Origin of the sequence: Fibrisoma montanum, assembly GCF_003583365.1 — a bacterium.
Lineage (GTDB): Bacteria > Bacteroidota > Bacteroidia > Cytophagales > Spirosomataceae > Fibrisoma > Fibrisoma montanum.
Genome location: NZ_QXED01000007.1, coordinates 170,780 through 228,450, shown reverse-complemented (window position 1 = coordinate 228,450; position 57,671 = coordinate 170,780). Strand labels below are relative to the sequence as shown.

At 57.0% G+C, this 57,671-nt stretch carries 47 protein-coding genes (2 of these 47 running past the window's edge); 24 read left to right on the top strand and 23 right to left on the bottom strand.

Features of this window, described 5'->3' with window-relative positions; translation table 11 throughout:
• Positions 1–437: the final stretch of a polysaccharide lyase family 8 super-sandwich domain-containing protein gene (locus tag DYU11_RS23485; RefSeq protein ID WP_119670347.1), read on the top strand. The gene continues 1,729 nt to the left of window position 1, outside the view; only the last 437 of its 2,166 coding nucleotides appear in the window; the start codon falls outside the window, past its left edge; its stop codon occupies positions 435–437.
• Between the two features lie 120 nt (positions 438–557).
• On the opposite strand, the gene DYU11_RS23480 is transcribed toward DYU11_RS23485, so the two are convergent.
• The gene (locus tag DYU11_RS23480; RefSeq protein ID WP_119670168.1) at positions 558–1,988 is read right to left on the bottom strand and encodes an aldehyde dehydrogenase family protein; all 1,431 of its coding nucleotides are present in this window, start codon (positions 1,986–1,988) and stop codon (positions 558–560) included.
• Positions 1,989–2,123: 135 nt separating this feature from the next.
• Here DYU11_RS23480 and DYU11_RS23475 point away from each other — a divergent pair, with 135 nt between their 5' ends.
• Entirely contained in the window at positions 2,124–3,341 is a 1,218-nt protein-coding gene (locus DYU11_RS23475) for a helix-turn-helix domain-containing protein (protein WP_119670167.1), read from the top strand.
• A 271-nt stretch (positions 3,342–3,612) separates the two neighbouring features.
• The gene (locus DYU11_RS23470) at positions 3,613–4,122 is read left to right on the top strand and encodes a pyridoxamine 5'-phosphate oxidase family protein (RefSeq protein ID WP_119670166.1); all 510 of its coding nucleotides are present in this window, start codon (positions 3,613–3,615) and stop codon (positions 4,120–4,122) included.
• Positions 4,123–4,261: 139 nt separating this feature from the next.
• Here DYU11_RS23470 and DYU11_RS23465 read toward each other — a convergent pair whose 3' ends face one another.
• From DYU11_RS23465 to DYU11_RS23455, 3 genes are all read right to left on the bottom strand, one after another.
• Positions 4,262–5,866: an aldehyde dehydrogenase (NADP(+)) gene (locus DYU11_RS23465; RefSeq protein ID WP_119670165.1), complete on the bottom strand. Its 1,605-nt coding sequence runs from the start codon at positions 5,864–5,866 to the stop codon at positions 4,262–4,264.
• A 69-nt stretch (positions 5,867–5,935) separates the two neighbouring features.
• Positions 5,936–6,871 (bottom strand): TIM barrel protein, encoded by a 936-nt coding sequence (locus DYU11_RS23460; protein WP_119670164.1) that lies wholly within the window; start codon positions 6,869–6,871, stop codon positions 5,936–5,938.
• Between the two features lie 90 nt (positions 6,872–6,961).
• The gene (locus tag DYU11_RS23455; RefSeq protein WP_119670163.1) at positions 6,962–7,351 is read right to left on the bottom strand and encodes a DUF1801 domain-containing protein; all 390 of its coding nucleotides are present in this window, start codon (positions 7,349–7,351) and stop codon (positions 6,962–6,964) included.
• A gap of 73 nt (positions 7,352–7,424) precedes the next feature.
• On the opposite strand from DYU11_RS23455, the gene DYU11_RS23450 reads away from it, so the two are divergent.
• Both DYU11_RS23450 and DYU11_RS23445 read left to right on the top strand, forming a co-directional pair.
• Entirely contained in the window at positions 7,425–8,603 is a 1,179-nt protein-coding gene (locus DYU11_RS23450; RefSeq protein ID WP_119670162.1) for an efflux RND transporter periplasmic adaptor subunit, read from the top strand.
• Positions 8,604–8,701: 98 nt separating this feature from the next.
• On the top strand, positions 8,702–11,836 hold the full coding sequence (locus DYU11_RS23445) for an efflux RND transporter permease subunit (protein WP_119670161.1): 3,135 nt from the start codon (positions 8,702–8,704) through the stop codon (positions 11,834–11,836).
• 152 nt (positions 11,837–11,988) lie between these two features.
• Here the strand turns inward: DYU11_RS23445 and DYU11_RS23440 are convergent, their stop codons facing one another.
• The 3 genes from DYU11_RS23440 to DYU11_RS23430 form a co-directional block, all read right to left on the bottom strand.
• Positions 11,989–12,402, bottom strand: a complete 414-nt coding sequence (locus tag DYU11_RS23440; RefSeq protein ID WP_119670160.1) for a DUF3471 domain-containing protein — start codon at positions 12,400–12,402, stop codon at positions 11,989–11,991.
• A 246-nt stretch (positions 12,403–12,648) separates the two neighbouring features.
• On the bottom strand, positions 12,649–13,941 hold the full coding sequence (locus DYU11_RS23435; RefSeq protein WP_119670159.1) for a sensor histidine kinase: 1,293 nt from the start codon (positions 13,939–13,941) through the stop codon (positions 12,649–12,651).
• Between the two features lie 19 nt (positions 13,942–13,960).
• Positions 13,961–15,334 (bottom strand): sigma-54-dependent transcriptional regulator, encoded by a 1,374-nt coding sequence (locus DYU11_RS23430; protein ID WP_119670158.1) that lies wholly within the window; start codon positions 15,332–15,334, stop codon positions 13,961–13,963.
• A gap of 182 nt (positions 15,335–15,516) precedes the next feature.
• On the opposite strand from DYU11_RS23430, the gene DYU11_RS23420 reads away from it, so the two are divergent.
• Positions 15,517–15,882 carry a four helix bundle protein gene (locus DYU11_RS23420; protein WP_119670157.1) on the top strand — a complete coding sequence of 122 codons (366 nt, stop codon included), beginning with the start codon at positions 15,517–15,519 and terminating at the stop codon, positions 15,880–15,882.
• An 88-nt stretch (positions 15,883–15,970) separates the two neighbouring features.
• Here the strand turns inward: DYU11_RS23420 and DYU11_RS23415 are convergent, their stop codons facing one another.
• The 7 genes from DYU11_RS23415 to DYU11_RS23385 form a co-directional block, all read right to left on the bottom strand.
• Entirely contained in the window at positions 15,971–17,164 is a 1,194-nt protein-coding gene (locus tag DYU11_RS23415; RefSeq protein ID WP_119670156.1) for an ABC transporter permease, read from the bottom strand.
• Between the two features lie 164 nt (positions 17,165–17,328).
• Positions 17,329–18,573, bottom strand: a complete 1,245-nt coding sequence (locus DYU11_RS23410; RefSeq protein WP_119670155.1) for an ABC transporter permease — start codon at positions 18,571–18,573, stop codon at positions 17,329–17,331.
• Positions 18,574–18,577: 4 nt separating this feature from the next.
• Positions 18,578–19,333, bottom strand: a complete 756-nt coding sequence (locus DYU11_RS23405; protein WP_229365991.1) for an ABC transporter ATP-binding protein — start codon at positions 19,331–19,333, stop codon at positions 18,578–18,580.
• 90 nt (positions 19,334–19,423) lie between these two features.
• Positions 19,424–20,926 carry a TolC family protein gene (locus tag DYU11_RS23400; protein WP_119670154.1) on the bottom strand — a complete coding sequence of 501 codons (1,503 nt, stop codon included), beginning with the start codon at positions 20,924–20,926 and terminating at the stop codon, positions 19,424–19,426.
• Positions 20,926–22,182, bottom strand: coding sequence for an efflux RND transporter periplasmic adaptor subunit (locus DYU11_RS23395; protein WP_119670153.1), 1,257 nt, complete (start codon positions 22,180–22,182; stop codon positions 20,926–20,928). The genes DYU11_RS23400 and DYU11_RS23395 overlap by 1 nt, the downstream gene beginning before the upstream one ends.
• A 144-nt stretch (positions 22,183–22,326) precedes the next feature.
• Positions 22,327–23,130, bottom strand: a complete 804-nt coding sequence (locus DYU11_RS23390) for a mycofactocin-coupled SDR family oxidoreductase (RefSeq protein WP_119670152.1) — start codon at positions 23,128–23,130, stop codon at positions 22,327–22,329.
• A gap of 3 nt (positions 23,131–23,133) precedes the next feature.
• Positions 23,134–23,682, bottom strand: coding sequence for a carboxymuconolactone decarboxylase family protein (locus tag DYU11_RS23385; protein ID WP_119670151.1), 549 nt, complete (start codon positions 23,680–23,682; stop codon positions 23,134–23,136).
• A 365-nt stretch (positions 23,683–24,047) separates the two neighbouring features.
• Here DYU11_RS23385 and DYU11_RS23380 point away from each other — a divergent pair, with 365 nt between their 5' ends.
• From DYU11_RS23380 to DYU11_RS23360, 5 genes are all read left to right on the top strand, one after another.
• Positions 24,048–27,491 carry a response regulator gene (locus tag DYU11_RS23380; protein ID WP_119670150.1) on the top strand — a complete coding sequence of 1,148 codons (3,444 nt, stop codon included), beginning with the start codon at positions 24,048–24,050 and terminating at the stop codon, positions 27,489–27,491.
• A gap of 3 nt (positions 27,492–27,494) precedes the next feature.
• Positions 27,495–28,322: a CheR family methyltransferase gene (locus DYU11_RS23375; RefSeq protein ID WP_119670149.1), complete on the top strand. Its 828-nt coding sequence runs from the start codon at positions 27,495–27,497 to the stop codon at positions 28,320–28,322.
• 8 nt (positions 28,323–28,330) lie between these two features.
• Positions 28,331–28,897, top strand: coding sequence for a chemotaxis protein CheB (locus tag DYU11_RS23370; RefSeq protein WP_119670148.1), 567 nt, complete (start codon positions 28,331–28,333; stop codon positions 28,895–28,897).
• A 5-nt stretch (positions 28,898–28,902) separates the two neighbouring features.
• Positions 28,903–30,018, top strand: a complete 1,116-nt coding sequence (locus DYU11_RS23365) for a sensor histidine kinase (RefSeq protein WP_119670147.1) — start codon at positions 28,903–28,905, stop codon at positions 30,016–30,018.
• A gap of 128 nt (positions 30,019–30,146) precedes the next feature.
• Positions 30,147–30,824 carry a GAF domain-containing protein gene (locus tag DYU11_RS23360; RefSeq protein WP_119670146.1) on the top strand — a complete coding sequence of 226 codons (678 nt, stop codon included), beginning with the start codon at positions 30,147–30,149 and terminating at the stop codon, positions 30,822–30,824.
• Positions 30,825–30,876: 52 nt separating this feature from the next.
• On the opposite strand, the gene DYU11_RS23355 is transcribed toward DYU11_RS23360, so the two are convergent.
• Entirely contained in the window at positions 30,877–32,346 is a 1,470-nt protein-coding gene (locus tag DYU11_RS23355) for a Gfo/Idh/MocA family protein (protein ID WP_119670145.1), read from the bottom strand.
• A gap of 221 nt (positions 32,347–32,567) precedes the next feature.
• Here DYU11_RS23355 and DYU11_RS23350 point away from each other — a divergent pair, with 221 nt between their 5' ends.
• Positions 32,568–33,002 (top strand): response regulator, encoded by a 435-nt coding sequence (locus DYU11_RS23350; protein ID WP_158600350.1) that lies wholly within the window; start codon positions 32,568–32,570, stop codon positions 33,000–33,002.
• Positions 33,003–33,201: 199 nt separating this feature from the next.
• Here the strand turns inward: DYU11_RS23350 and DYU11_RS33855 are convergent, their stop codons facing one another.
• Positions 33,202–33,327, bottom strand: a complete 126-nt coding sequence (locus DYU11_RS33855; RefSeq protein ID WP_262697152.1) for a hypothetical protein — start codon at positions 33,325–33,327, stop codon at positions 33,202–33,204.
• A 41-nt stretch (positions 33,328–33,368) separates the two neighbouring features.
• Here DYU11_RS33855 and DYU11_RS33350 point away from each other — a divergent pair, with 41 nt between their 5' ends.
• Together DYU11_RS33350 and DYU11_RS23345 are read left to right on the top strand one after the other, a co-directional pair.
• A complete protein-coding gene (locus DYU11_RS33350; RefSeq protein ID WP_158600349.1) occupies positions 33,369–33,509 on the top strand; it encodes a hypothetical protein in 141 nt (46 codons plus the stop codon).
• Between the two features lie 42 nt (positions 33,510–33,551).
• Complete coding sequence (locus tag DYU11_RS23345) at positions 33,552–34,223, top strand: phosphoribosyltransferase (protein WP_119670143.1); 672 nt, start codon at positions 33,552–33,554, stop codon at positions 34,221–34,223.
• Positions 34,224–34,233: 10 nt separating this feature from the next.
• Here DYU11_RS23345 and DYU11_RS23340 read toward each other — a convergent pair whose 3' ends face one another.
• The 3 genes from DYU11_RS23340 to DYU11_RS23330 all read right to left on the bottom strand — a co-directional run bounded on the left by DYU11_RS23340 (position 34,234) and on the right by DYU11_RS23330 (position 40,830).
• Entirely contained in the window at positions 34,234–35,283 is a 1,050-nt protein-coding gene (locus tag DYU11_RS23340; protein WP_119670142.1) for an SDR family NAD(P)-dependent oxidoreductase, read from the bottom strand.
• 85 nt (positions 35,284–35,368) lie between these two features.
• Complete coding sequence (locus DYU11_RS23335; RefSeq protein ID WP_119670141.1) at positions 35,369–35,824, bottom strand: response regulator; 456 nt, start codon at positions 35,822–35,824, stop codon at positions 35,369–35,371.
• Between the two features lie 17 nt (positions 35,825–35,841).
• Positions 35,842–40,830, bottom strand: coding sequence for a chemotaxis protein CheB (locus DYU11_RS23330; protein ID WP_119670140.1), 4,989 nt, complete (start codon positions 40,828–40,830; stop codon positions 35,842–35,844).
• A gap of 161 nt (positions 40,831–40,991) precedes the next feature.
• Between DYU11_RS23330 and DYU11_RS23325 the strand changes: the two genes are divergently transcribed.
• The 8 genes from DYU11_RS23325 (at position 40,992) to DYU11_RS23290 (ending at position 49,399) form a co-directional block, all read left to right on the top strand.
• Entirely contained in the window at positions 40,992–42,026 is a 1,035-nt protein-coding gene (locus tag DYU11_RS23325; RefSeq protein WP_119670139.1) for a chemotaxis protein CheB, read from the top strand.
• Positions 42,027–42,113: 87 nt separating this feature from the next.
• Positions 42,114–43,244, top strand: a complete 1,131-nt coding sequence (locus DYU11_RS23320; RefSeq protein ID WP_119670138.1) for a serine hydrolase domain-containing protein — start codon at positions 42,114–42,116, stop codon at positions 43,242–43,244.
• A gap of 20 nt (positions 43,245–43,264) precedes the next feature.
• Positions 43,265–44,014, top strand: coding sequence for a serine aminopeptidase domain-containing protein (locus tag DYU11_RS23315; protein ID WP_119670137.1), 750 nt, complete (start codon positions 43,265–43,267; stop codon positions 44,012–44,014).
• Positions 44,015–44,178: 164 nt separating this feature from the next.
• Positions 44,179–45,132: a hypothetical protein gene (locus tag DYU11_RS23310; protein ID WP_119670136.1), complete on the top strand. Its 954-nt coding sequence runs from the start codon at positions 44,179–44,181 to the stop codon at positions 45,130–45,132.
• 21 nt (positions 45,133–45,153) lie between these two features.
• A complete protein-coding gene (locus DYU11_RS23305; RefSeq protein ID WP_119670135.1) occupies positions 45,154–46,161 on the top strand; it encodes a c-type cytochrome in 1,008 nt (335 codons plus the stop codon).
• A gap of 176 nt (positions 46,162–46,337) precedes the next feature.
• Positions 46,338–47,306 (top strand): ATP-grasp domain-containing protein, encoded by a 969-nt coding sequence (locus tag DYU11_RS23300; RefSeq protein ID WP_119670134.1) that lies wholly within the window; start codon positions 46,338–46,340, stop codon positions 47,304–47,306.
• Complete coding sequence (locus DYU11_RS23295) at positions 47,303–48,319, top strand: zinc-dependent alcohol dehydrogenase family protein (RefSeq protein ID WP_229365990.1); 1,017 nt, start codon at positions 47,303–47,305, stop codon at positions 48,317–48,319. The genes DYU11_RS23300 and DYU11_RS23295 overlap by 4 nt, the downstream gene beginning before the upstream one ends.
• 48 nt (positions 48,320–48,367) lie before the next feature.
• A complete protein-coding gene (locus DYU11_RS23290) occupies positions 48,368–49,399 on the top strand; it encodes an LLM class flavin-dependent oxidoreductase (RefSeq protein WP_119670133.1) in 1,032 nt (343 codons plus the stop codon).
• Positions 49,400–49,530: 131 nt separating this feature from the next.
• Here the strand turns inward: DYU11_RS23290 and DYU11_RS23285 are convergent, their stop codons facing one another.
• Positions 49,531–51,249 carry a sensor histidine kinase gene (locus DYU11_RS23285; RefSeq protein ID WP_119670132.1) on the bottom strand — a complete coding sequence of 573 codons (1,719 nt, stop codon included), beginning with the start codon at positions 51,247–51,249 and terminating at the stop codon, positions 49,531–49,533.
• A gap of 331 nt (positions 51,250–51,580) precedes the next feature.
• Here DYU11_RS23285 and DYU11_RS23280 point away from each other — a divergent pair, with 331 nt between their 5' ends.
• Together DYU11_RS23280 and DYU11_RS23275 are read left to right on the top strand one after the other, a co-directional pair.
• On the top strand, positions 51,581–53,599 hold the full coding sequence (locus tag DYU11_RS23280; protein ID WP_119670131.1) for a tetratricopeptide repeat-containing sensor histidine kinase: 2,019 nt from the start codon (positions 51,581–51,583) through the stop codon (positions 53,597–53,599).
• Positions 53,596–54,228, top strand: coding sequence for a response regulator transcription factor (locus DYU11_RS23275; RefSeq protein WP_119670130.1), 633 nt, complete (start codon positions 53,596–53,598; stop codon positions 54,226–54,228). Before DYU11_RS23280 ends, DYU11_RS23275 begins: the two co-directional genes overlap by 4 nt.
• Before the next feature lie 19 nt (positions 54,229–54,247).
• Here the strand turns inward: DYU11_RS23275 and DYU11_RS23270 are convergent, their stop codons facing one another.
• The 3 genes from DYU11_RS23270 to DYU11_RS23260 form a co-directional block, all read right to left on the bottom strand.
• The gene (locus tag DYU11_RS23270) at positions 54,248–55,477 is read right to left on the bottom strand and encodes an enolase C-terminal domain-like protein (RefSeq protein ID WP_119670129.1); all 1,230 of its coding nucleotides are present in this window, start codon (positions 55,475–55,477) and stop codon (positions 54,248–54,250) included.
• Positions 55,478–55,561: 84 nt separating this feature from the next.
• Positions 55,562–57,520 (bottom strand): glycoside hydrolase family 2 protein, encoded by a 1,959-nt coding sequence (locus DYU11_RS23265; protein ID WP_229365989.1) that lies wholly within the window; start codon positions 57,518–57,520, stop codon positions 55,562–55,564.
• Positions 57,521–57,656: 136 nt separating this feature from the next.
• Positions 57,657–57,671, bottom strand: partial view of a TonB-dependent receptor domain-containing protein gene (locus DYU11_RS23260; protein ID WP_119670128.1) — the end only. Its footprint extends 2,667 nt past the window's final position; the window shows 15 of its 2,682 coding nt (coding positions 2,668–2,682); its start codon lies off the right edge, out of view — the gene reads right to left on this strand; the stop codon is at positions 57,657–57,659.

Here is a 57,671-nt window from a genome sequence, read left to right as displayed (position 1 = left end):
CTGGGGCTTCGTATCAATACATTGTCGTACCGGCTGTGTCGGAGGAGCAGGTAGCCCAGACCGCCAACACGAATCGCTCCATCGAGATCCTCGCCAACACCCGTGACCTACAGGCGGTAAAACATGGCCAGGCGGGAATTACGCAGTTGGCTTTTTACAAGGCAGGAACTGTCGACATCGCGCAAGGTGTAAAAGTGGGCCTGGACAGCCAGGGTATGGCCATGCTGAAAATGCAGGGTGGCCGACTGAAGGAACTGACCGTGGCTGACCCGTCGAGAAAGCTGAACCGGATGGTGCTTTCGGTGACGGGTCTGTACAATGGCAAAGGCGAAAACTACCGTACCCTGGTCGATGCCGAACAAAACACCACCCTGTTCATTGTGGATTTACCCCAGGGCGTCTATACCGGCAAAAGCGTTTCCCTGAAGGTTGACTAATCCGGGCTGCTCTACGTAGCGTGTGCGTATACGATGGCCGTCAACCTCGGCGTCGGGCATCGCGTACTCGTTATGAACCGTACCGGCTTATTCAGTACCTCTGGGGCTACTGGTGAAAAGCTACACGTACTTCGTCAGCCAGCCGATCAGCTTCCTGACCTTGTCGGTGTAGGGTGGATACAGGAATTTCATGGTCCCGAATTCACGTACCATCACGCCCCGCTGGTTCGAAAACTCCTGGAAGCTGAAGAAGCCGTTCGACTTGCCCAGCCCGCTGTTGTTGACGCCACCGAACGGTAGCTCTACGTTCCCGAACTGAAGCATCGTTTCGTTGACGACCGTATCGCCGGCCGAGGTCCGGTCCAGTACGTACTGGATGTTCCGTCGACTGCGGCTGTGTATATACAAGGCCAGGGGTTTTTCGCGGGTATTGACCACCCGCAGCGCATCGTCCAGATTTGTGTACGTCAGCACGGGCAGCACCGGACCAAAAATCTCTTCCTGCATGATGCGCATGTCGTCCGATACGCCTTCGACTACGGTAGGCTCGATGAAATTGTCGGCTTCGTTCATCCGGCCGCCAATCGTTACGGTCGCACCTTTCTGGACGGCTTCATCCAGCAAGTCGCGGATGCGCTGAAAATGCCTGCGGTTAACGATCCGGGCGTAACTGTCCGATGCGTCGGCGGGCTGGCCGTTCGGGCGGTACATCGTCTCTACGGTTTGCCGGAATGCGTTCATGAACGGCTCTTTCACCGACTGATGCACCAGCAGATAATCCGGGGCGATGCAGGTCTGGCCGTTGTTGATGTATTTGCCCCAGGCCAGTTGTCCGGCTGCCTGACTAAGGTCGGCTGTTTCGTCGACGATGGCGGGCGATTTGCCGCCGAGTTCGAGCGTGACCGATGCCAGATGGTTAGCCGCAGCCGCCATCACAATCCGCCCAACGGCCGGACTCCCCGTAAAAAAGATGTGGTTGAACGGCAGGTCGAGCAGCGCCTGCGCTACACCGGCGTCGCCTTCAACCAGGGCGACCTCCTCGGGCGGGAACAACTCGTCGATCATGCGGTGCAGCAACGCGGCCGTGTGGGGTGTCATCTCCGACGGCTTCAGCATGGCGACGTTCCCGGCCGCGATAGCCGATACCAGCGGGCGGACAATCAGCGAGAACGGGTAGTTCCACGGCGCCAGGATCAGTACGTTGCCTTTCGGCTCGTGCCGGATGTGGCTTTTGGTACCAATCAGGCTGACGGGCGTGGGTACGCGCTGCGGTTTCATCCACTGCTTCAGGTGTTTGGCCGTGTATTTGATTTCGCTGAGTACGGCATACAGTTCCGCCAGCGATACCTCGACCGCCGGTTTCCGGAAGTCGTCGTACATGGCCTTCTGGATATCGGCTTCGTGGTCGGTAATCCACCGCTGAACCCGCCGGATGCGCTCGATGCGCTGGTCGGCGGTGGTCAGAGCCTGCTGGGGGGCGTGTCGGCGCTGGGTATCAAAGAGAGCCCGCAACGTATGGCGGAGCTCGGTTTCAGTAGGCAGCGTAATCATAGGTTCGGTAGGCTGGAGTGAGTTTCCTGCAAATCAATACATTAAAAATACAAACGAATGGGTCTGTTTGTTACGGTTGGCATTTAAAACCGGAAACGCATATCTTAGCTAAAATTTACAATTAACCCCGACCGGATGTCGCTCGTCAGTGAAAATATCCGATACCTGCGCAAACTCAATGGGCTAACGCAGGAACAGTTTGCCAGGAAAATAAACATCAAACGCTCGTTGTTAGGGGCTTACGAAGAAGCCCGCGCCAATCCGAACCAGCAAAACATGCAGGCCATCGCCAAGGCGTTTAACACGACGGTTGAGTTACTGACCCGGCAGGATTTACGGAAACTTCGCGAGACGCCCAACCTGAGCATCCCCCTCGGCCAGCCCGCCCGGTCGTCGGAACCCCGCTACGAAAAATCAACGGAGCAGGCCGGTATCCACCCCGATCTGTCGGATATGTTCGCGCAGCCGGAACCCGTTCCGGGCCCTGAGCCGCAGCCGCTGTCGAACCTGCTGAACAAGTACTACCGGGCACCGGAGGAGAACCGCCCACCCGAACGGGCTACGTTGCCACTGGTGCCGCCGGTCATTACGCCCCCGGTCCGGCCAACAGAAAACCGGCCGACATCGCCCGCTACGGTTCCGTTTACCCCACCGGCTCCCCGGCGGACCACCGGAATCCGGTTGCTGGCCCAGCCGATGACGTTCCGGCGCGTGCAGGCCAACGCACCCGGTCATGCCCCCGTCGATCGGCTCTTCGGTACGTCTGCCTCTGGTCCGGCTACAACCCGCCCGGCGTATGCAGCACCGGATTCGCTGAGTTTCAACAACGTCTTTGACGGAAACGCAGCGCCCCGATCCAGCGCCGGTTCACAGACCGCCCAGGCGAACATTCCGGTTGTAATGCTGTCGGCGTTCGGCGATTACACCCAGCGGTATCAGCAGACTGATTTTGTGGGTCAACTGCCCGTGATGCATTTGCCGACCCTACCCGAAGGCCAGTACCGCGCTTTTGAAGCGGATGCCGATTTTGCCTATCCCGGCGCTTTGCTCGTGGGGCAGTTTGTTCGCAACTGGTTCGATATTGTCGACGGTCGGCTTTACGTGCTTCTCATTCAGGGCACCCGGCCGGAGCTGCATTGCCGCCGGGTATTCAGTCAGGTGAAGGTGAAAGGCACCCTGTTGCTGACGGCCGATAAAGCCAGTGTACCCAGCCGCGAAATTGCCCTGAAAGATGTGCTGGAAGTCTGGGAGGTGAAGGCCTTCGTGAGCCAGCAACTACCCCTGCCCGCCCCCAATACCGACCGGCTGAAACAACTGGTCGATGAATTGCGATTCGAAGTAGAGCGGCTGTAACGTCCCGAACTGATCTATTCGGCCTGTACGGTCAGGTTCTCAATACCTGACCGTACAGGCCGGATGCTTTCAACTGTTTCCATCCCCGAAAGGCCTCTTTCTTGGTTGACTAATCGCTGTTGAACGTAGTGTTTCTGAACAGGAGTTCGGTTTCTGTAAACTTGGGTTGCGATCTGTTGGGCCATTGCCTCAGTTTCAGAATTGTTAATCAAACTGACAAAACCCTACTAAAGATATATAGTTAAGAATATGCACACAATCAACAGCACTTATGCAAACACAAACGTTGCAGCCTCTGGAGCTTCACAAGCTAAAGGAGGAAATTAAGGACATTCGGACGGCCATGCTGACGACACAGCGCGAGGATGGCGAATTTCATAGCCGGCCGATGGCAACGCACGGGGTGGATGAAGACGGCACGATGTGGTTTTTTACCTACAAGGATTCGAACAAAGTACGTGAAATTCAGGAAAATGATCGGGTGAGTCTGGGGTTTGTGGATACAGGGGCCGAAACCTACGTAGCTATTTCGGGCAATGCGGAGGTAGTCGACGATCAGCGGAAGATTGATGCGTTGTGGAACGATGTGCTGAAGACCTGGTTCCCGAACGGTAAAAACGACCCGAACATTACGTTGCTCAAAGTGACGACGCATTCGGGCGAATACTGGGACCGGCCGGGGGGTAAAATGATGCAGTTGTTTGAAATGGCCAAGGGCGCCCTGACGGGACAGCCGGATACGTCGGGCCGGGATGAGAAGTTTGGCAATGAACCCCGATAGTATGTAATACTTTTCGTACCTTCCTCTCTGTTTAACCAGGCTTTGGTGGCGGGCTAACACCCAATACCAAAGCTTTTTTTGTGAAAACTACCCCAAACCCCTGAAGGACGGTCGACCGTCCTTCAGGGGTTTGTGATAATTATAGACTCTTCTTCGTCAGCTCCCCATCCACATTCCGCCAGATGCCGAGTGGGTTAGCGTTCTGCAAGGCCGCGGGCAGCAGCGCATCTGGAAAACTCTGGTACGATACGGGCCGAACAAACCGCAGAATAGCCGCCGTGCCGACCGAGGTAGTACGGCTGTCGGTAGTGGCCGGGAACGGTCCGCCGTGCGTCATGGCTTCGCAGACCTCAACGCCGGTGGGGAAGCCGCCGAACAGTACCCGGCCGGCTTTTTCCTGAAGCAGCGTTACCCAGTCAAACGCCGATTGCTGTAGTTCGTCGGCCGTTGCGTAGAGCGTCGCCGTCAGCTGGCCTTCCAGCGAGTTCAGGCAGTCGGCCAGTTCCGCTTCCGTGCTGCAGACGATAACCAGCGAACTCGGACCGAACACCTCTTCGGCCAAGGCTTCGTTGCTCAGAAACAACGGGGCGGTCGTACTGAGCAGGGCCGGACGGCCTTCCGTGCGGCTGGCTTCGGCCGGAACCTCGCCTTCGGCCACCAGATGCACCCCGGGCAATACGTGCAGTTGCTGAATGCTTTTTTCGTACGCCTGCCGGATGCGGCTGTTCAGCATGGTGGCCGGTGCCGTAGCGCGGACTTCCTGCGCAACCGTTTCCATAAACGACTCCGTCTGCGGAGAATCGAGCAGAAATACCAGCCCCGGGTTGGTGCAGAACTGCCCAACGCCCAGCGTAACGGAAGCCGCCAGCCCTTTGGCTACTTTTTCGGCGTTTTCGCGGATGGCCCCCGGAAAAACAACCACCGGGTTTACCGCGCTCATCTCGGCATAGACCGGAATGGGTTCCGGTCGCGACTGCGCTACCCTGAGCAGGGCCAGACCGCCCCCCCGTGAACCGGTAAACCCAACCGCTTTCACGGCCGGATGGGCCACCAGACTCTGTGCTACTTCATTATCGGCGTGCAGCAGGGAGAAAACGCCTTCCGGCATACCGGTTTTCTGCGCGGCCGTTACGATAGCACGACCCACCAGCGACGACGTACCGGGGTGCGACGGGTGCGCTTTCACGATCACCGGGCAGCCGGCCGCGAGCGCCGAGGCCGTATCGCCACCACCTACGGAAAAAGCCAGCGGGAAATTACTGGCACCGAACACAACCACCGGGCCGAGCGCGACCAGCATCCGGCGAATATCGGGGCGGGGCAGGGGCTGGCGGTCGGGCAGGGCCGGGTTGATGCGGGCGTCGACCCACGATCCTTCGCGCACGAGCCGGGCAAACAGCCGGAGCTGGCCCGTCGTGCGGCCCCGCTCGCCGGTAATCCGTCCCGTGGGCAGGCCACTTTCCAGAACGGCCCGCTCGATCAGCTCGTCGCCAAGAGCCTCGATTTCGTCGGCGATGGCTTCCAGAAAACCAGCCCGTTCGGTTGGTGTCAGTTTGGCATACGTAGCAAACGCATCGGCCGCCTTCTGCACGGCCTGATCGGCCTGGGCGGTCGATACGTTCGTAAATTCGTCGGATAGTCGGTCGTCCTGCGCCGGGGCATAGGCGAAAAAAACATCCCCTTCACCCGGCACCTCGTCGGTACCAATGAAATTAACCCCAAGTGAGCGCTCTGTAGCTTGCATACGATTGGTCAAAAGTTTCGTGAATCAGGCCGTAGCCGTTCCAATCAGAACGGCTACGGCAAAGGTAGGTTATACGAGGGGGCCGACGCGTTCCAGCAGCGCCTTTGTTTTTTTGATGCCCTCGTATTCATCCAGTTTTTCGCCTTCGTATTCAATACCGGCGATACCCCGGAAGCCGCTGTCTTTAACAATTTTCAGGATGCGGTTATAGTCGGTTTCAACGCAGTTGCCGCTGGCGTCAAACTCGTGCGTTTTAGCGCTGACGCCCTTGGCAAACGGCATCATCTCCGCTACGCCTTTGTAGCGGTCATATTCCTCGACGCACTTGCCACCCCACTCGGTACCTTCGCTGCGTTTGACGCAGAAATTACCAAAGTCGGGCAGGGTACCGACGTTTTTCATATTTACCTGCTTCATAACCCCCGACAGCCACTGGCCGTTGGACGAGTATCCTCCGTGATTTTCAACGATTATGTTGATGTTCATCGGCTTGGCGAATTCACCCAGTTTACCCAGGCCTTCAACGGCGGCTTTGGCTACGTCTTCGGCAGAGCCACGTCCGAACGAGTTTACCCGGATGGTTTTGCAGCCGAGGTATTTGGCACACTCCACCCACTTTTTGTGTTTCTCCACGGCTTCGTTGCGCTTGGCGGCATCCGTTTCGGCCAGCCCGCCTTCGCCGTCGATCATGATGAGGTGATTCGTAACCCCGTTGTCTTTGCAGCGTTTGAGGAGATCGTTCAGGTACGCTTTGTCCTGCGCTTTGTCCATGAAAAACTGATTGACGTATTCGACAATGCTGATGCCGAATTCATTTTTTGCAACCGCCGGGAAGTCGAGGTTGGTCAGCTTGCCCGCCCGGATGGATTTGTGCAGCGACCACTCGGCCAGCGAAATATCGAAAAACATTTTTTTTGCGGTCGGTTCAGCAAAAACCGCAGGTAACGCAGCCATACCCGCCAACGCGCCGGTGGCTTGCTTCAGAAAAGATCGACGGTCCGTCATCGTGATAGATCAATTTTAGATTATACCGGGAAAAGATTGAAAATGCCAGCTTTTACCGATGTATGCAGTCGCATAAATGCGGTTAAACTATTAAGTTCGCTTTTTACGGGACGTAACGGGCTTTTGTGGCTGCGTTTCATTCAGCAGCAAGGCTTCGTGCAGATACGTCAGAAAGAGGTCTTCGTCGGCATCGGTCAGTGAACGGACCACGAGTGACTTGATGGTTTTCCGGCCGCGGTCGTCGAGTCGTCCGGCTTCGTCGGGCAGTTCGGTACCCCGCAGGAAGGCCACATCAATGGATTCGCCGTTGCGCAGTACGTTAAAATAGCAGACATATTGATTTCGATAGGTATAAAAAGGCACGTTCCAGCTTATTTTCTCGGTGACGCCCGGCGCTGCGTTCAGAATCAACTGACGTAGTCGTCGAAGCAGCACCTGACAGGCAGGAAGTTGGTTAACTATGTAATCGTCGACCGTCATAATCCGTGGTGTTCGATAACAAAAGACAGATTTACCCCGTTAAAAAACAAGTTGACGTTTTAAAACGCATACCGTGAAAAGATGGATTGCAGTCGGCCTCGTCGCGATAGTAGTCGGCGGGATTTTTGTGTACAATAAGTATTTCCGTCCGGGCGCCCGCACAGGCGAAGGCCCGGCCGAATCGGCTGCGGCCGGCGGCAACAAAGCCGGTGGTGCTGCGGCATCCGGCGGCCGTGGAGCTGGTCGGGGCGGTGGCGGCCCGACGAGTGTGAACGGGTTTGTCGTCGTGGCTCAGCGTTTGAAAGAAGAGGTCGTATCCAGCGGCTCGCTGCTGCCTAACGAACAGGTCGATATTTACCCCGAAATCTCGGCGCGCATCACGCAACTGAATATCCGGGAAGGCCAGCCCGTAGCCAAAGGGGCGCTGCTGGTCAAATTGTTCGATGCCGACCTGCGGGCGCAGCTGGAAAAGCTGCGGGCTCAGGAAGAAAACGCCCGCCGAACCGAAGAACGGAACAAGCAACTGCTGGATCGGGGGGGCATCAGCCAGCAGGAGTATGATATCGTCACGACGAATCTGCGGAGTACCCAGGCCGATATTGATCTGGTGAAGGCTAACCTGCAGCGTACCGAAATCCGGGCGCCGTTCTCGGGCGTGATTGGCCTGCGAAACGTCAGCCAGGGCGCCTTCGTATCGCCCAATACGCTCATTGCCCGTCTGCAACAGATTTCTTCCCTGAAACTTGATTTTTCAATTCCCGAACGGTACGGCTCGGCGGTTCGTCCGGGGAGTTCCGTTTCGTTTCAGGTCGATGGAGCCAACCAGCCGGGGCAGGGGTCCGTCTACGCCATTGAGCCGGGGGTTGAACAGGAGACCCGTAACCTGCGGATTCGGGCGCGCGTAAATAATGCGTCGGCGCAGCTGCGCCCTGGAACGTTTGCCCGGGTAACGCTCGTTATTCAGAATGAACGGAGTCTGGTCGTTCCGACGCAGGCCGTTATTCCACAAACGCGCACCCGCCAGGTCATTGTTATCAAGAACGGAAAAGCCGAGTTTCGCGACGTAACCACGGGCCTTCGGACGGCCAGCGCCATCCAGATTCTGTCGGGCGTTCAGGCCGGCGACACGGTGGCTACCACCGGTCTGTTGTTTTTGAAGCAGGATTCCCCCGTGAAAGTCGCCAGGGTCATAACCCTGTCGGGATCAAATACCAATGCTGGGGCCAACCCGAACAAAGTGGCAAGCCGCTAGACGTTGCGTTGAGCGACTCCGGCCAGATCATAATTACCTAAATATGATTATTGTAAACTAAAACTGTTAACCGATAATCGTAAACACAAAGACATTGTATGAGTCTCCCCGAATTGAGCCTTAACCGCCCCGTGCTGGCCATGGTGATGTCGATCATCATTGTGCTGTTCGGCATTATTGGCTTTACGTTCCTCGGCGTTCGGGAATACCCGGCCATTGACCCGCCGATTATTACGGTGCGCACAAACTACACCGGTGCGAACCCCGACATTGTGGAGTCGCAGATTACGGAGCCCATCGAGAAGTCGCTGAACAGCATCGAAGGCATCCGGACGATCTCGTCGAACAGTGCGCTGGGTGCCAGTACGATCACGGTTGAGTTTGAACTGGGTGCGGATCTGGAACGGGCAGCCAACGACGTGCGCGATAAGGTATCGCAGGCGCAGCGCCAGTTACCCCAGGACATCGACGCGCCCCCGGTGGTGACTAAAGCCGACGCCAACTCGGACCCGATTATTTTCATGACGGTGCAGAGTACGACGCGCAACCCGACGCAGTTGTCGGACTACGCCGAGAACGTTCTGCAGGAGCGGCTCCAGACCATTCCCGGCGTCAGCCAGGCCACCATCTACGGCCTGAAGCGCCAGGCTATGCGGCTCTGGATTGACCCGATCAAACTGTCGGCCTACCGCCTGACGACCCAGGACATCCAGAACGCGCTGACGGCTCAGAACGTCGAGTTGCCGGGGGGGAAAGTTTACGGAAATGCTACTGAATTAACCGTGAAAGCGGTTGGACGACTGCTTTCCGAAGCGGATTTCAATAACCTGATTCTTCGGCAGACCAACGACCAGATTGTTCGCTTCAAGGACATTGGGCGGGCCGAACTGGGTGCCGAAAACGAAGAGACGCAGTCAAAGCAGAACGGAGCCCAGGGCGTTATTCTGGTTCTGATTCCGCAGCCGGGTGCCAACTACGTTACCATTGCCGACGAGTTTTACAAACGGTTCGACCAGCTCAAAAAAGACCTGCCGGAAGACATTATCGTGACGGTCGGTATTGACCGGAGTACGTTCATCCGGCGCGCTATCGAAGAGGTAGGCGAAACGCTCATCATCTCGTTCGTGCTGGTTGTACTGGTCATTTACCTGTTCTTCCGCGACTGGCTGATTGCCTTCCGACCGCTGATCGACATTCCCGTGTCGCTGATCGGGGCGTTTTTCATTATGTACATCGCCGACTTCAGTATCAACGTCCTGACCTTGCTCGGGATCGTGCTGGCAACGGGTCTGGTGGTGGACGATGGTATCGTGGTGACGGAGAACATCTTCAAGAAGATCGAGCAGGGGATGGATACGAAGCAGGCGGCCCGGGAAGGCTCGAATGAGATTTTCTTCGCCGTTCTGGCAACGTCCATTACGCTCGCGATCGTGTTCCTGCCGATCATCTTCCTGCAGGGCTTCGTTGGCCGGTTGTTCCGGGAGTTTGGGATTGTGGTGGCCGGGGCCGTGTTGATTTCGGCGTTCGTGTCCCTGACCCTGACGCCGGTGCTGAGCGTGAAACTGACCAGCAAGGATCACGGCCGGGGATCGTGGTTTTACCGAAAAACGGAGCCATTCTTCCAATGGCTCGACCGGTCGTACCGCAACTCGCTGGAGCGGTTTATGCGCAAGCGCCGGTGGGCGTTTGGAATGATTGTCGGCTGTCTGATTATCATCTTCGGATTAGGTTCGACGCTGAAGTCGGAGCTGGCTCCGCTCGAAGACCGTGGCCGGGTCCGGATTCCGATTACGGCCCCGGAAGGAACAAGTTTTGAATCAACGGCCAACATTACCGACCGGGTCAGCCAGTTCGTGCTGGATTCCATACCGGAGAGCCAACTGACGTTTAGTGTCGTGGCTCCAGGGTTTTCGGGCGCCGGGGCCGTTAACTCCAGTTTCGTCATCGTAAACCTGGTTGAGCCTTCTCAACGGGAACGATCACAGCAGGACATTGTCGACTTTCTGACCAGAGGGCTGCGCCGGTTCAGCGAAGCCCGGATGTTCCCGACCCAGGAAGAAACCATTCAGGTTGGTCGCCGTGGGGGTGGTCTGCCGGTGCAGTTTGTGATTCAGAACCTGAACTTCGAAAAGCTCCGGGAGAAACTACCGATATTCCTCGAAGAGGTACAGAAAGACCCGACGTTCCAGAACTCCGACGTTGACCTCAAATTCAATAAGCCGGAACTGAACATCAGTATAGACCGCGAAAAAGCAACCAGCCTGGGAATTTCGGTGCAGGACGTAGCGCAGACGCTGCAGCTGGCGCTCAGTAACCGGCGACTGGCTTACTTCCTGATGAACGGGAAGCAGTATCAGGTGATCGGTCAGGTAGACCGGGCTGATCGCGACGAACCCGTCGATCTGGGGTCGTTCTACATCCGCAGCAGTTCGGGTCAGTTAATCCAGCTGGATAACCTGGTGAAGTTTGAAGAGGTGAGTAGCCCTCCGCAGGTTTATCACTATAACCGGTTTAAGTCGGCGACCGTATCGGCCAGTCTGTCGCCGGGTAAGACAATCGGCGACGGCGTTGCTGCCATGAATGCCATTGCCGCCCGCACACTCGATGATACGTTCCAGACGGCTCTGTCGGGTTCTTCACGCGACTACGCCGAAAGTTCGTCGAACACCCTGTTCGCCTTTGGTCTGGCTCTGATTCTGGTGTACCTGATTCTGGCGGCTCAGTTCGATTCGTTCGTCGATCCGTTTATCATCATGATGACGGTACCGCTGGCCATGGCTGGTGCGGTATTGTCGCTGTGGCTGTTTGGTCAGACGCTGAACATTTTCAGCCAGATCGGTATCATCATGCTGGTGGGACTGGTGACGAAAAACGGTATCCTGATCGTGGAGTTTGCCAATGAACAGCGACTGGAAGGTAAGAACAAGATGGAAGCTGCGCTGGAGTCGGCAGCCATGCGCTTACGGCCTATTCTGATGACGACGCTCGTGGCTGCGTTTGGGGCGCTTCCGCTGGCACTTGCCCTAGGTTCTGCGGCAAAGAGCCGGATTCCGCTGGGTATCGTGATCGTGGGCGGGCTGTTGTTCTCGCTGGTCCTGACCCTCTACGTCGTACCGGTTATTTACACGTACATGAGCCGCCGGAAAGATGTGGAGCAGCGTCCGCTGCCGCAACCCGACGGCCGTCCGACGGGCGATTCCCGAAAGCCGGAAGAAATGGAGGTGAAGATATAAGCCGACCAACGGCTTACAACATACAGGCGGCCCGGACTAGTCCGGGCCGCCTTTTTCATGGAACCTAGTTGGTGCGTAATGAATCGGGAAAAGTCCGATTGATTACTGAGTCGTGACTTGCCGTAACGAGGGAAACACAAACCCGTCGCCGGTCAGGGTTTATCTTTGGTTGCCGTGGCTTCCTGCCCCATCAGTTTAATCAACAGACTGGTTACAGCCTTCGACGTTGCATCCCGGTTAAACACAATGATGGACCCATACGAACTGGTCGACTTATACGTATCGGGTTCTGCCTGTTTCAGGAGTTTGTTGCTGCCGTAGCTGTCGGCTTCGCCATACAGTTCGCCGTCTTTAACGGTGATGGTAAACTTCTGAAGCTGGCCCCCGCTCGGAAAGCTGTACGTTCCGGCGTAGGCCTGAAGGTCGTCGGCAGATGGTTTGGCCGGGTTGTCGATGCGCCTGAACGTAGTTCGGCTTTGAAGCTGTTCAGTCGACGGTTGAGCCAGGGTGTAGCCCGTCGTTGTCAGGCAGACCGCCAATAGCAGGAGGGAAGTCAACGGTTTCATGGATAATTCGGGTTTGCTGGAATAAACTTAACGTGAATTAGGGCCAGGCATTTGATCCATCTAAGCCCATTTTTGTCATCCCGACGGCAGGAGGGATCTTTGGTAAACGGAAGCAAACAGAGCCTCACCCTAAGATCCCTCCTTACGTCGGGATGACAAAAATGGAACAACGTGTCAGCTGTCCTGGATTAAGCTGGCATGTATCGATAATTCACGTTAAACTTACTAATTTCCTGATAAGCAAAATCAGGAGGTCTGGTGAATAATCGTAAACTCGGTCCAGCCTTCAGCGTTCGTTTTCAGTGAAAACGGAAATCCGTGATTAACCAGTATGTCGCGGGTCAGTGTCAAACCGATGCCCTGACCATCGGGTTTGGTGCTGAAAAACGGGTTGAACAGATTTGCGGCAGTCTCGTCGGGGATGGGCGCGCCGTTGTCGCGCACGGTCAGTACGTATTCGTCAACCACTACCTCAACCGCATGGCCCATGCGGCTCGCTTCGATGGCGTTTTTGATAACGTTGACCAGCACCTGTTCAAGCTGTCCGGTGTCGATGGCCCGGACAATAGGGGTTCGGTAGGGCAGGCACTGCAACGCAACCCCCCGGGCTTCAGCCTGGGGCTGCATCAGCTGCGTAACGTCGCGGGCCAGTTCGTTCAGATCGGCAGGCTGTTTGTTCGGCTGCGGCAGCCGGACCACATCGGCGAACCGGCGCATGAAATAGTTCAGCCGGTTGTTGCGGTCGATGGCCACCCGCAGCGCATGTTTGAGGTCGCCTTCTTCGGGGCGATCCATCGTCGACTGCGTTACGTCCAGAATGGAGTTTACGGCCCCGATGGAGTTGTTGACTTCGTGCGCCATCATGCGGATTACCTTGCCGTATGCCTTCTTCTCCGTCTCCAGAATCTCGCCCGTCAGTTCCTCAATCATCAGAAACGAACGCCGGAAACCCCGGTCCATGAGGTACGATTTCTGAATCTTGTACGTCTCGATGCCGTTGGTCTTGATCGTGCGGGCTTCTCCGTCTTCAAGGCCGGCCAGCGACGATAGAATCGGGTGGTCGATATCGGCTAAGGTACGCTGTTCCAGTTGGGGCAGGGAAAGTTGCAGCAGCCGGCTGGCCCGGGGGTTGATGATCGCGATACGGTCGTCAAAGTCGAAAATCAGAATGGCGATGGGGGCGGCTTCAATTAGCTTTTCGAGGAAAAATTGCTGTTCCATTTGTTTCGTTCGTTCGGTCCGTAACTGGTCGATCATCAGGTTATACACGTCAATCAGCTGATCGATCTCAAGGTTGCCGGTCGGCACAAACTTGATGGTGAAATCTTTGTCTTTGATGGCTTCAATACCCGAAGCGATGAAGTCGGATGGCCGGCGGAACTCGCGGTACAGCTGAACAGCGATACCGGCCGACACCAGGACCAGCACCTCGGCTGCAATGAACAGCGCTTTGTTGTCCTCCAGCAGCCGAAAGGTCAGGTAAATGATAACCGCGTGAACGGCAAGAATGTACAGTAAAAAGCGGGTACGGAAGCTCATAAACTCAGCTTAATCCTGGTCAGGATTCGTCGGTAGTATACGGAATGTCAAACTTCTCCAGTCGCCGGTAGAGTGCGAACCGCGTGATGCCCAGCGCCCGGGCGACCTTCGCTACGCGGTTGTTGTGGAACTCCATGGCCCGGCGAATCATCTGGTATTCCATTTCTTCCAGCGTCATGGTTCCTACGGGAGGCAATGGGCTGAAGGCTGCGGGCGTGGGGCCTGAAGTAAGGTGTTTCTCAAAGTCAGCAATCGCTAATTCATCACTAATCGAAAGCAGGACGGCCCGCTCGACGATGTTTTTCAGTTGCCGGATGTTGCCGGGCAGCGACAGGTTTTTCAGCCAGGTCAGGGCGGCCGGATTGACACGCAGATCCGGGCGGCCGTAGATCGTTTTCAGGTTGTTGACAAAGAACTCGACCAGCGTCGGGATGTCGCCAGGACGTTCGCGCAGGGCGGGTAACTTCACCGTAATGAGGTTGATCCGGTAGAACAGGTCCTCGCGGAAGGTGCCCCGGGCAACCATCTCTTCCAGGTTCCGGTTGGTCGCGCAGATCACCCGTACGTCAACGGTTTTGCTTTTGCTGCTGCCCAGAGGCTCAAACGTCCGGTCCTGCAGCACGCGGAGGAGCTTTACCTGACTCGACGCGTCCAGATCACCAATTTCATCCAGGAAGATGCTGCCTTTGTTAGCCAGTTCAAACCGCCCGATCCGGTCGGATTTAGCGTCGGTAAACGCACCTCGTACGTGACCGAACAGCTCGCTCTCGAAGAGGGTCGACGAAATGCCGCCCAGGTTGACCTTAACGAACGGCTGGCGTTTCCGGCGGCTGTTCTGATGAACGGCTTCGGCAATCAACTCTTTACCAGTGCCGCTTTCGCCGGTAATCAGCACCGGAGCGTCGGTAGGGGCTACACGGCCGATCGTAGCCAGGATGTCGAGCAGCTTGGGATCTTCGCCGACGATGTGGTCAAACTGATACTGCTGGTCGAGCCGTCGGCGGTTGGGGGATGCTGGTTTTGTCTGGGCCAGGTTCAGCGCCGTTCGGGCCGATTGCAGGAGGTGGTCGTTCTGCCAGGGTTTCGTAATAAAATCCCGGGCACCGGCTTTCATCCCTTCGACGGCGAGTTCGATGCTACCCCAGCCCGTAATGAGAATGACCGGTACGTTGGGTACGCGCTCCCGGATTTCGCGCAGGAGCCGCAGGCCGTCGTTGCCGGACGTATCGACCGAGAAGTTCATGTCCAGCAGGATCAGCTCGGGCGTTTCGTCGGCCAGCACCTCGCGGGTTTCAAAGGGACCATCAGCAACGCGCACCGCAAAGCCCTCCTTCCGAAACAGGAGCGAAAGCGAGGTTTGAACCGCTATGTCGTCGTCGATGATCAGGAGCATGGGAGGAGGGGCTGGGGCTGGGGTTGCAGGGGTGGCTGGGGTTGCAGGGGTGGCTGGGGTTGCTGGGGTTGCTGGGGTTGCAGGGGTGGCTGGGATAGCTGGGGTTGCAAGGGTGGCTGGGGTTGCAGGGATGGCTGAGTTGGTGTAGCTTGCTGACTAACGATTAACTTGTACAAAATAACATGAATCAAAAACTATTTCGGTTTGAGGATTTGGCTATCTGGCAGACATCCATCGAAGTGGGCGACGAGTTGTATAGCATTGCGGATACTTTGGAAGCAAAACGTCTGTACCGGTTTGCAGAGCAACTTCGTGGTGCTGCCATGAGTATTTCAAATAATATAGCAGAAGGATCTGGGTCTGCTTCTGCCAATGAGTTTCGTCAGTTTCTCAACTATGCTCGTCGGTCCTGCTACGAGTGCGCCAATATTCTGGTAGTTGTTCAACGTCGTAATCAGATAGACGAAAACGAGAAACAACGCCTATTCATTGACCTTGCAAACTTAAGCCGCAAAATATATAACTTCCAGCAATCAATTCGCATATGACCCCGCCACCCAGCGCGCTGCATCCTCGCACCTCCCTGCCATCCCCGCAACCCCCGCCATCCCTGCTACCTCCAAACCCCCTGCCACTTCACTCCTCATGCAACGCCACTGCCGGCTGGATCTCCGCGGCCTGGCGGCTGGGGAACACAGCGCAGAGCGTAACGATCAGGTAGATAACCACAACGGATAGGACGATGGCCGTAATGTACACATCGGCCTTGAGGTCAAATACGTTCATCAGCGGAAACTGAACGGCGAAGAGCAGGCCAATCAGCAGACCAAACGTAGCAAGTACCCAGATTTCGCCGACGAACTGCTTCGAGATACCGTTGCCGGTAGCACCTAAAGCCCGGCGTAAACCAATCTCCGACCGGCGCTTGGTGATGCTGACGTTCAGGACGCCGAATAAACCGAGCGCTACGTTGATCAGCAGGAAGCCGCTGATGATCAGGAAGATGGTGACCGGTACGAGTGTGATGTTATGCGTTGACTGCCGCTGGTTTTCCATGTACGACACTTCGATGTTCCAGTCCTTCGTCAGCATACCGAGGTCTTTGGTCAGTTGAGCTTCAAACGAAGCGTCGGTGCCGGGCTTCACCTTGATCAGTGCCGTTCGGGTGTACGAGCGGGCTTCGCCTTTATTCAGCTGAAACAGCCCCGGTGCATTGGTCATGTATTCACCCTGCGTTTTGAAGTTGCCGATGACGCCCACAATCGTGAAGTAATCTTCCTTCTTGTGCTTGTCGCCGGGACCGCCGAAGGTAATCTGTTTTCCGAGGGCCGGCTCATCCCCAAACAGGGCTTCTTTGAGCGGGGTGTTGATCACCATCGTCCGGACATCCGCCGACTCGTCGGATTTATTGAACCAGCGGCCTTCCAGCACCGGTACGTTCAGGGTCTTCGCCATGTCCAGGTCTGTCCGGTACTGGTTGGACAGGGTCCGGGCATTGCCGTTCGTTACGTCGCCGTTGGACATGTTCATGGTGTACGGCGCGTTGCTGCTGAACAGCGTGGTCGATTCCACCTGCGGATACGTCTGGATGCGTTCTTTAACCCGCTGCATAACCTCCCCGACGGTTGAATCGGGCTGGTCGCGGGCGTTGAAGTTGAGCGTCCAGACGTTCTCATAAGCAAAACCGATGGGCTCCTGGTAGTTGCGCAGGTTAAAGACGATCAGGCTGGTTACGCCGAAGAGAACCAGAAACGAAGCGATAATCTCCACAATCAGCAGCGTGTGGGTCCGCTTCTTATTCCACATTAATTTGAATAAATGAGTCAGCATGGGTTGTTAAGGTTTATGAGTTGCGTGGGGGTTGGGGCTTGGGGCAGGGGTGCTGCGCGCAGGGATAGCGGGGGTGGCAGGGGTTGCGGGGGGCAGGGTCAGACGTACTGTCCCTGCTTCCCCTGCGCGTAGCACCCTGCCATCCCCGCGCGAAGCCCCCCGCCCTACGCACTTTTCAACGCATCGGCGATGTTGAGTTTAGCCATACGCATGGCCGGAGCCACGCCGGACAGGAATCCGAACACAAGGCACACGAGCAAACTGATGGCGAAGACCGACAGATTCAGGGTGAGGTCGGCCTTGGCAATCCAGCCGCTGTTGTTGATCAGGCTGATGATGATGACCGAAAACACGAGGGCAATGGCCCCCCCGATGAACGTAATAAATAGGTTTTCGATGATAAACTGCCAGATCAGCGTTTTGGCGGGCGCACCGAACGCCTTCCGGATGCCAATCTCCGAAGCCCGCTCCATGATGCGACTTACGTTGAGGTTGACCAGGTTGATGGCGGGCAGGCTCATGAACAACAGCATAAACAACGCAACTACGGAGTAGAAGATGCTGCTGGCCGGGCGTTGAAAAAACGTATGCAGCCACGCTTCCAGGTACGTATCGGCGCTTGTCTCGATCACGGCGAAGTGGAAACCGTTTGAATCGCCGGGGAGGGGAATCCGGCTGATGGCCTGATCGTACTCGGCTTTGATAGCCGGCATGTCCGATTTCTGACGAGCCAGAATCAGAGCCGCGTAGCTTCCCATATAGCCTTTGCTCTTGCCGTCGCGGTTGGTGGCCGTTACGGGAAGGTACACATCACTGGCGGTCATGGGCCGTGTTACCGGAGCCCCGCGCACAACCCCGATCACGCGGAATGTCCGGTTGTCGATTTCGATGGGTTTACCCACAACCGGCTCCTCGCTGTTCTCGAAGTACTGCCGCTTCAGGTCATCGGTGATGACGGCTACGTTATCACCTTTGGCCAGGTTGTCCTGGTTGTACGGCTTTCCTTCCAGAAAGTCAAAATCCGTCACTTCCCAGAATTCGGCGTTCGTGTGTTTGAGCTTGAGCTCAATTCGCTTGCCGTTCACGTACGCATTGGCAAAGTCAAACAGGGTGGCAATAGCTACTTTCTCGGGGGTTTTCAACGATGAAATGTAGCGTTGCGTAAACTCATGGCTCATCGGCCCGACGGTTTGCGATTGCCGGAGTGAGTCCCGAAGAGCTACTTTCTGTACGTACAGGATGCGATCCCGCTTGTTTTCGGGATAATGGCTGCCCACCAGATGATCGATGAACGAGGTCAGCACCATCAGCACCGTCAGGGTCAGGCTGATGCCGAAGAGCGTAATGAAGGTGTAGAACGGATGCCGGAGCAGCACCTTCCAGGCGATTTTTATGTAGTTCGTTAGCATGGGATTATAGTTTTGGCGTGGATGGCAGGGTTTGCACGGATGGCATGGAGGCTCCTTGCCATTCCCTGCCAGCCCCTGCTACTCCCTGCAATAAAGAGTCACCCACCTGCGTGCCGTCGAAGAGCCGGATGAGCCGGTGTGTTTTCTTGGCCATTGACTCGTCGTGGGTTACCATGATGATCGTGGCACCGTCGTCGTTCAGGCTCTGGAGAATACTCATGATCTCGTTACCCATCGCGCTGTCGAGGTTGCCGGTCGGTTCGTCGGCCAGGATGATTTCGGGATTCCCGACGATGGCCCGGGCGATAGCCACCCGTTGCTTCTGTCCACCCGACAACTGGCGCGGAAAGTGCTTCATGCGGTTGCTCAGCCCAACTTTTTCCAACGCTTCTTTTGCATGGTCCAGCCGCGATTTTCCGTTAGCCGGGCGGTACAGCAGCGGTATCTCGACGTTGTCCAGCACCGACAGGTCGTTGATCAGGTGAAAGCTCTGAAAGATGAAGCCAATTTTCTGGTTACGCAGGGCGGCCAGTTCTTTGTCGCGGTACGACTTCACCGGTTGCCCGGCAATCGCGACGCTGCCTTTCGAGGGTTCATCGAGCAGGCCCATGATGTTCAGGAGCGTACTCTTGCCGCAACCCGACGGGCCCATGATCGACACGAACTCGCCTTTGCGGATGTTGATGTTAATGTTGTTGAGCGCCAGCGTTTCGATGCTGCTGGTGCGGTACACTTTTTCGATGTTCTGTAGGGTGATCATGGTTGTTTGGCTTGGGGTATGGCGCGTGGGGCGTAGGGCTGAGGGCCTGGGGTTACCTTTTGCCCCTTGCCCTTCGCCCCAGGCCCTACGCTATTGAATCTTCTGGTTTGTTTCAAAATCATATAAAGTCAACAGGCGGAGCGTGTAATACGCCTGCCAGTAGTCACGAAGCGCAAGCACGGCATCACGACGAGCGCGGTCTTTTTCCTGCGTGGCAATGCCCAGGTCCGTTACGCTGAGGTCGCCGAGGATAAAGCGGTTCTGGGCAATCTGATAGCGATCCTGGGCAATCTGATCGGCTTCGGCGGTGAGCTTCACCTGCTTCTGTAGCATCTGGAGTAAGGTCACCTGCGTAAACACCTGCTGCTCCAGGGTAAGCTTGTCCTGCTCAACGGATTGCTGCGTCAGCTGCTGGTTGGCTTTCGCCGTTTCTGTGCGAGCCTGCGCCCGCCCCCAGGTCATGATGGGCACCGAAAAACGAATTTCCAGAATCTCACTGTCCTGCGGCCGGACGTACACGTCACCGATCCGGGAGCCGCGGTTCGATAGCCCGAACGAAGCCTGCATCGATGCGTTCAGACCGTTTTCCTTGCGGGCCCTGTCGACCTCCCGTTCGGCTTCGAGGAGTCGGCGCCGGAAACCGACCGACGCGGCCCGATTGGCAAACGCTTCGTCGATGGCCCGCCGGATGTCGACAGAGAACGGGACGATCTGGTTGGGCGGAGCCAGTTCCAGCCGGTTGTCGTTCCGGTAGCCGATATACGTTTTCAGCTTCAGCGACGCTACCTCCGCCGTTTGCTGGGCCGACGCCAGGTCCTTGCGGGCGGTCAGTACGCTTAGTTCCAGCTGGAGCAGATCATTCTGTGAAATGCGGCCCAGTTCCAGCTTCTTCCGGGCAATTTTGTACAGCGTATCGTTGTTCATCAGGTTCTTTTCCGCGATCTGCAGGTTCACCTGCGCCACCAGCAGGTCGAAGTAATACATCGTTGCGTTAAGCGAGACCTCCTCTTTCGACTCCAGCAGCTGCTGGTTGCTTTCCTGATACTTCAGCGGCTCAATCCGGCGTTCCCAGCGCATGGGGTTGAAGCGGAACAGGGGCTGAATAAGGCCGACGCTGAATGGAACACCGTTGTACAACGTCTGGCTTTCGAGGAAATTATCAAACCGCTTGATCTCCTTCTGGACGAAGATGCTGCCGCCGGTTAGGGCGATGTTCTGACTCAGCGACAGGTTCAGGGCCGAGTTGTTAAGCGATACGGGCTGGTAGGCGATGGTGCCGTCGGGCTGGGTAACTTCCACAAACGAGCGCGTAAAACCGGGCAACGTACCATCGAGGCTGAGCTGCGGTTTGTAGTCGGCCAGGAACGACCGGTACTTCCAGTAATTGGTACGCTGGGTCGTAGCGGCCTGTTTGGCGGCCACCGACTGACCCTGGGCGATTGAGACTACGTCTTCCAGCGTCATCCGCTGGGTCTGCGCCAGGGCCGTGTGCGTCGTGAGGTAAACCAGGGTCAGCAGTCTGGCCAGTAGGGTTCGTTCCAGCAGTAGTTTTATCAGTTTATCCACTACCGAAAAGAGAGAGAAAGGTCGCATCATTGGTCGGTGGGTGTAATGGTTATGGTCTCGGAATGTTCGTACTGGCTGAGGTCCGTGATGATCACCTGCTCGCCCGGCTGGACACCGCTTTTAAGCTCAACCCAGTCGAAGTTGGTCAGGCCAATTTCAGCGTCCCGGCGTTCGGCCACGCCCTTGGTCAATACATACACGTACTGCCGCCGTTTGCCTTTGAAGGCCGGGCCATTGGCTACCCGTACGGCCTTGCCAACCCGGTTGGTGACGATGAACACCTCTACTTTCATATTAGGCCGGAGCGACGTATGCCGGTTGTCGTCCAGTTGGATGGCGAACTGCACTACGTTGTTCTGGACCGATGGCTTTACCTGGGTGATCGTGCCGCGCAGGTTGGTTTCGTTGATTTTTACGATGACCGGCAACCCCACTTTGACCTGATCGGCGTACATATCGGAGCAGGAGCCATCAATCCGGAAGCTTCCCAGATCGGCCAGTTTGGCCAGCATATCGCCCGTGCTGACGGCCGCTCCGATGCGGTCGTTGACCCACGTGAGTACCCCCGGCCGGTCGGCGAGGATGTCGGCCTGCCGGAGTTTCTGTTCGAGTTCCTGGAGGTTTTTGGCTTCAATCTGCGCCTGGAGTTCAGATTCTTTCAGGCTGGCTCCCATCGACTGGCGGCTGTAGGCCAGGTCATTTTCCAGCTGCTTCTTTTCCAGTTCGGCAATCCGGAGTTCGTTTTCGGCTTTCGTTACGTCTTCCTGCGTGCTGCCACCGGCTTTCTGGAGCCGGCGTGTATCTTCTACGTTGGCCCGGAGCCGGTTGATGTTGAGTGATTTGATTTTGTCTTTAATATCGGCGTCGTAGAATTCCTTGTTGAGCCGCAGCCGCAGCTGCTCGATGCCGTTGCGCTTCAGGGCGAGCTTGTCTTTCAGGCGTTCGAGTTCGATCAGAGAGAAGGATTTGTCGAGTTCGAGGATCGGCTGACCCGGTCTGACGCGGGTGCCGGGCGTGATCAGTACCCGTTGTACACTCGCCTGAATGGGACTCACGATCACCTGCTCGAATGCCGGGATCACTTCACCGGTGGCGTTGATGGTGTTTTCGACCGGACCCACCTGCGCAACCGCCGTCCGGATTTTAGAAGCTTCGACGGACGTGCTGAGGTAGGTTCGGAATAAAGCCAGCACCGCAGCCACACTCACGATACCCAGCGTGACGATGACGATGCTTTTGGTTCGTTTCTGCCGGGTGATCTCCGGGGCAAGCTCTCTGTCCATTGGTCAGTTCGTTTGCGTATAAGAAGCCAAACGACGTGCCAATAGGTAACTTATTGTCTGTCAATATATTGCTGATTAAGAAGCCTTTCAGATGTGTGCGATTTCGCACAAGGTGTACAAAATCGCACAAGCGTTCGGTCCGCTTCACCGGGTCAGCAGACCGGCATCCAGCACAAACTGCGAACCCGTTACGTAGCGGGCTTTATCGGATACCAGAAACAGCACCATCGCCGATACATCTTCCGGCTCGACCCAGGGAACCGGCAGCAGATTCCCCGCCGACCGTTCGGCGATTTCCTGCGTGGTGGTTCCTTCGAGTTCAGCCAGTCCGTCGTTCATGGGGGTATTGACGCCCGTGGGATGAATGGAGTTGACCCGGATGTTGTAAGGGGCGAGTTCAATGGCCCACGACTTGGTGAGGCCAACCAGTCCCCATTTGGAGGCCGCGTAGTGACTCAGGCGATTCATACCCCGCAGGCCGGCAATGGATGAATTGTTGATGATAACCCCCGAGCGTTGCGCCATCATCAGCGGAATAATCCGACGGGCCACCAGCCAGGCACCTTTCAGGTTGATGTCCAGCATGGCATCCCACTCGGCTTCCGGCAGCTCGTGTGCCAGCCCATAGGCGCAGATGCCCGCGTTGTTGAACAGTATGTCGATGCGGCCGAACGCATCCCGGGCGGCTTCTACGGCCCGGGTGATATCATCGTCCCGACGGACATCCCCCTCGGCGGTCAGGCAGCGGACGCCGAAGGCTTCGCAGGCCTGCTGCAACGTATCCAGCTCCGAGGCCGAGCCCAGCGCGTAGCCGGGGTAGGTCAGCGGCCGGGCAATATCGAAAGCAACGATGTGAACCCCTTCCTGAGCCAGCGCCAGCGCTACGGCCCGGCCCTGTCCGTGGGCGGCTCCGGTGATAAACGCGACGGTTCCCTGTAACGTAGCCATAGGTTAAGCGTTTGAGGGCTGCGTGAGTGGCCGATACGGATACAGGTATTCGTCGATGTCGACCTCCAGCGCGTTGTTGAACACATTGGTCGCAATCATCTGTCCGGCAAAAGCCACCAGCACCACAAGCTGCTCGTCGGTATACTGCCCGGCCAGGCGTTCATAAACCGCATCGGACACGCGCCCTTGCTGCCGGGCCATTTCGCTGCCGAAATCGAGGAGAAGCTGTTCATGATCGGTCAGGTGCAGGTCTTCCGGTTTCTCGCCGTTGTCGATAATGATCCGTCGGAAAAAAGTGGTACAGAGCGGGCAGTTCGACCCTTCGGAGATGGCGTGAGCAAAGAGATAGGCCGGCCGGTTACCAACCGTCTTCTTCACTTCCTCATACAGCGGATACCACTGCATATACACCTGAAACGACAGCAGCGAACGCCCGAGCGTCGCTTTCATGTTGGTGATGCGGCTACCGGCATAGTCGGAAACGTGCTGATCATAAGCCGTCTGGACGTCAACCGGTGCGTCGTCCCGGCGAAGGGGGGTAATACGTGGCATGATACGGGGTGTTGGTCAGAACGAGTAAGATACAAACAGATTCTTTAGAAACGCGGGCGACACCCGGCTCCGATGTTTTTTCGTAGAACTGCCTGAAATGAATTAATTTACCCAAAGCCAGAAAAAAACAGGTGTGAAACCTTAAAATCCGTTACCAACGGCAATATGTTCGTCTATAGGGAAATTACCCGCAACAATCCGGTATTGACTGAATCACGTAAGCACCAATGGTCAGTCAACACCAGCCAGTGAACAACTCAACGCACAGACAACGGCCTGATTACGTATAATAAATGGCTAAGCTCGTTATGCTGAACGTAATCGTATGTTAATATTGTAAACTTAATAATCGTAACTTTCCCTGAATGAACCTTTCTTTGTTGAACCGCCTGTACCTTGGCTTTTCGGTCGCCGTCTTACTGGTCATTCTGGTGGGCGTGCTGGCGTTGCAAACGTTTCGAACGCAATCGGTTGAAGCCGAGCGCGTCCGGCATACGTACCAGGTGCTGAATCAGGCGGAAAACATTCAGAAACTACTCGTCGACATGGAAACGGGTCGGCGGGGGTTTCGTCCAACCAACGACAAACAGTTTCTGGAGCCGTATAATACGGGCCTGCTCAAGATTGAGCCCGCCATTATTGCGCTTAAAGAACTCACCAGCGACAACGCAGCGCAGCAACGGCGGATAGAGCAGGCCGAGCAGCGTATCGAGGGGCTGCTTCAGTACTGGAAAAGTCTCGGCGAGGATGCCAGCGGCTACACCCCGGCTACCATCAGCGCGATCATGCTCCAGGAAAAAAAGCGGATGGATCAGATTCGGGTCGAATTTGACGAGATTCTGCAGGCCGAAAAGGCGTTGCTTGCGCAGCGGGAAGAGGAAAATGCGGAGGCTGTCGACCGGGCCAGTATCAGCCTGCTGATCGGTACGTTTCTGATTTTGCTGGTCGTTGTTACGTTGATCTACTTTATTCTGAAGGAATTCAACAGCCGGCAGCGAGCCGAAGCGTCGCTGTATCAGAATTTTAAACAACTCGAAGAGCTCAATCAGGTCACCACGGAGAAAAACTGGCTGCTCACCGGGATCTCGGCGATCAATGATACGTTACAGGGCATCAATGAGATTACCTCGTTGACCCAACAGATTCTGAAATCGATCACCGATTACCTGGGTTTGCCGGCCGGCGCCTTTTACTGCTACAATGAACACAACCAGCAGCTCCTGCTCAATGCATCCGTAGCCCTGCCGGCGAGTGCTCCCCAGACGTATAACCGGCATGAAGGCCTGATCGGGCGGGCGGCCGACGACCGGAATCTGCTGGTTGTCGGCGATGTGCCGGCTGAATTCTGGTCGGTTGAGTCCGGAGCGGGTCAGGCCCGGCCGAAACAACTGGTTTTTGTACCCCTCTGGTACAACAAGGAACTGAAGGGGGTACTGGAGCTGGCGTCGTTCGGTCCGATGAGCGACCAGCATCTGGGGCTTCTGCGGGCGGTGGCCAACAACATAGCCGTGGCGGTAAATGCGGCCGACGACCGCCGTCGGGTGATGCACCTGCTCAAACAGATTCAGGATCAGAAAGAAGAGCTGGAAAATCAGCAGGAAGAACTCCGCCAGTCGAACGATGAGCTTACCCGTCAGGCCAGTATCCTGCAGGCATCCGAGGAGGAACTGAAAGTGCAGGAAGAAGAACTGCGTCAGATCAATGCCGAGCTGGAAGAGCGGAACGAAGCCGTTGAGGTAGCCCGGAAAGCGCTGGCCATGAAAGCCAAAGAACTGGAAGTGACGGGGAAATACAAGTCGGAGTTTCTGGCGAATATGTCGCACGAGCTACGCACTCCGCTTAACAGCGTCCTGATTCTGGCTAAACTGCTGTCGGAGAACAAGAACGGTAACCTGACCGATAAACAGACCGAATACGCCAACACCATCTATAAATCGGGCAACAACCTGCTCGAACTGATCAACGATATTCTGGATCTGTCGAAGATTGAAGCCGGTAAGATCGACATGAATATCGAGGAGGTGCCGGTTCAGTCGATCATTCGGGACCTGAACCAGATGTTTAGCGTAGTGGCCGAAGAAAGAGGGGTACAGTTCATTACGCATACGGAACCGGGCATACCGGCGGGCATCCGGACCGATAAGCAGCGGCTGGAGCAGGTGATTCGGAATCTGTTGTCCAACGCGTTTAAGTTTACCCCCCGCGACGGGTCCATTACGTTGTCGTTTTCGGCGCCCCCGGCCCACCAGTTGTTCGGCACCGAATCGCTGGCCAATGCCAGCCAGGTGCTGGCCATTTCGGTAACGGATACGGGCATCGGGATTCCGCCCGAAAAACAGCAGATCATTTTCGAAGCGTTCCAGCAGGCCGACGGCTCCACCAGCCGCAAATACGGCGGCACGGGACTGGGTTTGTCCATCAGTAAGGAGCTGGTTCGGCGGCTCGGTGGCGAAATGGGCCTGACCAGCGCGGTAGGCAAGGGCAGTACGTTTACCATCTACCTGCCGGTCGATGCGCCCGTTCAGCCCAATGCACCGGGGGGAAGCAGCGAGCCACCGGTGCAGGAACTGATGGCTCCGGTAAAACTGACTGAACAGATGCCGTTGTCCGACGATCGTTACACGCTCTCGCCCGAGGACAAGGTGATGCTCATTATTGAAGATGACCCGCTGTTTGCCGGGGTGGTTCAGACCTTCGCCCGGGAAAAGAAATACAAGACGATTGTTGCGCTGCAGGGCGACGAAGGGCTGCGGTATGCCCGGCAGTATAAGCCCTCGGCGATCATTCTGGACATGGGCCTGCCGGTTATCAGCGGCTGGGATCTGCTCAAGATCATGAAAAGTGACGAAACGCTGAAACACATCCCGGTTCATATTGTTTCGGCTTCAGACGACACCCGGCTTACGAGTACCGATGCCCTGGCCTACGTTCGCAAACCCGTGAGCAAGGAGGATCTGGAAACGGTATTCTCGCAGTTCCGGTCGCAGCTTAACATCGGCCTGAAAAAAGTGCTGGTGCTGTCGGCGAACGCGCTCCAGGGCGATTCGCTCCGGCAACTGATCGATGAGCGCCACATGGACATTGATTTCGATTACGCCCGTACGAGCGACGAAGCCCTGCAGAAAATCGGCGAGCATACCTACGATACGGTCATTGCCGACATCGGGCAGGATCTGGAACGCGGTATTCCCGAGCTTGAATCCCTGCAGCAGGCCCTGGTTCAGACCGGTATTCCGTTGATTGTGTACCTGGACAAAGACCTCACGGCGGCCAACGAACGGCAGCTGGCCAAAATTTCGCCCGTGGTAATCCGCGACTCGTCGCAGTCGAAAAACCGGCTGATGGATGAACTGGAACTGTTTTTGTACAAGGTTCAGGAAGCCGAACGCTCGCCCTTGCCCAAATACGTTGCCGTCAGTACGTCGGATGCGGTGCTGAAAGGACGCAAGGTGCTGCTGGTCGACGATGACATGCGCAATGTGTTTGCGCTGAGTACATTGCTGGAGGAGTATGACATGGAGGTGCTGACGGCCGGCGATGGAAAAGAAGCCCTGGAGATACTGGACGAGCAGCCCGGCATTGACATCGTGCTGATGGACATCATGATGCCCGAGATGGACGGATACGAAGCCACGCGCCGAATCCGGGCCAACCAGCGGCTTCAGAAATTGCCCGTGATTGCCCTGACGGCCAAGGCCATGACCGGCGACCGCGAAAAATGCCTCGAAGCCGGTGCGTCCGATTATATTACTAAACCCGTTAACAACACGCAGTTGATTTCGCTGATGCGGGTTTGGTTAGCCCAGTAGCGTATGATGAACCTGACCCAGATCACCAACGGTGAAATTGACGAAATCATATCGGTTATCCGGCACAACTACGGATACGACTTCGGCGATTATGCCCGGGCATCGTTCCACCGTCGGGTGGTCCGCTGCATGGACCAGGCCGGCATCCAGTCATTCTTTGATCTGAGATACGCGCTGACCAACGATCAAACGTTCTTCAGCTGGTTTCTGCAAAACCTGACGGTGAACGTAACGGAGATGTTCCGGGACCCGGTTTTTTACAAAAGCCTGCGCACCACCGTCATTCCCATCCTGGCTTCGTATCCGACCATCAAGATCTGGCACGCGGGCTGCGCTACGGGTGAGGAAGTATTCTCGATGGCCATTTTGCTACACGAAGCCGGCCTGCTCGAACGGACCCGGCTGTATGGAACCGATCTGAATCCGGCTAACCTCGAACGCGCCCGGCAGGGAATCGTACCGATGCAGCACATGAAGGATTATACGGCTAATTATCTGCAATCGGGGGGGCAGAGCGACTTCTCGACGTATTACACGGCCCGGTACGATCACGCTATTTTTCACAAGGAACTGCGCCGGAACATCGTCTTTTCGCAGCACAATCTGGTGACGGATCAGGTGTTCAACGAGTTTCAGCTGGTATGCTGCCGAAACGTACTGATTTACTTCAACCGGCGGCTACAGAACCAGGTATGCCGCCTGCTGACGGATAGTCTGGCCCCGCTGGGGTACCTTGCCATTGGCATGAAGGAATCGCTGATGTTTACAGACGTCCGCCAGCAGTTTGATGTTGTAGACGCCGTCTGCCGCATCTACCGGCGCAAAACATAAAGAGATCGATGGCGTCATTCGATATAATCGCCATTGGTGGGTCGGCAGGAAGTATCCCCATTGTTTCTGAACTGCTGGAAGCGCTGCCCGGTACGTTTCAGTACGCCGTTATTATTGTCCTGCACCGGCTGAAGAACGTTTATAGTGAAATGAACCGGGTGCTGGCTACACCCCACAAGGGTACGTACATACGCGAGCCCGATGATAAGGACCTGATTCAGCCCAACAGCGTCTACCTGGCTCCGCAGAACTATCACCTGCTGATCGAGGCCGACCGGAGCTTCAGCCTGGATTACTCGGAACTGGTTAACTACAGCCGCCCGTCGATCGATGTGACCTTCGAAAGTGTGGCCGGCGTATACGGCAGCCGGGCCCTGGCGGTGCTGCTCAGTGGCGCCAACGACGACGGAGCCGCGGGCATGGAAGCCATCCTGGCGAGCGGAGGGCAGGGGATTGTACAGGATCCGGCCACGGCTGCGTACTCGGCCATGCCCCGGGCAGCCGCCGAACGTAACCCGAAGGCACTCGTACTGCCTCCCGATGGGATCATTAAATTTTTGTCCACAAATACCTAAATTATATGAATTTGATGAGTAACCCCGACGAGTTCACGATCCTGCTGGTCGACGACCGGGAAGAGAATCTGCTGTCGCTGGAGGAAATGCTGGAACGGGAAGGCCGTACGTTTATCAAGGCTACGTCGGGCAACGAAGCCCTGCGTCATGCCCTCCGCAACGACCGGATTGGGTTGATCATGCTGGATGTGCAGATGCCCGGGATGGACGGATTTGAGGTGGCTCAACTGCTGAAGTCAAACCCCAAAACCAAAGACATCTCCATCATTTTTGTGACGGCCATCAGCCGCGATGAGCAGTTTGTGCTCAGGGGGTTTGAGCAAGGGGCCGTCGATTACCTGCAGAAACCCCTGGATATTAATGTCACTAAAGCAAAAGTCAACGTATTTGAACAACTTTACTTCTACCAGCGGAATCTGAAGAACACCGCGGCTGAACTTGAAAAAATCAACAAGCAGCTCGAAAAATTTGTCTACATCGTAGCCCACGACCTGAAGTCGCCCCTGACGGGCCTGATCGCGTCGCTGTCGCTGATCGACATGATCAACGAAACCCGCCCGATGGAGCAGGACGAGGTGACGGAATACGTCGACGGGGCCAAACAGGCGGCTCATCACCTGGCTAACATGATTACGACACTGCTCGACTACTCCCGCAAGAGCCTTACGCAGCAGACCGTGGAAGAGGTTGATGTGTACGAGCTGGTGAGTCAGATCGCTACGCTGCTTTTCCCACCTAAACACATCGAAATCCGGGTGCATAAACCGATGCCGGTGCTGAAAACCCGCCGGCTGAAATTACAGCAGGTGTTTCAGAACCTGATCAGCAACGCCATCAAATACAACGACAAGGAACAGGGACTGATTGAGGTCGGCTGCGTCGAACGGGCGGACCGGGCCGAGTTTTTCGTACGCGACAATGGACCGGGGATATCAGAAGATGAGAAAGAGTCAATATTCCAGTTGTTCTGGGCGGGCGACTCGGCAACGACCACGCAGGAAAGCAGTACGGGGGTCGGACTGAACCTGCTCAAGATGCTGGTCGAAGAACAGGGTGGTAAAATCTGGGTCGAATCCCGGCCCGGCGAAGGAAGTACGTTCTTCTTCGAGTGGCTAACCTGAACCGTTGTGTCCATCCGGCATGAATTAAATCGGTTTAATGGGTTATTAATCGGCCATTAATGGGTTCTTAACGGGCCTGGCGTCGCGGGTGCTTATTTTTATTGCTTGATCAGTCGAGTCAATGAAATATGATAAAGCCATCAGTACCCGCTAACGAAACGGCCCGTCGTCAGGCAGTTGCCGAATATGACCTGATGGATACGCTGCCTGAGGAGGAGTATGATGCGATTACCCGAGTAGCCACTGAATTATGCCGTACGCCCATTTCGCTCATTACCGTCATCGGCGACGACCGGGCGTGGCTTAAATCCCGGCAGCGGCTCAACGTACAGGAAGCCCCCCGCGACATTGTTTTCTGCTCGTATGCGATCAACGACCCGGATACGGTCATGGTGGTCAATGACACGCGCGAGGACGCTCGCTTCAGGGATAACCCACTGGTTGTGGACGGCCCTAAAATTGCGTTCTATGCCGGTGTTCCCCTTGTTACGCCCGATGGGTACGCACTCGGTACTATCTGCGTGCTGGATCACCGGCCCCGGCAACTGACCGACAGCCAGTTGCTGTCGCTGAAAGCGCTGGGGCAGTGGGTCATGACCAGTTTCGAGCTGCGGAAAACCCGCACCGAGCTGGCCAATTGCCGCAAAAGTCTTCAGCAGACCCGATACACGAACCTCGGGTCGTCGACTACCCGGCCGGACGCAGCCCCGGTACCTGCCGACGTGGTGCGGCAAGCTAAGGTTTTGCAATCGGCGCTGGATGCCTGGCTAACGGCCAATAACGCAGCGGGCACCGACCCGCAATGAGAAGCCCCATCACGAGTCGATGCCCGTCTGAAAAGTAAGTACATCGCGTCGATTACGCCAGTTTCCAGCCGTCGCGGTAGTTGCGCGATACAAACTGGTTGGCTTCGTCGAAGTTGGTGATCTTCATACTCTTACCATCCCAGGTCAGTTTCTTCCGGCCCGGATAGCTGAAGCCCCGACCGTCGGCCTTGGGCGTCCGTAGCGTATAGCTGCGGATGGCCAGGTTACCCATCAGCACCGACTCGGTCAGCGGACCGGCAAAGTCGAACGACGACGTCAGTGCTTTATGCTCCTTGCTGTTAAACCCGGCTTTGCAGGCTTCGGTCCATAGTACCTGGTGGCCGTTCTCAGGAATGGATTTGCCGTCGGCGCTCTTCGGTTTAGGCGCAGCTTCCATCTTCTCGCCACTCTTGGTGTACAGTTTCGGGTCGTCGCCGTACATGCCGCAGGCAATCAGGCCCTTGTCGCCGATCAGGAACACCCCGTTCTCCCCGTTTTCCGGGAAGGGTTCGCCGGCCGGCAGCATCTCCGGGCGGAACGGACGCAGACCACCGTCGAGCCAGACCATCTTAACGGCCGATTTATTCTTGGCCGAAGCCGGGAATTGCAGTTCAACCTGCGACGACGGCGGACAGCCTTCCGGAATGTACTCCGGCGTCCAGTCTTTCAGGAACACCTGGCTGATGCTGGTTTCGACTTCCGTCGGGTAGCCCAGGCCCAGAACACGGAACGGTACGTCCATGATGTGGCAGCCGATGTCGCCCAGTGCCCCGGCTCCGAAGTTCCACCAGCCGCGCCACTTGAAGGGGTGGTAAGCAGGGGTGTAGCCAACTTTCTGAGCGGGTCCGAGCCACAGATCCCAGTCCAGATCGGCAGGAACCTCACCGGCCGCCTGCGGTACCGGAATGCCCTGCGGCCAGACGGGCCGGTTGGTCCAGAGGTACACCGTGTGTACGTTGCCCAGGAGGCCTTTGTCGAACCACTCAACCATCTGCTTCTGCTGCGGGTTCGATGAACCCTGGTTCCCCATCTGCGTCACGACCTTGTATTTGCGGGCGGCTTCGGTCAGCATCCGGGCTTCGTGAATATTGTGCGTCAGCGGTTTCTGAACGTACACGTGCTTGCCGCGCTGCATGGCCGCCATGGCTACAACCGCGTGCGTATGGTCGGCGGTTGATACCGTTACGGCGTCGATGGCTTTGCCCTCTTTATCGAGCATTTCCCGGAAGTCCTTGTAGCGCTTGGCGTTCGGATGCTTCGAGAAATTTTCTTTAACCCGGGGCAGGCTCCAGTCAACATCGCAGAGGGCTACCATGTTGTTGGCTCCATTGTTATACGCATTATTGGTATCACTGAATCCTTTTCCCCCAATGCCGACACCAGCGATGTTCAGTTTGTCACTCGGGGCAATATAACCCTTTCCCAGTACGTGACGGGGAACAATAAAGAAGCTGCCCGCGGCTAAAGCTCCCGTTTGTATGAACTGACGACGGGAGGTCGTTGATTTTTCACTGTTTTGCATGTAACGGAGCTATTAGAGTTAGAACGTTTACGGAAAATAAAGCGAAGAACAGGGCAAATATACCCGACTGTAACCGACAAATTAACGGCACGTCGCCTAATCATAATACTGATATAGTCTATTAGTTTAATTGGCTTTTAACCTACTTTTTAGTTAGTATTCATCTGGCCTTCTTTTTTTTGTATTACATACTACTCAAATCGAAAATGGAAAGCCGGGACATGTCAATATTTATAGTAGACGATGATGAAGATGATCGCCTGCTGATCAGAAACGCTCTATTGGACGTGTGTTCTGACACAAAACTGGTGTTTTTCTCCAATGGGGAGGATTTGTTGAATGACCTGATCGCCTTACGTGACGATAAATTCCCGATGTTTATTCTGCTGGACCTGAATATGCCGACCATGACCGGCTTCGACGTGTTGCAGGCCCTGCGGGCGAGTGATCAGTTACGGTGTATTCCGGTACTGGTGTTATCTGGAACCAACTACGAGAGCGCCATCAGGGAGTGTTATGGATTGGGGGCGAATGCGTTTATGAGCAAGCCAACTTCATTTACTGAACTGACGAATATGCTGGCGATAACGCACCGGTTTTGGTCGAATACGGTCAGATTGCCGGGCGCGGTGGGGGCAACCACTCTCCTTCGCTGAACCGGACGCAGCGCCCATAAACCAACGCCCACCATGTTGCCGGTCGGTAAGCATGGTGGGCGTTTTTTTGCGGCTATCCGACGGGCCTGCCTGTGGTTACTGAATACGTAATGGCCAGTCGGGCGGGGGAGTTCGGCCGCTGCCGAAAGCAGGGGGATAGGTTACGATAGGCCGTTTTTTCGGCTCCAGGCCGGAAGTTTTAGTAGCCCATAAACTCGCGCTGGTGCTGGGCAACAACGCCACGAATTTCGTAACTTGGGAACAGCGACTGATGCCGGGCCACCTCCGGTACGTGGCTTCGCAGCAACCGCCGGATTTTGATCACGCTGCTCCGGATGTGATTACACGTTTACGCCCAAAGTTGCCATGAAGCAGGCCCAGCAACAGGCCGGAGCCATGAAGCAGGGCGGTAAAGCCCACGAAACGCACCTGGACGCACCAGGACGGACGCCGACAGCGAGTCGTCGTAAACGGACAGGCCGGTGGCTGCCGGGCCGAATACATTAACCATCGGGTAGCCAATGGCTGCCCGGTAATCTCGTCTGACCTATGAAGCCGGCTAAACACCCCCTTTTTCTGAACCGATACGATGCCGGGCAGCAACTCGCCGGGCAGCTCACGGCCTACGCCAATCGCGACGACGTACTGGTAATGGCTTTACCCAGGGGCGGGGTTCCGGTTGGGTACGAAGTGGCGCAACGGCTTGGGGCACCTCTGGATGTGTTCCTGGTTCGCAAGCTGGGTGTTCCCGGCCAGGAGGAACTGGCTATGGGTGCCATCGCGGTTGCCGGAGCCGCTACCAAACCAATCCGGGTGTTGAATCAGGACGTACTGCGGACGCACAGAATCAGTACCGCCGTACTGGACACTGTAACAAAGCAGGAGCTGCGCGAACTCGAACGACGGGGCCACCTGTATCGTGGTGAGCGAACCGAACCGATTGTTGCCAACCGGGTGGTACTGCTCGTAGACGATGGACTGGCCACTGGCGCAACCATGCGGGCCGCCGTGGCTGCGCTGCGCGTACGGCAACCCGCCCAGGTGGTCATTGCCGTACCGGTCGCTGCCGCCGACGTGTGCAACACCCTGGCTTCTGTGAGCGATGCGGTTGTTTGTGCCGCCACGCCCGAACCCTTCTACGGCGTTGGGCTCTGGTACGCCGATTTTACCCAGACGACCGACGACGAAGTACGGAGCCTGCTGGCAGCCAGTCGTCAATAAGCTCCGATCCTCACGAGTGCAACTGGTTGTTCGCTTCGGCGGCTTTGTCGGTAGGGGTGGTCAGGACGTTTTGGCTCAGTGTCGATTCGCTGTCTTTGCCCTGAACCGCTTCCTGACCGGTATTGCCGGGGGCTGGGAGCAGGGTGTTGACTACACCGAGCAATTCTGAGGTCAGGCCGGGGGCGATTCCCTGAACAACAACCGCTAGTTTGGCCGGCAGCGAAACAATCAGCTCGGCTTTACCGTAGCGGGCGGCTTCGATGATTTCGTGGGCGCAGCGTTCGGCGCTCACCGACAGAAACGGCAGCGAATCTCCAATCTTAAACCAGGCGTATTCTTTCTCGGTCTGGCCCTTGAACCAGGCGTTGCGGGGACTGCCGGTCCGGATCAGGCCGGGGCAGACCGTCGTGACGTAGACCCCGTCTTTGAGCACTTCGGCGTGGAGACCTTCCGAGTAGCCGACCAGCGAAAACTTGCTGGCTACGTAGGGGAGGAGGTGCGGTACGGCCACTTTGCCCCCAAACGAGGCAATGTTTACGATCCGGCCCGACTGCCGCTCCCGCATGGCCGGCAGCACTTCGCTGATGGTGTTGAACGCCGACCAGAAATTAGCGTCCATAACCTCCCGGAAGTCGGCTTCGGTGGCGTTCTCGTAGGGCGTTACTACGATCGTACCGGCGTTGTTGACCAGTACGTCGATGGGGCCGAACTGCTGCCGAACGGCCCGGATGAAGTCGGCAACCTGGGTGCGGTCGGTAACGTCGCAGGGGAACGAAAGGATAAAGTTGCCGTACTGACGCAGGTCGGCTTCGGCTTCCTGAAGTTCGGCTTCGTCGCGGGCGCAGATGGCCACTTTGGCACCTTCCCGCGCAAAATGCCGGGCCATGACCAGCCCTAGTCCCCGCGAGCCGCCGGTGATGATGACCGTCTGGCCCCGGAAGTCGGTTTTCCGGCGACGGCTGATCAGGGCCTGGGCGGCTACTACGGCACCAAGGCCGGCAATGCCCCACAACAGGGCCGATGACAGCCCAAAGCCGCCGTTCTGACTCGATGAACTCATGATGGTTTGCACGGATTATGTGCTGAATCAACCGGCCGGGCAGGCGGAATGTTGGCAGACCAACCGGGTTACTGAGTGTATGGCATCAGGTGCCCGGCAGGCGATTCATGTCCAGCCAGTACTGGCAGATCGACCGCATGGTCTGGAGGAGCTGCTCGGGATTGGCCGGTTTCGTGATGAACGAGTTTGCGCCGGCTTCGTAGCACAGTTCCAGTTCATGGGACACCGACGAGTTCGTCATCATTACGACCGGTACGGCCTGCCAGTGATGCTGACTGGACAGAACGGGGCCATCGAAGGTGGGGCCACTGGCCGGGTGTTTCAGCCGGAGCAGGGTATCGTAGCCACTCAGCTTCGGCATATTCAGGTCAAGCAGGATCAGACTGGGCCGGACGGCGTCGGTGGCAACGTGTTCCAACAGGGCTTGTCCGCCGTTCAGAAACTGGGCCGGGTATTGGGGCAGGTACTGCGTGAAGACCTGTTTCAGCAAAAAACGGTAATCATCATCATCGTCGACAATGTACAAAAAAGGTGTCCTCATGGCTCACTCTCAATCTATTACGATGTACTGCCGACTGACGGGCCGGGTAGATCAATTTGAAACCGCGTGCCGGTATCCGGGCTGCTGTCTACGGTAATTCTGGCTCCTAGCAGGCTGCATAATTGCTGCACAATAACCAGACCAATTCCCTCGCTCGACTTATTCCCTGCGCTCTTCGTAGGTTTATCAGATGGCGTTGCCGACTGGTGAGTCAACTGCTCCATGACGGTCTCCGGAAGGCCGGGGCCCGTGTCCTGTACGCTGAATGACCAGTTCCCCTGGGTTTCGCCCGGCTGCCAGGAAAGAACGATCTCGCCAGACCGGGTCTCGCCAGACCGGGTCTCGCTAGACCCAGTATAGTTAATGGCGTTCAGGAGCAGGTTCTGGGCGATACGCTGTACTTTCACGTCATCGCTTTCAACCTGCAACTGGTCCGGTCCGTCGATGGTTATTATCAGTTGTTTTTCGTTAGCCACCGGTCTCAGGCTATCGACAAGTTCCCGCAGCAGCTGGGCTGCATCGAAGGCGGTGATACGTACCTGCTCCTGACCGGATTCCAGCCGGGAGTAGTCCATCAACTGCGTGAGCATCTGCGTGACCTGCCGCACGTTGCGCTGGAGCATGCTCAGCATGTGGTTTCGTTCTTCCTCGCTATGCATCAGATTAAGCAGCATGGCGGCTCCCGAAATCACCCCGAAGCTCCCCCGCAGGTCGTGTGAGGTCTGCCGCAGAAACTCTCCCCGCTGCCGGATCTGGGACCGGATGGCATCCATTTCCTGAATCATGTCTTCAGAGTTTTTCAATTGGCTGAGCAAGCGCTCCTGCTGCTGCTCGGCCTGCCTGAGGGGCGTGATGTCGAGCCCCGACAGAACAATACCATTATCCTCTTTTAAGATGGATACGCCCGTCCAGCGGCCTTCGGGAGCCTCCTCGTGGTAGCGTTCGAGGTACATCGGCTGTTCGGTTGTCAGTACGGTCAGCAGGTTGTTGAACGTATCGGTTTCCCACAGAGCGTCGGTTAATTCAGTTACAGATTTGCCGATCAGCTCGTGGATGGGCTGCCCCACCAGGTCGGCAAATTTCTGATTGCTTACCAGCACCCGGAAGTCAATCACCTGACCCTGTTGATCGTAGATGACCTTCAGGAAGGCGATGGACGCCGGCGAGCTGTTCAGAACGGCCTGCAGGTGTTCGCTGTATTGTCGGATTTTGTCTTCGGCCTGCTGCATGTCGGTGATGTCGACGTCGATGCCGAGAACCCGCGGCTGGCTGCCGTTCACGACGTTGGCCCGGATGCGGAAGGTTTTGATCTGTTCGGAGCCCTTTATCCGGATCGTCTCTTCAAACGTACCCTCGCCTTGCCTGATGAAATCAATGATGCGGTGTGCAACGGGCAGATCGTCCGAAATGGCGTGATTCAGATACGTTTCCGGCGACACTTCGCTGCCGTAGGGCATTTCGAACAGCTGGTACATACCTTCCGACCAGCTGAACTCGCCGGTCGTCCGGTCGTAGTCCCAGCTACCCATCCTCGCCAGCTCTTCGGCGTGCTGCATCAGGGTAAAGTTCTTTTTGATCTCCTGTTCCGCCCGCTTGCTGGTCGTGATGTCCTGCGATATAACCACCAGACCGTCGCCCAGTTTCACGGCAGCATACTGAAACCAGCGGTCGTATTTATCGCGGGTAGTGTGCGTTTCAAAGTCGGCCGGGAGGCCGGTTTTCAGCACGAGCAAAAAGTGATCAAACAGGCCGGTTTCGCGGGCATCGGGGAACAGCTCGGCGTAGTGTTTGCCGGAAATGTCGGTCTGGTTGGCGTACTGGCCCGTTACGCCGGATGCCAGCACTACCTCAAAGTCGGCCAGCTGCCCATCGGCCTGCCAAACGGGTTTCAGGAAACTGATCGCTACGGGCGCAATACCAAAGATCGACTGCAGCAGGTTGTTGCTTTCCTGAAACTCGGCTGTTCGCTGCTGCACGCGTTGTTCCAGTTCGTCATTTAGCTCTTTTTGCAGGTGAATATCGACCGCCGTACCGATGAAACCCGTAAACATGCCGTCGGTACTGAAGGTAGGCTGGGCGTTTTCCAGCATCCAGCGGTACGCACCATCGTACCGTTGCAGTCGGTAATTGGTCTGGGAAGCCAGACGGCCCTGAAGCCGGGCATCCCGAACGGACACGTAGTCGCTCCGGTCTTCGGGGTGCAGGCTATGTTCCCAGCCCTGTTGCAGTACGTCGTCCAGCAGGCGGCCTGTGTAGGCCAGCCATACTTTGTTAAAATACGTATACTGGCCGGCTTCGTTGGTCACCCAGATAAGGGTCGGGGCGTTGTCGGTGATGTTCCGGAACCAGGCTTCACGCTCTTCGAGCAGGCGCCGGGCCTGGAGTTGCTCCGTTACGTCGTCGATGGCCACCAGAATGGCGGCCTGTTGCCGAACAACGCGCCGGGCATTCAGCGACAGGGCTTTTTCGCCAATGTCCGGAAAGGTGTACGTCAGTTCGTAGGACTGAAACTGGGCATCGTTGTCAATAACGCTCATCAGCAGGTCGCGAAGCTGGGGAATGTCCCACTGCCGATTGCCCAGTTCGTAGATCAGCCGCCCTTCGGTTTCGTCTTCGTTTACTTTAAACAGGCGGTAAAACGCCTTGTTGGCGCTTTTCACCCGCAGGTCTTCGTCGAGCACGAGCGTCGCTTCGCGAATGGTACCGAAAATCGCTTCGGAGAAATCATTGGCTTCGGCAAGCTGGTCGTTGCGTACCTGCAGTTCCTGATTGATCGTCAGCAGTTCTTCGTTGGTCGATTCAATCTCTTCCTTACTGGTTTCGAGTTCTTCGTTAATGCTTTGCAGCTCTTCGTTGCTGCTGATGATTTCCTCGTTGGCCGATTGAAGTTCCTCGTTCGAAGCCTCCTGCTCCTCAATGATCGACCGCATATCTTCGCGCAGAATAGCCAGTTCGTCTTCGAGTTGCTTGATCCGGCGGTTGCGGCTGTCGGACAGGTCCGTGGCCGAGGGCAACGTAGGCGTTATCTCTTCAAACAGAATCAGGAATAACTGATCTTCGGTTTTGGTGCTAAGCGGAACGGCTTCGATGGTGACGTAATGGGTCTTGTCTTTTATTTTCACTTCCAGCCCTGATTTTCGTACCGGTAGTCCGGCTTTCCGGGCTTTGAAGACGCTGTTGCGCAGCTCGAAGGCCAGCGAAGGCCGGGCCATTTTCAGCAGATTCAGACTGGCCCGACCAGGGGCGGGTTCCAGAAACAGGCTGGTTGAGCCCCGAAACTGAAGAATATCCAGGTCCTGATTCACCACCACGCTGGCGGGTACGTACTGCCGGAGCAGGAGCTCATCGACGACCTGCTCCAGATCATTGGCGGCTGCATGGCCCGGCGCCGGTTGCCGCGAATTGTCCGCCGATACGGTGTCGGATGGGGCGGTTTCCGCTGCGCCGTCGGACGATAACCGCGGATTCATTTCGAAGACGGCCCGGCTGGCTACGTCGTTTCGGCGGGTATAGATTTTGTAGTTTTTTTCCAGCTGGATAAACAGCGAGCCCGAAGCGCCTACGGTTTCGGATTTGCCCAGCACCAGATAGCCGCTGGGCGTCAGGGCGTAGTGGAACGTAGCGATGGCCCTCCGCTGGAATACGTTGTCGAGGTAGATCAGCAGATTGCGGCAACTGACCAGATCGAGCCGCGAAAACGGCGGGTCTTTGAGCAGGTTATGGGGCGCAAATACGCACAGATCCCGTACGTTCCGGTTGATGCGGTAATGGTCGTCGACTTTGGTGAAAAACCGCTGAAGCCGCCGGGGCGATACGTCCATGACCTCCCCCCGGGTGTAGCTGCCCTGCCGGGCTTTGGCAATGGCGCCTTCGCTCAGATCGGTGGCAAAAATCTGGATGGTCCGGCTGGTGCCCTGATCGCCCAGCACCTCCAGCAGGAGCATAGCCAGTGAATAGGCTTCCTGGCCCGTTGAGCAGGCCGGCACCCAGATCCGGATGGCCTCTCGCGGGGCTTTTTCTTTGATAAGCCGCGGAAACAGGGTTTTGGCGAGGTAGTCCATCAGGTCATCGTCCCGGAAAAACGTCGTTACGTTGATGAGCAGGTCGCTATACAGCAGTCTGACTTCGTCGACGTGCTGCTTCAGATACTGCGCGTAGTCTTTCAGCGATTCGAGTTTGAAGAGCAGCATCCGCCGGATGATCCGTCGCCGAACGGTGGTAATCTTGTAGTGGCTGAAATCCACCCCGATCACCCTCCGCAGGATTTGAATGATGGTCTTGATGTCTTCATCCGACGCATTGGCTTCGGCCGGGGCCATATCGTCCTGCTCCACTTTATAGGGCATGGTCGCTTCGTCGCCCAGGTCAAGTTCGGCCGGTATCCGCTGCTGAAAAATCTGCGGCTGCCGGCTCAGTCGTTCCAGTTCCTTCGCGATGTCGGCCGGGGAGAGGATCATGTCCACTACGCCCTCCGTAATGGCCGATTTGGGCATACTCTGAAACTGGGCGGTTTCGTCCTGGGCGAACGTAATGCCCCCGGCTACTTTGATGGCCCGCAGCCCCAGCGTGCCGTCGGACGCCGTTCCCGACAGAACGACGGCCACCGCCCCTTCTTTCTGCCGTTCGGCCAGCGAGATAAAGAACTGGTCGATGGGCATGTGCAGAAAGGACTTGGCCCGGCGGGGGCTGAGCGTCAGCACTCCATCCACAATTTCCAGATCCTGATTGGGGGGGATTACGTAGACATGGTTCGGTTCAAGGCGCATGTTTTCCTGCGCCTGCAGGGTAGGCATTGTGGTGGACCGACCGAGGATGCTGGCCAACTGGCTGTCGTAGTCGGGGTCCAGGTGCTGAATGTATACGTAAGCCAGGCCCGTTGTGGGTGATAGATTGCGCAGTAATTCCGACACGGCTTCAATACCGCCGGCCGAAGCGCCAATCGCCACTACTGGTACGGCATGAACACGAGGTTCCTGATTGCCGGTGGGCTTGTCTTCCTGAGCCATACTGGGGTTATTTTACGGGTAAACTAATTGTCGGTTCACTTGTTGACAAGTGAACCGACACGTTTGAGAGGTAATAAAGGTCGTACCTTTTGGGCAATTTAAGCACAAACCTGCGCAAAATAGCCAACATGAGCGTACCGGGCAGGTGAACCCTTACAATTATGGCAAAACGAAATATTGTGGTGATTGGCGCATCGGCCGGTGGCGTTACGGCCTTGAAACAACTGGTTCGGTCGCTGCCGGCCGATTTTCCGGCATCTGTTTTTGTGGTTCAGCACCTGGCACCGTATACCAAGAGTTTATTGCCCGACATCCTTACGCACGTAGGGGCCCTTAAGGCGGTTCATCCCGCCGATGGGGATTCGATAGAACCAGGGCGTATATACGTAGCCCCGCCCGATCATCACATACTGATTGAGGACCACCACATTCTGGTGAAGAAAGGCCCCAAGGAAAACCGGTTTCGCCCGTCGATCGACGCGCTGTTTCGGTCGGCGGCCTACACGTTTGGTTCGCGGGTGATCGGGGTCGTGCTGACCGGTCTGCTCAACGACGGTACGTCGGGGATGTGGACGGTCAAACGGCTGGGTGGAGTAGGCGTTATTCAGGAACCCGACGATGCGGAGTACCCAAGTATGCCGGAGAGTGTGCTGGAATACGTTGAGGTAGAGCATGTTGTGCCGCTGTCGGACATTGGCCCATTGCTATGTCGGCTAACCGGGGAGGAAGCCCCCGGCGCACCGGAACTGTCGGCGGAGGAACGAGACAGGATACAGACAGAGATTGACATTGCAGCTCAAGACAACGGCTTCGAAATGGGTATAATCGACAAGGGGGAACTGACGCCACTGACCTGTCCCGAATGCCACGGAGCGCTTGTGCGCTTCAAAGAAGGCAAGCTGATCCGGTATCGGTGTCATACCGGTCACGCCTATACGGCCAGTGCGCTGCTGTCGGAAGTGACGCAGTCGGTCGAAGAAATGATGTGGAGCAGCATCCGTGGGCTGGACGAAACGGTGATGCTGCTGGAGCAGTCGGCCCAGGCGTTTGCCGACGCCGGCGAGACCGAATCGGCCGACCAGTTCTTCGACAAAGCCAGGGAAGTTAGGGAACGGTCTCGGAAGATCCGGGAGATGATTTTTGAGCAGGAGCAGATCAGCGAAGACCAGCGGTTCAGCGGTAACGGAAAGACCTGAACAAAGGTGGGGCTGCCCGCCGGAAGGGTTTGGAGAACGTCGGCAAATTACCCAATTTTAGGGCAACGCTGCCTATTACGCCCAACCATGTCGAAGCTCTTTCCGGTACTTTGCTTTTTGTTCGTTTTTCCCGCCTTCGGACAGCCGCGCCCAACCGGCGAACCGCTGCGTGATAAAGCCTACCGAACGGCCATTCAACGGGCTCAGCGGTTTGTCGATTCCTTACGGCTCAAACAGGACATTCCGGGCGTATCGGTATGCGTCGGTACCAGAGACAGGCTATTGTGGGCCGAGGGGGTTGGCTATGCTGACCTGGAAGCCCGGCTACCGGTAACAACCCAGACTATGTTCCGCATCGGATCAGTATCCAAATCGCTGACGTCGCTGGCGGTGGGTAAGCTGGTTGAAGAAGGTAAACTGGACCTCGACGCGCCCGCACAGCAGTATGTTCCTGGTTTTCCGCAGAAGAAATATCCCATCACGAGCCGCCAGCTGGCAACGCACACGGCCGGCATCCGGCATTATGGAATGAACGACGGCCTGGAGTGCCTGAAACGCTACAGGACGGTGCAGGAGGGCCTCGCAATTTTCAGGAACGACAGCCTGCTTTTTAAACCCGGTACGGCCTACAACTACTCCACCTACGGCTACAGCCTGCTGAGTGCAGTCATTGAAGGAGCCGGCGGAACCGATTACCTCACCTATATGCAGCAGACCGTTTTTTCGCCCCTCGGTCTGACTAATACGGGGGCCGACTACAGCGACAGTATTGTGCTGAATCGCGTACGGTTCTATGAGCACCAGAATAGGCGGCTGGTTAATGCTACTCAGGTTGATAACAGCTATAAATGGGCGGGTGGTGGTTTATTATCTACCCCCACTGATCTGGTCCGGGTGGGGCAGGCACTGTTGAAGGGGACACATCTGAAGCCGCAGACGGTCGCGCTGCTGTTTACGCCACAACGCTTGCTGAACGGAACAAACACGAACTATGGCTTCGGCTGGCGCATAGGTACAGATAGCAAAGGGCGGAACGTTGTGCACCACGGCGGCACCATCGACGGCGGCCGGACTTTTCTGCTGCTCTATCCTGACAATGATCTGATTGTGGCCCTCACGGCCAACATGAGCGGAGTGTCCATCAACCTGCCCGAAATGGAAGCCATCGCTACGTACTTTCTGGGGGCGAACCGGGTTAGTACAAACGCTACTAACTAGGAACCAGCTCGCCCCAATCGATGCAATCTGCTTTTTTTGCCCTGGCGCTTTTCGTAGGCTGTCTGATCCATGCCTATCCTCTACCTGCTCAGACTCCGGCCGGTCACGTTCGGCGCGATACCCTGACCCTGTTCGACACGGTCCGCCACCGACCCATTCCGGTGGCGTTGTACGTACCGGTTGCCGCTTCATCGGGACCGCGCAAACTGGCGATTCTTAGCCACGGCTACGGTGGGACTAACAAAGCCTATTCGTTTATTGCTCACAACCTGGTCGCACACGGCTACGTGGTAGCCAGCATTCAGCACGAGCTGCCCACCGACGAACCGATGCCGACGACGGGTAAACCCTACGATGTCCGGATGCCGAACTGGCAGCGGGGTGTGCAGAACATCCGGTTTGTTGTCCGTGAACTCAAACGCCGGGAAACCCAACTGGACGTTGGGCAGTTGCTGCTGGTCGGTCACTCGAACGGGGGCGACATGAGCGCCCTGTATGCCCGGCAGTTTCCGGACGACGTAGTGAATCTCATCACCCTGGATAACCGCCGGATGCCCCTGCCACGTACCCGGCGGCCCCGCGTCCTGTCGCTACGGTCGAGCGATCAGCCGGCCGATGAGGGGGTGTTGCCCACACCAACCGAACAGCAGACGCTGGGCATTCGTATCGTAGCGTTGCCCGATACCCGCCATAACGACATGTGGGATGGGGCCACGGAGTCGCAAAAGGCCGAAATGAACCGCTACATCTCGGCATTTCTGGCTCCGTAGCGCGGCCGTAGTACCGTTTCACCCGGCATTTCTACCGTTTAGTTAATAGCTTTATTCAGTTCACCGAATTGTAGGGGTCGGATGGGTAGACTGTCTCTATCTTTGCCTTGTTGGGCTACGTAAATGTCTCATAGACAAGCTAGAGATGCCCACGCCTTCCTCTCATGAAAACGCTTCTTTATCTGGGTTTGATCAGCACCGCGTTTGGCTTGCTGGCTGCCCGAACCACCGACGTCCTGACCGATACGGGCGTTTCGATGGACAACATCCGCGAGGATGTGCTAACCAATCTTACGGCTGAGCAGTGGTTTTCGTTCAACAGCACCGGAGCTATGCGCCGGATGGCCAAACGCATCCCGGAGGGGTCGCGGGCAACGGCCGTGCGGGCGCTGGGTCGGGTGGTACGGAGCTACGTAGAATCCGGCGACTTCAACAACCAGTATCTCGACTGGGTCAGGGGGCAGTACCGGGTCGATGAGCGCTACAGCGACGAAGCTATTGCGATGCAGGAGAAAAACCTGAACGCCGTCGACGGTGTCGTAACCGAGCAACTGACTATGATGGAGCAGGCCTACGCCCAGATGGACCCCGCCATGCTGCAGATGGCCATCCGGATGCAGGTGAAAGCGCGTGAGAGCGAGCTGGCGTCGATGGATGCCGAACAGCGGGCCCGCGAGCTGAAGGAACTGGCAGACGTTAAAAAAATACTGACCGCTACGGAAGGCAAGCCGGCCGAATTCAAGAAGCAGTTCATGGCCTACACCACCCGGCAGTTGAAGCAGGACGTAGCCCGCAACGTAGGGCAGGAAAAAGAGAAGCTGGCCGAAACCAAACAGCGCAACGGCGACTACCGGAAGCAGAAAGCCGAATTTGATGCCCACGCCGACTACCGCCCGCTCCTGCGCCAGCGCCTGAAAGACTTCATTGCCTTGTGCAGCGACGTGAATTTCGACGCCAAAGTAACGACCCAGGGCTACCGGCGCGAGTTCGTCGATGCGGCCTACACCAGTAAACCAGCCGAATGGAAATTCCTGTATCGGCTGGGTAAAGAGCCTGTTATGGAAGCCCGTGCGTTTGCCCGCGAGTGGCTGACTGATCTGGAAAAAACAACCAAGTAAGACTAAAACCCAATTACCTGTATGAAGAAAGTAGTACGAATTCTTGGCATTGTGCTGGCTGTTGTGCTGGTCGGTATCGGTGGAACGCTGGCCTACGTTAAGTTTGTGCTTCCCGACGTCGGTGACGCGCCCGACCTGAAAGTAGACGCAACGGCCGCTCAGATTGAACGGGGCCGGTATCTGGCCAACCACGTCAACGTGTGTATGGACTGTCACAGCACCCGCGACTGGAGCCGGTTTGCCGGACCGCCGATAGCCGGTACACTCGGCAAAGGGGGCGACCGCTTCGGGCCCGAGATGGGTTTTCCGGGTACGTTCTACGCCCGCAACATTACGCCGGCGGGTATTGGTCAATGGACCGACGGTGAAATTTTCCGGGCCATTACGTCCGGCGTCAACCGCGAGAACAAGCCGATTTTCCCGGTGATGCCGCACCCGAACTACGGCCACATGGACCAGGAAGACGTAAAAGCTCTGGTGGCCTACGTGCGGTCGCTGCAGCCGATCACCAACGAGGTGCCTGCTTCGGAAGCCGATTTCCCGATGAACTTTATCCTGAACACGATTCCGCAGAAGCCGGATTTTCAGAAGCGTCCGGATACAACGGCAGCGCTCGAATACGGAAAGTACCTGGTCAATGCAGCCGCCTGCGGTGACTGCCACACGAAGGTAGAGCAGGGCAAGCCAATCGAAGGCATGGCGTTTGCCGGTGGCCGCGAATTTGGTATGCCGGGGGCGATGGTGCGCTCGGCCAATATCACGTCGGACGCCGAAACCGGCATAGGCAACTGGACGAAGGAAGCGTTCCTCGCCCGTTTCAAAGCGTATGACCCGGCGCATGGCTACGTACCGCCCGTGGTGAAACCCGGCGAGAAGCAGTCGATTATGCCCTGGTCGATGTATGCCGGCATGACCGAGAACGATCTGGGAGCGATCTACACGTATCTGAAAACCATTAAACCGGTTCGCAACAAGGTCGTTACGTTTGAAGTGACGCCCCCTGCCAACGAGCCGCTGGCGGCCAAGTAGCCCCCGAATCAGTTCGTTTTTGACAGCAAAACCTCACCCGTGGTTTCCACCGCCGGTGGGGTTTTGCGTTTACGACACGTTCGGTGGAACCCGTCGAATTGATTTGCTGTATACCTTGCAGGCTATTTAGTTAGTAACCCACAGCCAGGCCTCTGCGGGTAAACCCTTTTTACGTCATGTCAGACATTACGAAGCCAATTGGCATTTACTACGAACACCCTGAGTGGTTCAAGCCCCTGTTTGCCGAACTTGAGCGCCGGGCTATTCCGTACGTCAAAATCGACGCAGCCCATCACCAGTTTGATCCGGCCGAAACCGACAGTCCGTACGCGCTGGTCGTGAACCGCATGAGTTCGTCGGCCTACCTGCGCGGCAACGGCCAGGGCATTTTCCATACCAACGGCTACCTGACGCACCTGGAGCGCATTGGGGTTCGGGTGATCAACGGGACCGTTGCTACGTCGATCGAGACCAACAAAGCCCGGCAACTGTCGCTGCTGGCGTCGCTGGGGCTGAAATTTCCCAAAACGCGGGTGGTGAACCATGCATCGCGGGTGACGGCCGCGGCCCACGAACTCCGCTTCCCGATTGTGGTGAAGGTCAACATCGGCGGGGCCGGGGCCGGTATCGTCCGCTTCGATACGTCGGAAGGGCTGATCGGGGCCGTAGCACAGGGCAGCATTGATCTGGGTATCGACCAGACCGCCCTGGTGCAGGAGTACGTGCAGCCACGCGGGGGGCATATCGTGCGGGTCGAAACGCTGAACGGCCAGTTTCTGTACGCCATGAAGGTGTTCACGACCGGCCAGAGCTTCAACCTGTGCCCCGCCGAAATCTGTGCCATTCCAGAGGAGCCACAGGCAGAATTTTGCCTGACGGAAGCCCCGAAGAAAGGTATAACGGTGGAAGCCTTCACACCGCCCGCCGAAATCATTGCCGATGTGGAGCGCATTGCCAGAGCCGCGCAGATCGACGTAGGTGGCGTTGAGTATCTGATAGATGATCAGACCGGCGAGGTGCTGTTCTACGACATCAACGCCCTCTCGAATTTCGTGGCGGATGCCGTGAACGTAGTGGGTTTCGATCCATACGCCCGCTTCGTTGATTACCTGGAACAGCAGTTGGAACCCGTCGGTGCCGCATGATGAAGGCAGTTGAAGTTGGCGATGGATATGGCATTGACGCCCTACGATTCGTGCAGCGGGACCCGGCCGTGCCTGGCCCTACTCAGGTGTTGATACGGGTAAAGGCCGTATCGCTGAATTATCGGGATTTACTGGTGGTTAACGGCATTGATCGCTGGCGACCGCCCGTAGGCCGCATCCCGGTTTCCGATGGCGTGGGCGACGTAGTGGAATGCGGCCCGGCCGTACGCTCGCTTGTCGCTGGCGACCGGGTAGCCGGGTTGTTTCTGCCCAACTGGCACAGTGGGAAGCTGACGCCGGCGAAGCTGCAGCGCTCGCTGGGTGGAGCCGGCTACGATGGGATGCTCAGCGAATACGTCGTGCTCGATGAACGGGACGTCATCCGGGTGCCGGCCTCGTTGAGCTACGAAGAAGCGGCCACCTTACCCTGCGCGGCCTTGACGGCCTGGCACGGGCTGATCGACGAAGGCCGCGTGAAAACCGGCGATACCGTACTGATTCAGGGTACGGGCGGGGTGTCGCTGTTTTCGCTGCAGTTTGCCCTGCTGTCGGGTACCAACGTCATCGTCCTGTCGAGCAGTGACGAGAAACTGGAGCGGGTGAGGCAGCTCGGCGCGCAGCACCGCATCAACTACGCGACAACCCGGGATTGGGTAAAGCCGGTACTGGATATTACGGACGGCCGGGGCGTCGATCATGTTGTGGAGGTGGTGGGTGCCGATAACATCAACCGGTCCATCGAAGCCGTCGCCGTGTCGGGTACGATCTCCGTGATTGGGCTGATTGGGGGAATGAAAGCCGAAATCAACACGGAAAAGATCATGTCGAAGCAGATTCGGCTGCAGGGCATCGAGGTGGGCTCGACCGAGATGTTCGCCAGTATGAACCAGGCTATCGAAACCAATGCGCTGCGTCCGGTTGTCGACAGGGTATTTGCCTTCGACGAAGCCAGAGAAGCCCTGCGCTACCTCGATGCCGGCCGGCATTTCGGCAAGGTGGTCATCACCATATAATGCGTACAACACGATGGGGCAGCAGGTCCTGTCTTACTGAACAAACCTATGAAATTTGGTTATTGGATGCCCGTGTTTGGGGGTTGGCTCCGCAACGTCGAGGACGAGAACATGCGGGCCGACTGGAGTTACGTCAAAAACCTGGCGCAACGCAGTGAGGAATGGGGCTACGACCTGACGCTCATCGCCGAACTGAACCTCAACGACATCAAAGGTGAGGAAGCGCCGTCGCTGGATGCCTGGTCGACGGCGGCTGCGCTGGCGGCCGTGACGGAACGGATTGAACTGATGGTAGCCGTTCGGCCAACGTTCCACTCGCCCGCGCTGCTGGCCAAGCAGGCTGCCAACATCGATCACATCAGCGGTGGGCGGCTGACGCTGAACGTGGTGTCGTCGTGGTGGCAGGACGAGGCCCGCAAATACGGTGTTCATTTTGAACAGCACGACGACCGCTACGCCCGCACCGGCGAGTGGCTGCACGTTGTCGATCATCTCTGGAAACAGGATCATTTCTCGTTCGAGGGCAAATACTACCGGGTTGAAGACTCCGTGCTGCAGCCCAAGCCACTGTCGCGCCCGCGGCCGTTTATCTACGCGGGTGGTGAGTCCGAAGCGGCCAAGAATCTCATTGCGAGCCAGTGCGACGGGTACGTCATGCACGGCGACGAGCCCGAAGCCATCGGCCGCCGGATCAACGATCTCCGCGACCGACGCGCCCGGCTGCGTCCGGACTTGCCGCCGATGAAGTTTGGCGTGGCGGCCTACGCCATCGTGCGTAATTCGGAGCAGGCGGTGAAAGCCGAGATTGCCCGGATCACGGACGTAAACGGCTCGGCCGCCGGCTACAAAAACTACCAGCAGTGGCTGGCCGGAACGCAGCTGGAGAAACAGGTGTCGCTGGAAGATTATTCGGTATCGAACCGGGGGCTTCGCTCGGGTCTGACCGGAACGCCCGACCAGGTGGCCGAGCGGGTAGCGGCTTTCGAAGCGGTTGGGGTGGATTTTCTGCTGATGCAGTGCAGCCCGCAGCTCGAAGAGATGGAGCGCTTCTCGGAGTCGGTGATCAGGGTGCTGGCGTAGGGAGTTCGCCGGTATGAACAAGCCCCTCGGTATCAGAACGTTTCGGTAAGGGCGTTCTGGTACCGAGGGGCTTGGTGCTGAAGTATCCAGCCGGTATTTATGAATAGCCGGCATGTCACCACCAGGGCTGGTCAGCTTACTGGCAGATACACCGTGAACGTAGCGCCCTGACCCGGCCGGCTGCGGGCTGTAATGTAGCCGTGGTGGTTTTCGACGACCTTCTTGCAGATGGCTAGTCCGATGCCTGTTCCGGTGAAGGACGACTTGGTATGGAGTCGCTGAAACAACTGAAAAATGCGGTCAAGGTATTTCTCGTCGAAGCCGATGCCGTTATCCCTGACGGCGATGGCGTAGAAGGGCTGGTTGCTGCTGGCAGACAGCTCGGCGGGCAGGTCGGTGCCGTTCACGGGTTGGCAGGTAACCGAAACTTCGCCCGGTACGTCGGTGCGTAGAAATTTCAGGGCGTTCGAGAGCAGATTCTGAAAAAGCTGATGCAGCTGCAGGGCATCGCCCGTCAGGGTAGGCAGCGGGTCAACCTGGATGGATACGTTCTTCTCCTGCACGAGCAGGTCGAGGTCCGACAGTACCTCATCCACAACCGTACGGAGGGATACGGGTAAAAACGCCGGTTCGGCCGACAGGCGGCTGTAGGACAGTAACGCCTGAATCAGCGTGGACATCCGGCGCGAAGCGGCCTGCATGCGCTGTAGTAAATCTGCCGCAGGCGGAGACAGGTCCGGCGCGAACTGATCCTGGATGATGTCGCCGAACGACTGGATCTTGCGCAGGGGTTCCTGGAGGTCATGCGAGGCAATGTAGGCAAACTGCCGCAGGTTCTCGTTGGACTGATTCAACTGCCGGATCTTGACCTGGAGCGCTTCCTGAGACTGCTTCACCGGCGTAATGTCGTGGAGGGTAACCGTCAGACCATCGTTCAGGGGAGCCAGTACGGCATGCAGCCAGATGGTTGCCTCGCTTTTGCTGTACGGCCACTCAAACTGTTCCGGTTGCCGCGTAGTAACTACCTGAGCGAAGCGGCTGATGAGGTTCTTTTCCGTAGCAAGAGACGATACGCTCGACAGTCGATGACCAATGAGATCGGCGGGCTTGATCTGTAGCAGACTGTCGACGGCCGGGTTGGCAAATTCGATGGTAAAGTCCTGTATCTGGTTCCGGTTCCGGACGGCCCTGAAGTTGATAATGGCGTTCTGAGAGGTGTCGAGGATGGACGCCAGCAGCCCTTCGAGCCGCTGCCGCTGTTGAGTCAGGACCAGGTTCGAGGCAAACGCAACCAGCAGAATGCCAAGCGCAAGCCCCGTGAACAGGATCGATACCGTGCTCGTAACCTCCGTTGACCGGTTCAGTTCTTCCTTCTGCGTACTTAGGATGTTGTTCTCGTAGGCAATGGCTTCATTAATTGCTTTGTGAACGGCAAACAGATCGTTGAGCCGCCAGCCCCCGCCCATGTTCACCACCTCCGCAATGCTGTAGTTCATGAGTGTATCCCAGTGCTGCTCAATCAACCCGGCGACAAGCCTGACGCGCTGGACCTGGACGGTATCCTCCGCGACCAATTGATTTAGGTAAGCCAGATCAGTTTTTACCTCTTTGGCTTCGTTCTGGTACAGGATGTAATACCGTCGGGGGGCGATCCGGGCAAATGACCTGCTGTAAATCTGAAAACTTTTATAGTGATTGGACAACCGTTCGAAGCGGTTGATCACGTCCCGGCTGTGATCGACCTGCTGCGTGTACTCTTTCATGCTGTTGAAATTTGACCGGTTTATAAGCAGTACGGTCGCCAGCAGCAGGAAAGAGATAATAAACGGGTAGGTAGTCTTCAACGTCATAACGTAGCATAAATCGTGAACGGTACGTTTAAGAAGGGCGGGTAAAGCCCTGAGCGGATGTAAATTTAGTGATCGTCAATAAGACAGCTAAAATAATGGAGATCACCGGAAACACGTCAGGTTTTATTTGTCACATTGACGCAGGACGCCTGGCTACGTGATGTCTGCTGAAACGTATGCAAAACTGAGCAGGCCTGGCGGCTTCTGTTGATCACCAATCGCGTATCCGGTTGTTTGGTGGTAAACGGTCGTTCCATAAAAAGCTGACAGCCTGATACGGCCAACTGCGTATATTTGATTGAACAGGGATCAACCGCTAGTTCCCCGCACTATGCCAACGCAGGTATCCTCGAAAGTAACGGTAGGGTGGTTCATCATCTTGAGCCTGCTGGCAGTGTGCGTGGTCAGCGGGCAAACGCCATCGTCGTACCCCAAAGACACCAGCTACGTCAGTTCGTTGCTGCGCAAAGGCGAACTCCTCGAAAACCAGAATGCCGAAGCCGCGCTGACCTACTACCGCCGGGCGTACGGCCTGTCGCAGAAAATCAAATTTACCAAAGGGTATTTTGAGAGCATGCGGTTGCTGACCTTTACGCTCAACAACATCGGACGCTACGACGAAGCCCGCCGTATTGCGCAGACCGCCCTGCGGATGGCCCGGCAGGATACCTCAAAGCGAAACATCGGCCTGAGCCATTTCGCCCTGGCCGTAACGGCCTGGATCAGTGGCGACTGGCAGGAGGCCGTGCACCAGTACCACCGGGCTGCGCATTACATGCGGCTGATCAACCACGTGCACAATCAGTCGGTTATTTACAACAACCTGGCGACGATTTATGAGCAGCAGCACATGTACAAACAGGCGCTGGCGTATTACAACAAAGCCCTGGCCATCAACCGCCGGAACCCCGACGATCCGCGCAGCATCGCCATCGACTACTTCGGCATTGCCAATATCTATTCCCGCATCGACAGTCTGGACCTGGCCAAAGCGTATTATCAGAAAGCCTGGCGGCTGGTCGATCCCAAAGACCGCGATTTCCTGATTAACCTGCACAACAACATTGGTCACCTCTACGAAGACCAGGGGCAGTATGATTCGACCCTGTATCATTACCGGCTGGGCCTCGATCTGAGCCGCCAGCTGAAAAACCCGCGTCATGAACTGCACATGCTGATGGCGACGGCGCAAGTGCAGATCCGGCAGAGTCGGTACGTTCCCGCCCGATCGTTGCTGGACGCGGCTTATGCCATCGCCCGGCGGGAAAACGCGGGCCTGCCCGAGTTGAGGAATATCTACCGGAACTACGCCCTGCTGCACGAGGGACTCGGTAACTACAAGGCAGCGCTCAACTGGTACGATCAGTACATCACGGCCCGCGATTCGCTCGAAAGTGTGGAGACCAAAGAGCTGCTTCAGAGTTACGAAGAGAAAATCCGGAGAGCCGAAGCGCAGCAGAAACTGACCCAGAAGCAGCGGGAAATCGAACGGCTGGAAAGTGACCGCAACCGGCAGGTATTGTGGCTCTGGCTGGCCGGCATTTCCGTAGCGGCCGTTGTGGCGCTGGCCGTAATCGGGTGGTTGTATTTTCGCCAGCGCCAGCGGGCCAAAGACAACGCCCTGGTGGCCCTGCAGCGGGAGCAGGAACTGGTGGCCATACAGGCCGAACTACACGGACAGCAGAAAGAACGATTACGGATTTCCAAAGAAATGCATGACGACCTGGGGGCGTCGCTGACCGCGATCGGCCTGCTCAGCGAGGTGCTCAAAACCCGCATGGGCGCCGGCACTGCCCCGGAGGTGATGAAAATCTCGGACATTTCGGCGGACATGATGACGACCATGAACGAAATCATCTGGTCGCTGAACACGAAGAACGACAGCCTGAACGGTCTCATCGCCTACATCCGTTCGTATGCCGGTGAATTCATCGAAAACACGACCCTGATGGTAAAGATCCAGGCGGGTGAGGCCCCGGCCGACGTCAGCGTTCGGGGCGCTGATCGGCGCAACGTTTTTCTGACGGTGAAGGAAGCCCTTAATAACGTAGTGAAGCACGCTCAGGCCACGCAGGTTATTCTCCGGATTGACCCCCGCGATACGGAACTGGTTATCGACGTAAGCGACAACGGGCGGGGTTTCGAACCGCAGGAGAAGCACAAACTGCGCAACGGACTGACCAACATGAACAACCGCATGAGCGAGTCGGGTGGGAGCTGCACCATAACATCCTCCCCAGCGGGTACGTCCGTAACGATTACGTATCCATACGGAACCGGTGGAACGGCTAAAAATACTACAAATGAAGTATGGCCTAAACCCGAAATTTCTGCCAGTATTGCGGTATGAATACCATTACCGTTGCCATTGTTGAAGACAAGGACGAAATCCGGCAGTCGCTGAGCATTCTGATCGGCGGGGCGGATGGGTTTGTATGCCAGTCGGCCTATGCAACCGCCGAGGATGCATTGCTGGATTTGCCCGGGCACCCGGTCGACATCGTCCTGATGGACATTGGCCTGCCGGGTATGAACGGGATCGACTGCGTCCGGCAGCTCAAGCCCCTCTGCCCGCAGACCCAGTTCATGATGTGTACGGCCTACGACGAAGACGAGCTGGTGTTCGAAGCGCTCAAAGCAGGGGCTAACTCGTACATTCTCAAACGGAGTGCGCCCCATAAACTGCTCGAAGCCATCAGCGAACTGCACCAGGGCGGCTCCCCCATGAGCAGTACCATTGCCCGCAAGATTGTCGGTTCGTTTTATCAGGCGCCCGCCAGATCCAGCGAACTGGACGTACTGACGTCCCGCGAACGCGAAATCCTCGACCGCCTGTCGAAGGGCTACAGCCACAAGGAAGTGGCGGATGAGCTGTTTATCAGCCCAACCACCGTGCGGAAGCACATCTTCAACATCTACGAAAAACTCCAGGTCCACTCCAAAGTCGAGGCCGTCAACAAATACCTGGGTCGCCGATAAACCCGGTCGGGACGACTGCTCAGGCGGTTTTGAGCAGCTTCATGCCAAAGCCGGGAGCAGGCGACGGAACAAGCTGCCCACCAACAATTTTGTAATTGCCGAAGTCAATATCGTCGCTGGTGCAGGGAACACCCTCGATGGTGACGGTGTTGCCCAGGCCCCCGGTCAGGTGAGCCGTGTAGTTGGTTTTGAGTACTTCTCCAAAGGCGTGGGGCGACGCCTGAATGCCCATCTTTATCAAGTCCGGCATTAATTTCCGCCAGGGGGTAAAACCATACCCCATGATGTCGGTGATGTGGACATCAATCAATTTTTGTTCGCAGAGGTCACGCAGTAAGGTCTGATCGGGATTGTATTCGCCGTCGGCCAGCAGGATTTTCGGGGTGTTAACGCGGGTCCAGGTGCGGAGTTTCCGGTAGTCGGCGACCGTTTCGGCGAAGGGTTCCTCCATCCAGAACAGCGGTATGTCACCGATGCCTTTGAGGTAGGCAATGGTACTGTCGACGGTATAGCCATCGTTGGCATCGACCAGGATCTCGCAGTCGGGAAAGGTTTTGGCCACTAGTTTCGTTACGTCAATGTCGCGCTGCAGGCCCGCGTCCTTGGGCATCCACATGTTGCCGCGCCCGATCTTGAGCTTGAACTGCCGGTAGCCCAGTTTGTAATCGCTGGCACAGTTTTCCAGGATGGTATCCATTCCGTTTGCCAGCGTCTGCACCGGCCCGGCCTTGGGCTCCAGTTCATCGAAATAAATCATCCCGCTGTAGCATTTGGTCAGTATGGGTCGGGCCGCGTTCGGTCGTGGCTGTTGCTGACCGAGGAGCTGATACACGGGCTGGTTCAGGATGACGCCCGCCAGATCGTGCAACGGTACGTCGAAGGCCAGCGCCCTGGGGTCGGTTACGCCCACGTCCGGCCGGAACAGGTCGGCTATCCGTTTGCCTTTCACGTAGGCAATCACCTCGTCGCTGCGCCGACCGTTGGGCAGTCCCCAGCCTTTCGCACCCTGATCCGTCGTGAGGGTACAAACCGTGACTTTAGGGCCGTACCCGTGGATGTCGCGCCGGGCGTTTTTGCCCACAAACCGGGGCCATGTCAACTGGACCTCGGTGTAGCGGACGTCGGCGATGCGGTGGTTCATCAGGTCGTCGAAGCCCATGAAATAAGGGGAACGTCCTGCGGCTGCCTGGCCCAGCGTCAAGGCGGAAGCGGCACCGGTCAGTTGATGGAGAAAATGCCTTCGGTTCATACACAAAACGGGTTAGGGGTAACGACCGCAGCCGGCCACCGGGCGCACGATCAGCAACTGACGACGCCCGGTGGCCGGGTCAGCTTACTTCTTGAATAAAGGCGCATGAATCTGGCGCAGCGTTTCGACCGGAATTTTAATTACCTCGCGGTCGTAGGTCAGCAGGCCGTTTACCTCGCCCTCTACGTCGGTCGTTTGCGTGTAGACGGCCGCCGACAGCGCCTGATTCTGGTAGTACTCGATGATTTTGGTATACTTTTTCTGATACGCTTTCAGCACCTCATCGGCCGATTGATACGTCTGGTAGCCCCAGTTGCGCATCTCCGGATTCCAGAGGTGCCCCTGTACAGGCCAGCCGATACCGCCGAACTCGCCAATGACCACCACGCGGTCCGGTTTCGGAGCCGGGGCTCTGGGCTCGGGTTCGTAGGTGTGGATGTCGTAGAAATCGCCCGCGCCCCGGTCGTTCCAGCCGCTGACCGCGTTGACGACCCGGCTCGGATCGAGACCTTTCACCCAGGCCGCCAGCCGCTGGTTTTCGTACTGGCCCCAGCCTTCGTTATGCACCACCCACGTCACAATGCTCGGATGGTTGTGCAGTTGGTTCATCATCCGGCGCAGTTCAAGCTCAAACTGCTCCTTGCCTTTCGACCGGCGCAGCGGTTCGGCCACATCCCCCGGCGATTCGTTCTGCCCTTCCAGAAAGCCCGACGGCATATCCTGCCAGACCAGCATCCCGAGTCGGTCGCACAGGTAGTAGTAGCGGGCGGGCTCCACTTTGATGTGTTTGCGGAGCATGTTGAAGCCTGATTTTTTCAGGAAGTCAATCTCGAAGCTCATGGCTTCGTCGGAGGGTGGGGTCAGCAGACTACCCGGCCACCAGCCCTGGTCGAGCGGGCCGTTCTGAAACACGAATTCATTGTTCAGCAGAAGCACCGGCTGGTTGGCTGCCGAACCCGCTCCGCTGGGGCGCCGACCAATCGTTATTTTCCGCATGGCAAAATAGCTCGTTACGGCATCCTGCGGGTTGCCCGTCACGGTCGCGTTGGCGTAAGCGGTCTGTTCGGCGGGGGCTCCGCGCCGGGGACGCTGGTTGTTGGGTACGCCCTCGAACGGGTCGTTGACCGTCACTACTTCGGCGCGCAGATTGTAAAGAAACGGACGGTCGGGCGACCAGAGTTTGGGCGTGCGGATGGGCAGATACCCCACCCGGCCTGCCCGAACGAGCGCCGTAGCAATGGATTGGTTGCCGTCCAGCGCCGTTAGCCGGATGGCGGTGGTACGGTTGTTGGCCGGTTTATCCAGCAGCACCTCAACCCGCACGCGGCCCGAATCGACCTCTGGTGTTACGCGCACTTCGTCGATGTAGGCCTGCCTGGGCACCGGCTCCAGCCAAACCGTTTGCCAGATGCCCGACACCGGCGTGTACCAGATGCCGTTGGGATTCAGCAATTGCTTGCCCCGGGGCTGTTCGTCGGTCGAGGTTGGATCCGTTACGCCCAGCAGCAGCTGATTCGGGCCGTCTTTCAGAAAATCCGTCAGGTCGAAGGTGAACGCATCCGAGCCGCCCGTGTGCGAGCCGACCAGTCCGCCGTTGACCCACAGGCTGCACTCGTAATCGACGGCTCCGAAGTGCAGCAGCACCCGCTGGCCGTTCCAGTCGCGGGGAATCGTTACGTTCCGGCGGTACCATAGCCGCTGGTCGGGGGTGAGGGGTTTGTTAACTTTTGAAACCGTCGATTCGACGCAGAACGGCACCAGAATCTGACCGCTGAAGGTCGTTGGAGCCGGGGCGGTTTTGGGGGTGATGGCATACTCCCACAGCCCGTTCAGGTTCTGCCACTGCGGACGGACCATCTGCGGGCGGGGGTATTCGCGCCAGGCGTTGTCGGGGGTGAGTTGTTTTTCCCAGCGGCTCATAATCGGGGCTGCGCGGGGTACGTTGGTGGGAGCGGGCGTTTGCGCCAGGGCTGCCCCCAGCGAACTCATGAACAAAATAGCGCCGGGCCAGGCCCGAAGCAACACAGAGAACCGGTTCGTCATATACGTAGTAAAACCAGAAAAGGAAGCGCCGACGCCCGCCTACTGATTCGTAAACCCACATCCTTCGGGGAGTACGCATAACCGCAACTCCCCGAAGGACCATCGTGATCGAACGGATACTCCGGATTACTGATCGCTAAAACTCATCATC

Coding starts and splice junctions, on each gene's coding strand:
- DYU11_RS23380 (WP_119670150.1), top strand. CDS start 24,048: ATGAACCTTTCTTTGTTGAACCGCCTGTACCTTGGCTTTTCGGTCGCC.
- DYU11_RS23315 (WP_119670137.1), top strand. CDS start 43,265: ATGCAATCTGCTTTTTTTGCCCTGGCGCTTTTCGTAGGCTGTCTGATC.
- DYU11_RS23270 (WP_119670129.1), bottom strand. CDS start 55,477: ATGAACCGAAGGCATTTTCTCCATCAACTGACCGGTGCCGCTTCCGCC.
- DYU11_RS23395 (WP_119670153.1), bottom strand. CDS start 22,182: ATGGACAGAGAGCTTGCCCCGGAGATCACCCGGCAGAAACGAACCAAA.
- DYU11_RS23390 (WP_119670152.1), bottom strand. CDS start 23,130: ATGGCTACGTTACAGGGAACCGTCGCGTTTATCACCGGAGCCGCCCAC.
- DYU11_RS23405 (WP_229365991.1), bottom strand. CDS start 19,333: ATGATCACCCTACAGAACATCGAAAAAGTGTACCGCACCAGCAGCATC.
- DYU11_RS23350 (WP_158600350.1), top strand. CDS start 32,568: ATGTCAATATTTATAGTAGACGATGATGAAGATGATCGCCTGCTGATC.
- DYU11_RS23420 (WP_119670157.1), top strand. CDS start 15,517: ATGAATCAAAAACTATTTCGGTTTGAGGATTTGGCTATCTGGCAGACA.
- DYU11_RS23465 (WP_119670165.1), bottom strand. CDS start 5,866: ATGCAAGCTACAGAGCGCTCACTTGGGGTTAATTTCATTGGTACCGAC.
- DYU11_RS23335 (WP_119670141.1), bottom strand. CDS start 35,824: ATGAGGACACCTTTTTTGTACATTGTCGACGATGATGATGATTACCGT.
- DYU11_RS23480 (WP_119670168.1), bottom strand. CDS start 1,988: ATGATTACGCTGCCTACTGAAACCGAGCTCCGCCATACGTTGCGGGCT.
- DYU11_RS23345 (WP_119670143.1), top strand. CDS start 33,552: ATGAAGCCGGCTAAACACCCCCTTTTTCTGAACCGATACGATGCCGGG.
- DYU11_RS23280 (WP_119670131.1), top strand. CDS start 51,581: ATGCCAACGCAGGTATCCTCGAAAGTAACGGTAGGGTGGTTCATCATC.
- DYU11_RS23445 (WP_119670161.1), top strand. CDS start 8,702: ATGAGTCTCCCCGAATTGAGCCTTAACCGCCCCGTGCTGGCCATGGTG.
- DYU11_RS23320 (WP_119670138.1), top strand. CDS start 42,114: ATGTCGAAGCTCTTTCCGGTACTTTGCTTTTTGTTCGTTTTTCCCGCC.
- DYU11_RS23295 (WP_229365990.1), top strand. CDS start 47,303: ATGATGAAGGCAGTTGAAGTTGGCGATGGATATGGCATTGACGCCCTA.
- DYU11_RS23415 (WP_119670156.1), bottom strand. CDS start 17,164: ATGCTGACTCATTTATTCAAATTAATGTGGAATAAGAAGCGGACCCAC.
- DYU11_RS23440 (WP_119670160.1), bottom strand. CDS start 12,402: ATGAAACCGTTGACTTCCCTCCTGCTATTGGCGGTCTGCCTGACAACG.
- DYU11_RS23385 (WP_119670151.1), bottom strand. CDS start 23,682: ATGCCACGTATTACCCCCCTTCGCCGGGACGACGCACCGGTTGACGTC.
- DYU11_RS23290 (WP_119670133.1), top strand. CDS start 48,368: ATGAAATTTGGTTATTGGATGCCCGTGTTTGGGGGTTGGCTCCGCAAC.
- DYU11_RS23475 (WP_119670167.1), top strand. CDS start 2,124: ATGTCGCTCGTCAGTGAAAATATCCGATACCTGCGCAAACTCAATGGG.
- DYU11_RS23285 (WP_119670132.1), bottom strand. CDS start 51,249: ATGACGTTGAAGACTACCTACCCGTTTATTATCTCTTTCCTGCTGCTG.
- DYU11_RS23365 (WP_119670147.1), top strand. CDS start 28,903: ATGAATTTGATGAGTAACCCCGACGAGTTCACGATCCTGCTGGTCGAC.
- DYU11_RS23310 (WP_119670136.1), top strand. CDS start 44,179: ATGAAAACGCTTCTTTATCTGGGTTTGATCAGCACCGCGTTTGGCTTG.
- DYU11_RS23400 (WP_119670154.1), bottom strand. CDS start 20,926: ATGCGACCTTTCTCTCTCTTTTCGGTAGTGGATAAACTGATAAAACTA.
- DYU11_RS23265 (WP_229365989.1), bottom strand. CDS start 57,520: ATGACGAACCGGTTCTCTGTGTTGCTTCGGGCCTGGCCCGGCGCTATT.
- DYU11_RS23370 (WP_119670148.1), top strand. CDS start 28,331: ATGGCGTCATTCGATATAATCGCCATTGGTGGGTCGGCAGGAAGTATC.
- DYU11_RS23275 (WP_119670130.1), top strand. CDS start 53,596: ATGAATACCATTACCGTTGCCATTGTTGAAGACAAGGACGAAATCCGG.
- DYU11_RS23410 (WP_119670155.1), bottom strand. CDS start 18,573: ATGCTAACGAACTACATAAAAATCGCCTGGAAGGTGCTGCTCCGGCAT.
- DYU11_RS23360 (WP_119670146.1), top strand. CDS start 30,147: ATGATAAAGCCATCAGTACCCGCTAACGAAACGGCCCGTCGTCAGGCA.
- DYU11_RS23430 (WP_119670158.1), bottom strand. CDS start 15,334: ATGCTCCTGATCATCGACGACGACATAGCGGTTCAAACCTCGCTTTCG.
- DYU11_RS33350 (WP_158600349.1), top strand. CDS start 33,369: ATGAAGCAGGCCCAGCAACAGGCCGGAGCCATGAAGCAGGGCGGTAAA.
- DYU11_RS23470 (WP_119670166.1), top strand. CDS start 3,613: ATGCAAACACAAACGTTGCAGCCTCTGGAGCTTCACAAGCTAAAGGAG.
- DYU11_RS23330 (WP_119670140.1), bottom strand. CDS start 40,830: ATGGCTCAGGAAGACAAGCCCACCGGCAATCAGGAACCTCGTGTTCAT.
- DYU11_RS23460 (WP_119670164.1), bottom strand. CDS start 6,871: ATGACGGACCGTCGATCTTTTCTGAAGCAAGCCACCGGCGCGTTGGCG.
- DYU11_RS23375 (WP_119670149.1), top strand. CDS start 27,495: ATGATGAACCTGACCCAGATCACCAACGGTGAAATTGACGAAATCATA.
- DYU11_RS23300 (WP_119670134.1), top strand. CDS start 46,338: ATGTCAGACATTACGAAGCCAATTGGCATTTACTACGAACACCCTGAG.
- DYU11_RS23435 (WP_119670159.1), bottom strand. CDS start 13,941: ATGAGCTTCCGTACCCGCTTTTTACTGTACATTCTTGCCGTTCACGCG.
- DYU11_RS23325 (WP_119670139.1), top strand. CDS start 40,992: ATGGCAAAACGAAATATTGTGGTGATTGGCGCATCGGCCGGTGGCGTT.
- DYU11_RS23340 (WP_119670142.1), bottom strand. CDS start 35,283: ATGAGTTCATCGAGTCAGAACGGCGGCTTTGGGCTGTCATCGGCCCTG.
- DYU11_RS23455 (WP_119670163.1), bottom strand. CDS start 7,351: ATGACGGTCGACGATTACATAGTTAACCAACTTCCTGCCTGTCAGGTG.
- DYU11_RS23355 (WP_119670145.1), bottom strand. CDS start 32,346: ATGCAAAACAGTGAAAAATCAACGACCTCCCGTCGTCAGTTCATACAA.
- DYU11_RS23305 (WP_119670135.1), top strand. CDS start 45,154: ATGAAGAAAGTAGTACGAATTCTTGGCATTGTGCTGGCTGTTGTGCTG.